Annotated in this window: 54 protein-coding genes (2 of these 54 cut by a window edge); 34 read left to right on the plus strand and 20 right to left on the minus strand. The window is 68.4% G+C overall.

Features of this window, described 5'->3' with window-relative positions; translation table 11 throughout:
- Nucleotides 1–482, plus strand: the 3' portion of a protein-coding gene (locus ACYVKL_RS23535; protein WP_213558257.1) for a response regulator transcription factor. 256 nt of this gene lie to the left of the window's left edge; 482 of the gene's 738 nt are visible here — the last part of the coding sequence; its start codon lies off the left edge, out of view; it ends in the stop codon at nt 480–482.
- Nucleotides 479–1942: a sensor histidine kinase gene (locus ACYVKL_RS23540; protein WP_379168071.1), complete on the plus strand. Its 1464-nt coding sequence runs from the start codon at nt 479–481 to the stop codon at nt 1940–1942. Before ACYVKL_RS23535 ends, ACYVKL_RS23540 begins: the two co-directional genes overlap by 4 nt.
- Before the next feature lie 36 nt (nt 1943–1978).
- On the opposite strand, the gene ACYVKL_RS23545 is transcribed toward ACYVKL_RS23540, so the two are convergent.
- Nucleotides 1979–2404 (minus strand): HIT family protein, encoded by a 426-nt coding sequence (locus ACYVKL_RS23545; RefSeq protein ID WP_379168073.1) that lies wholly within the window; start codon nt 2402–2404, stop codon nt 1979–1981.
- 300 nt (nt 2405–2704) lie between these two features.
- Here ACYVKL_RS23545 and purD point away from each other — a divergent pair, with 300 nt between their 5' ends.
- Nucleotides 2705–3988, plus strand: coding sequence for a phosphoribosylamine--glycine ligase (purD, locus tag ACYVKL_RS23550; protein ID WP_379168075.1), 1284 nt, complete (start codon nt 2705–2707; stop codon nt 3986–3988).
- Nucleotides 3989–4075: 87 nt separating this feature from the next.
- Here the strand turns inward: purD and ACYVKL_RS23555 are convergent, their stop codons facing one another.
- Entirely contained in the window at nt 4076–5200 is a 1125-nt protein-coding gene (locus ACYVKL_RS23555; RefSeq protein WP_379168077.1) for a M23 family metallopeptidase, read from the minus strand.
- Between the two features lie 71 nt (nt 5201–5271).
- Here ACYVKL_RS23555 and ACYVKL_RS23560 point away from each other — a divergent pair, with 71 nt between their 5' ends.
- The 5 genes from ACYVKL_RS23560 to ACYVKL_RS23580 all read left to right on the plus strand — a co-directional run bounded on the left by ACYVKL_RS23560 (nt 5272) and on the right by ACYVKL_RS23580 (nt 10398).
- Nucleotides 5272–6429: a pyridoxal phosphate-dependent aminotransferase gene (locus tag ACYVKL_RS23560; RefSeq protein ID WP_379168078.1), complete on the plus strand. Its 1158-nt coding sequence runs from the start codon at nt 5272–5274 to the stop codon at nt 6427–6429.
- A 69-nt stretch (nt 6430–6498) separates the two neighbouring features.
- Nucleotides 6499–7104 (plus strand): TetR/AcrR family transcriptional regulator, encoded by a 606-nt coding sequence (locus ACYVKL_RS23565; protein WP_213558252.1) that lies wholly within the window; start codon nt 6499–6501, stop codon nt 7102–7104.
- Between the two features lie 200 nt (nt 7105–7304).
- Nucleotides 7305–8726 (plus strand): adenylosuccinate lyase, encoded by a 1422-nt coding sequence (gene purB, locus ACYVKL_RS23570; RefSeq protein ID WP_213558251.1) that lies wholly within the window; start codon nt 7305–7307, stop codon nt 8724–8726.
- Nucleotides 8727–8871: 145 nt separating this feature from the next.
- Nucleotides 8872–9309 carry an HIT family protein gene (locus ACYVKL_RS23575; protein ID WP_379168080.1) on the plus strand — a complete coding sequence of 146 codons (438 nt, stop codon included), beginning with the start codon at nt 8872–8874 and terminating at the stop codon, nt 9307–9309.
- A 129-nt stretch (nt 9310–9438) separates the two neighbouring features.
- Nucleotides 9439–10398, plus strand: a complete 960-nt coding sequence (locus ACYVKL_RS23580; RefSeq protein WP_379168082.1) for an alpha/beta hydrolase — start codon at nt 9439–9441, stop codon at nt 10396–10398.
- Between the two features lies 1 nt (nt 10399).
- On the opposite strand, the gene ACYVKL_RS23585 is transcribed toward ACYVKL_RS23580, so the two are convergent.
- On the minus strand, nt 10400–10675 hold the full coding sequence (locus ACYVKL_RS23585; protein WP_460772832.1) for a DUF397 domain-containing protein: 276 nt from the start codon (nt 10673–10675) through the stop codon (nt 10400–10402).
- A 66-nt stretch (nt 10676–10741) separates the two neighbouring features.
- Here ACYVKL_RS23585 and ACYVKL_RS23590 point away from each other — a divergent pair, with 66 nt between their 5' ends.
- Both ACYVKL_RS23590 and ACYVKL_RS23595 read left to right on the plus strand, forming a co-directional pair.
- A complete protein-coding gene (locus ACYVKL_RS23590) occupies nt 10742–10951 on the plus strand; it encodes a hypothetical protein (RefSeq protein WP_379168086.1) in 210 nt (69 codons plus the stop codon).
- A gap of 35 nt (nt 10952–10986) precedes the next feature.
- The gene (locus ACYVKL_RS23595) at nt 10987–13143 is read left to right on the plus strand and encodes a S9 family peptidase (RefSeq protein ID WP_379168087.1); all 2157 of its coding nucleotides are present in this window, start codon (nt 10987–10989) and stop codon (nt 13141–13143) included.
- Between the two features lie 87 nt (nt 13144–13230).
- Here ACYVKL_RS23595 and ACYVKL_RS23600 read toward each other — a convergent pair whose 3' ends face one another.
- Nucleotides 13231–14712, minus strand: coding sequence for a glutamate decarboxylase (locus tag ACYVKL_RS23600; protein ID WP_379168089.1), 1482 nt, complete (start codon nt 14710–14712; stop codon nt 13231–13233).
- Between the two features lie 174 nt (nt 14713–14886).
- On the opposite strand from ACYVKL_RS23600, the gene ACYVKL_RS23605 reads away from it, so the two are divergent.
- Nucleotides 14887–15951 (plus strand): APC family permease, encoded by a 1065-nt coding sequence (locus tag ACYVKL_RS23605; protein ID WP_379168091.1) that lies wholly within the window; start codon nt 14887–14889, stop codon nt 15949–15951.
- Between the two features lie 161 nt (nt 15952–16112).
- On the plus strand, nt 16113–17495 hold the full coding sequence (locus ACYVKL_RS23610) for a dipeptidase (protein ID WP_379168093.1): 1383 nt from the start codon (nt 16113–16115) through the stop codon (nt 17493–17495).
- Nucleotides 17496–17722: 227 nt separating this feature from the next.
- Here the strand turns inward: ACYVKL_RS23610 and ACYVKL_RS23615 are convergent, their stop codons facing one another.
- Nucleotides 17723–18367: an MBL fold metallo-hydrolase gene (locus tag ACYVKL_RS23615; protein ID WP_379168095.1), complete on the minus strand. Its 645-nt coding sequence runs from the start codon at nt 18365–18367 to the stop codon at nt 17723–17725.
- A gap of 199 nt (nt 18368–18566) precedes the next feature.
- Between ACYVKL_RS23615 and purS the strand changes: the two genes are divergently transcribed.
- On the plus strand, nt 18567–18800 hold the full coding sequence (gene purS / locus ACYVKL_RS23620) for a phosphoribosylformylglycinamidine synthase subunit PurS (protein ID WP_379168096.1): 234 nt from the start codon (nt 18567–18569) through the stop codon (nt 18798–18800).
- Nucleotides 18797–19474, plus strand: a complete 678-nt coding sequence (gene purQ / locus ACYVKL_RS23625; protein WP_379168098.1) for a phosphoribosylformylglycinamidine synthase subunit PurQ — start codon at nt 18797–18799, stop codon at nt 19472–19474. Before purS ends, purQ begins: the two co-directional genes overlap by 4 nt.
- A gap of 21 nt (nt 19475–19495) precedes the next feature.
- On the opposite strand, the gene ACYVKL_RS23630 is transcribed toward purQ, so the two are convergent.
- Nucleotides 19496–20569: a substrate-binding domain-containing protein gene (locus ACYVKL_RS23630; protein ID WP_379168100.1), complete on the minus strand. Its 1074-nt coding sequence runs from the start codon at nt 20567–20569 to the stop codon at nt 19496–19498.
- Nucleotides 20570–20616: 47 nt separating this feature from the next.
- Here ACYVKL_RS23630 and ACYVKL_RS23635 point away from each other — a divergent pair, with 47 nt between their 5' ends.
- Together ACYVKL_RS23635 and ACYVKL_RS23640 are read left to right on the plus strand one after the other, a co-directional pair.
- The gene (locus tag ACYVKL_RS23635) at nt 20617–21054 is read left to right on the plus strand and encodes a MarR family winged helix-turn-helix transcriptional regulator (RefSeq protein WP_379168102.1); all 438 of its coding nucleotides are present in this window, start codon (nt 20617–20619) and stop codon (nt 21052–21054) included.
- A 29-nt stretch (nt 21055–21083) separates the two neighbouring features.
- On the plus strand, nt 21084–22403 hold the full coding sequence (locus tag ACYVKL_RS23640; RefSeq protein WP_379168104.1) for a M18 family aminopeptidase: 1320 nt from the start codon (nt 21084–21086) through the stop codon (nt 22401–22403).
- Nucleotides 22404–22485: 82 nt separating this feature from the next.
- Here the strand turns inward: ACYVKL_RS23640 and ACYVKL_RS23645 are convergent, their stop codons facing one another.
- Nucleotides 22486–23745 (minus strand): glycosyltransferase 87 family protein, encoded by a 1260-nt coding sequence (locus ACYVKL_RS23645; RefSeq protein WP_379168106.1) that lies wholly within the window; start codon nt 23743–23745, stop codon nt 22486–22488.
- A gap of 190 nt (nt 23746–23935) precedes the next feature.
- Between ACYVKL_RS23645 and purL the strand changes: the two genes are divergently transcribed.
- Nucleotides 23936–26230: a phosphoribosylformylglycinamidine synthase subunit PurL gene (gene purL, locus ACYVKL_RS23650; protein WP_357198460.1), complete on the plus strand. Its 2295-nt coding sequence runs from the start codon at nt 23936–23938 to the stop codon at nt 26228–26230.
- A 121-nt stretch (nt 26231–26351) separates the two neighbouring features.
- On the opposite strand, the gene ACYVKL_RS23655 is transcribed toward purL, so the two are convergent.
- Both ACYVKL_RS23655 and ACYVKL_RS23660 read right to left on the minus strand, forming a co-directional pair.
- The gene (locus ACYVKL_RS23655; RefSeq protein ID WP_379168108.1) at nt 26352–26891 is read right to left on the minus strand and encodes a hypothetical protein; all 540 of its coding nucleotides are present in this window, start codon (nt 26889–26891) and stop codon (nt 26352–26354) included.
- Between the two features lie 61 nt (nt 26892–26952).
- Nucleotides 26953–27240 carry a YiaA/YiaB family inner membrane protein gene (locus ACYVKL_RS23660; protein WP_213558233.1) on the minus strand — a complete coding sequence of 96 codons (288 nt, stop codon included), beginning with the start codon at nt 27238–27240 and terminating at the stop codon, nt 26953–26955.
- 151 nt (nt 27241–27391) lie between these two features.
- Between ACYVKL_RS23660 and ACYVKL_RS23665 the strand changes: the two genes are divergently transcribed.
- Genes ACYVKL_RS23665 through ACYVKL_RS23675 form a run of 3 tightly spaced genes read left to right on the plus strand, consistent with a single transcriptional unit; the run spans nt 27392 to nt 30232 of the window.
- A complete protein-coding gene (locus ACYVKL_RS23665) occupies nt 27392–29125 on the plus strand; it encodes an alpha/beta hydrolase (protein WP_379168110.1) in 1734 nt (577 codons plus the stop codon).
- Between the two features lies 1 nt (nt 29126).
- Entirely contained in the window at nt 29127–29789 is a 663-nt protein-coding gene (locus tag ACYVKL_RS23670) for a CPBP family intramembrane glutamic endopeptidase (RefSeq protein WP_379168112.1), read from the plus strand.
- Nucleotides 29790–29845: 56 nt separating this feature from the next.
- Nucleotides 29846–30232 (plus strand): sterol carrier family protein, encoded by a 387-nt coding sequence (locus ACYVKL_RS23675; protein WP_379168114.1) that lies wholly within the window; start codon nt 29846–29848, stop codon nt 30230–30232.
- A 3-nt stretch (nt 30233–30235) separates the two neighbouring features.
- Here the strand turns inward: ACYVKL_RS23675 and ACYVKL_RS23680 are convergent, their stop codons facing one another.
- Nucleotides 30236–31579 carry a YhgE/Pip domain-containing protein gene (locus ACYVKL_RS23680; RefSeq protein ID WP_379168116.1) on the minus strand — a complete coding sequence of 448 codons (1344 nt, stop codon included), beginning with the start codon at nt 31577–31579 and terminating at the stop codon, nt 30236–30238.
- A gap of 74 nt (nt 31580–31653) precedes the next feature.
- On the opposite strand from ACYVKL_RS23680, the gene purF reads away from it, so the two are divergent.
- A complete protein-coding gene (purF, locus tag ACYVKL_RS23685; RefSeq protein WP_246598175.1) occupies nt 31654–33258 on the plus strand; it encodes an amidophosphoribosyltransferase in 1605 nt (534 codons plus the stop codon).
- Nucleotides 33259–33442: 184 nt separating this feature from the next.
- The gene (gene purM / locus ACYVKL_RS23690) at nt 33443–34522 is read left to right on the plus strand and encodes a phosphoribosylformylglycinamidine cyclo-ligase (RefSeq protein WP_357198442.1); all 1080 of its coding nucleotides are present in this window, start codon (nt 33443–33445) and stop codon (nt 34520–34522) included.
- 198 nt (nt 34523–34720) lie between these two features.
- Here the strand turns inward: purM and ACYVKL_RS23695 are convergent, their stop codons facing one another.
- From ACYVKL_RS23695 to ygfZ, 4 genes are all read right to left on the minus strand, one after another.
- Entirely contained in the window at nt 34721–34936 is a 216-nt protein-coding gene (locus tag ACYVKL_RS23695) for a DUF3073 domain-containing protein (protein ID WP_379168118.1), read from the minus strand.
- Between the two features lie 187 nt (nt 34937–35123).
- Entirely contained in the window at nt 35124–36086 is a 963-nt protein-coding gene (locus ACYVKL_RS23700) for an asparaginase (RefSeq protein WP_379168120.1), read from the minus strand.
- A gap of 10 nt (nt 36087–36096) precedes the next feature.
- Complete coding sequence (locus ACYVKL_RS23705; protein ID WP_379168122.1) at nt 36097–36762, minus strand: MOSC domain-containing protein; 666 nt, start codon at nt 36760–36762, stop codon at nt 36097–36099.
- Complete coding sequence (gene ygfZ, locus ACYVKL_RS23710) at nt 36759–37871, minus strand: CAF17-like 4Fe-4S cluster assembly/insertion protein YgfZ (protein ID WP_379168124.1); 1113 nt, start codon at nt 37869–37871, stop codon at nt 36759–36761. Before ygfZ ends, ACYVKL_RS23705 begins: the two co-directional genes overlap by 4 nt.
- 291 nt (nt 37872–38162) lie before the next feature.
- Here ygfZ and ACYVKL_RS23715 point away from each other — a divergent pair, with 291 nt between their 5' ends.
- The 5 genes from ACYVKL_RS23715 to ACYVKL_RS23735 all read left to right on the plus strand — a co-directional run bounded on the left by ACYVKL_RS23715 (nt 38163) and on the right by ACYVKL_RS23735 (nt 45462).
- Nucleotides 38163–39089: an aminodeoxychorismate lyase gene (locus tag ACYVKL_RS23715; protein WP_379168126.1), complete on the plus strand. Its 927-nt coding sequence runs from the start codon at nt 38163–38165 to the stop codon at nt 39087–39089.
- Nucleotides 39090–39203: 114 nt separating this feature from the next.
- A complete protein-coding gene (locus ACYVKL_RS23720) occupies nt 39204–40679 on the plus strand; it encodes a cytochrome ubiquinol oxidase subunit I (protein WP_357198427.1) in 1476 nt (491 codons plus the stop codon).
- Between the two features lie 9 nt (nt 40680–40688).
- A complete protein-coding gene (cydB, locus tag ACYVKL_RS23725) occupies nt 40689–41738 on the plus strand; it encodes a cytochrome d ubiquinol oxidase subunit II (RefSeq protein WP_379168128.1) in 1050 nt (349 codons plus the stop codon).
- 95 nt (nt 41739–41833) lie between these two features.
- Entirely contained in the window at nt 41834–43747 is a 1914-nt protein-coding gene (locus ACYVKL_RS23730; protein WP_379168131.1) for an ABC transporter ATP-binding protein/permease, read from the plus strand.
- Complete coding sequence (locus tag ACYVKL_RS23735) at nt 43744–45462, plus strand: ATP-binding cassette domain-containing protein (RefSeq protein ID WP_379168133.1); 1719 nt, start codon at nt 43744–43746, stop codon at nt 45460–45462. The genes ACYVKL_RS23730 and ACYVKL_RS23735 overlap by 4 nt, the downstream gene beginning before the upstream one ends.
- A 417-nt stretch (nt 45463–45879) precedes the next feature.
- On the opposite strand, the gene ACYVKL_RS23740 is transcribed toward ACYVKL_RS23735, so the two are convergent.
- The 6 genes from ACYVKL_RS23740 to ACYVKL_RS23765 form a co-directional block, all read right to left on the minus strand.
- Nucleotides 45880–46575 (minus strand): heme-binding beta-barrel domain-containing protein, encoded by a 696-nt coding sequence (locus ACYVKL_RS23740; RefSeq protein ID WP_213558222.1) that lies wholly within the window; start codon nt 46573–46575, stop codon nt 45880–45882.
- Nucleotides 46576–46785: 210 nt separating this feature from the next.
- Complete coding sequence (locus ACYVKL_RS23745; protein WP_213558221.1) at nt 46786–47091, minus strand: DUF1416 domain-containing protein; 306 nt, start codon at nt 47089–47091, stop codon at nt 46786–46788.
- Between the two features lie 5 nt (nt 47092–47096).
- The gene (locus ACYVKL_RS23750) at nt 47097–47930 is read right to left on the minus strand and encodes a sulfurtransferase (protein WP_379168135.1); all 834 of its coding nucleotides are present in this window, start codon (nt 47928–47930) and stop codon (nt 47097–47099) included.
- 84 nt (nt 47931–48014) lie between these two features.
- Nucleotides 48015–48473 carry a DUF4395 domain-containing protein gene (locus ACYVKL_RS23755; RefSeq protein ID WP_379168138.1) on the minus strand — a complete coding sequence of 153 codons (459 nt, stop codon included), beginning with the start codon at nt 48471–48473 and terminating at the stop codon, nt 48015–48017.
- Between the two features lie 263 nt (nt 48474–48736).
- Nucleotides 48737–49195, minus strand: a complete 459-nt coding sequence (locus ACYVKL_RS23760) for a thioredoxin family protein (RefSeq protein WP_379168140.1) — start codon at nt 49193–49195, stop codon at nt 48737–48739.
- On the minus strand, nt 49192–50064 hold the full coding sequence (locus tag ACYVKL_RS23765) for an LmeA family phospholipid-binding protein (protein ID WP_379168142.1): 873 nt from the start codon (nt 50062–50064) through the stop codon (nt 49192–49194). The genes ACYVKL_RS23760 and ACYVKL_RS23765 overlap by 4 nt, the downstream gene beginning before the upstream one ends.
- Nucleotides 50065–50299: 235 nt before the next feature.
- Here ACYVKL_RS23765 and ACYVKL_RS23770 point away from each other — a divergent pair, with 235 nt between their 5' ends.
- The 7 genes from ACYVKL_RS23770 to ACYVKL_RS23800 all read left to right on the plus strand — a co-directional run.
- Nucleotides 50300–51055: a winged helix-turn-helix transcriptional regulator gene (locus ACYVKL_RS23770; RefSeq protein ID WP_379168144.1), complete on the plus strand. Its 756-nt coding sequence runs from the start codon at nt 50300–50302 to the stop codon at nt 51053–51055.
- The gene (gene mshD / locus ACYVKL_RS23775; protein WP_379168146.1) at nt 51055–51954 is read left to right on the plus strand and encodes a mycothiol synthase; all 900 of its coding nucleotides are present in this window, start codon (nt 51055–51057) and stop codon (nt 51952–51954) included. Before ACYVKL_RS23770 ends, mshD begins: the two co-directional genes overlap by 1 nt.
- 229 nt (nt 51955–52183) lie before the next feature.
- Nucleotides 52184–53299, plus strand: a complete 1116-nt coding sequence (gene pstS, locus ACYVKL_RS23780; RefSeq protein WP_379168875.1) for a phosphate ABC transporter substrate-binding protein PstS — start codon at nt 52184–52186, stop codon at nt 53297–53299.
- A gap of 115 nt (nt 53300–53414) precedes the next feature.
- Nucleotides 53415–54386, plus strand: a complete 972-nt coding sequence (gene pstC, locus ACYVKL_RS23785) for a phosphate ABC transporter permease subunit PstC (protein WP_213558213.1) — start codon at nt 53415–53417, stop codon at nt 54384–54386.
- Entirely contained in the window at nt 54383–55282 is a 900-nt protein-coding gene (gene pstA / locus ACYVKL_RS23790; protein ID WP_213558212.1) for a phosphate ABC transporter permease PstA, read from the plus strand. Before pstC ends, pstA begins: the two co-directional genes overlap by 4 nt.
- 12 nt (nt 55283–55294) lie before the next feature.
- Nucleotides 55295–56071 (plus strand): phosphate ABC transporter ATP-binding protein PstB, encoded by a 777-nt coding sequence (gene pstB, locus ACYVKL_RS23795; RefSeq protein ID WP_213558211.1) that lies wholly within the window; start codon nt 55295–55297, stop codon nt 56069–56071.
- 187 nt (nt 56072–56258) lie between these two features.
- Nucleotides 56259–56317, plus strand: the 5' end (the start) of a protein-coding gene (locus ACYVKL_RS23800) for an MFS transporter (RefSeq protein ID WP_379168148.1). It continues 1576 nt past the right edge of the window; the window shows 59 of its 1635 coding nt (coding positions 1–59); the start codon lies at nt 56259–56261; its stop codon lies off the right edge, out of view.

Raw genomic sequence — 56317 nt, forward strand, 5'->3', positions numbered from 1 at the left:
CCGTGCTGTTCCTGACCGCGCGCGACGACGTCGATGACAAGATCACCGGGCTCACCCTCGGCGCCGACGACTACGTCACCAAGCCGTTCAGCCTCGAAGAAGTCGTGGCTCGGCTGCGGGTGATCCTGCGCCGATCCGGGCGGGCCGCGCCCGAAACCAAGTCCTCGCGGCTGCGGTTCGCCGACATCGAACTCGACGACGACACCCACGAGGTGTGGAAGGCGGGCGAACCGGTCGCCCTGTCACCCACCGAATTCACGCTGCTGCGGTACTTCCTGGTCAACGCCGGCACCGTGCTGAGCAAGCCGCGGATCCTGGACCACGTGTGGCGCTACGACTTCGGCGGCGAGGTCGGCGTGGTCGAAACGTACGTGTCCTACCTGCGCAAGAAGGTCGACACCGGGCCGGATCGGCTGATCCACACGCTGCGCGGGGTCGGCTACGTGATGCGGGAGCCGCGCGGTCGCACGGCGGTGCAGTGAACGCCGCCGAGGCGGCCCGCGGAATCCGCCGCAAGATCGCCGATCGGCTCGCCGCGGTGCCGCTGCGCACCACGCTGGTGCTGGCGCTGGTGTCGCTGGCCGGGCTCGGGCTGCTGGCCTCCGGCATCGCCGTCACCTCCCTGATGCGCAATGTGCTGGTCGAACGGATCGACCGGCAGCTGTCCGACGCCGCCCACAGTTGGGCCGCGCCCGGCGCGCAACGACCCGAACCACTGCCCACCGTGCGCGGGCGGGAACGACCGCCACACCTGTACTGGGTGCAGGTGCGTGACCCGGCCGGGCAGCCCACGCTCATCCTGACCGCCGGGGTGCAGGAACCGGAGGTGCCCGACGACCTGGGCAACCGGCCCGAGACCGTCGGCTCGGTCGGTGCGCCCGGCGAGGAATGGCGAGTCCTCAAGACCGTCAACGACCACGGCACCAGCATCATCGCGCTGCGCATGGACGAGACGAACTCGCTGCTCGACAAGCTGATCGTGCTGCAACTGGTGATCGGCGCGCTGGTGCTGGCGGCGTTGGCCGCGGTGGCGCGCATGGTGATCCGGCGCAGTCTGCGCCCGCTGCGAGAGGTCGAGGGCACCGCGGCCGCCATCGCGGGCGGTGACCTGCATCGGCGAGTTCCGGTGCGCGGCACCGACACCGAGGTCGATCACCTGTCGCAGTCGCTCAACACCATGCTCACCCAGATCCAGCAGGCCTTCGCCGCCACCGAGGCGTCCGAGGAAGGGGCGCTGCGCTCCGAGGCCAAGATGCGGCGCTTCGTCGCCGACGCCAGCCACGAACTGCGCACCCCGCTCACCACCATCAAAGGCTTCTCCGAGCTGTACCGGCAGGGCGCGATCACCGACCCGGACCTGCTGATGGACCGCATCGAACGCGAATCCAAGCGGATGGGGCTGCTCGTCGAGGACCTGCTCATGCTGGCCCGGCTGGACGCGCAACGGCCCGTGGAACGACGGTCGGTGGACCTGCTCATGCTGGCCAGCGATGCCGTGCACAGTGCGCGCGCGCTCGCCGCGGCCCAGCATCAGGACGGGCCCGAACGCAAGATCGACCTCGAAATCCGGCCCGGCCCCGGCACATTGGAGCTGATCGGCGACGAGACGCGGCTGCGGCAGGTGCTGGCCAATCTGATCAACAACGCGCTCGTGCACACGCCGTCCGAGGCGGAGGTGGTGTTGCGGCTGACCCCCGAGGACCGCGACGTGCTGATCGAGGTCTCCGACACCGGGCCCGGGCTCTCCGGCGAACAAGCCGAGCGGGTCTTCGAACGCTTCTATCGCACCGACATGTCCCGCAGCCGGGACAGCGGTGGTACCGGACTGGGACTTTCGATCGTGCAGGCGCTGGTCGACGCCCACGGCGGCACGGTGTCGGTGACCAGCGTGCCGGGGGAGGGCGCCACCTTCACGGTGCGGCTGCCCCGCGAACAGGGGTGAGCCGGATGCGCACCCGGGCGGGTGCGCACGGGACCGCTACTCCGGGACGTTCGCGCCGTGGCCGAGGTCGCGCAGGGCCTGCTTGATCTTGGACTGCGCCTCGTCCAGGGACTCCGGGCTCGGCGAGGTGTCGGCGCCGCTGATGTCGAAGTCACCCATGTGGAACGCCGGGAACACGTGCACGTGCAGATGCGGCACCTCGAGGCCGGCGATCAGCAGGCCCGCACGCGGGGCGTCCCACGCGGCGCGCACCGCCTGGCCGATCACCTGGGCGACACCGGTCAGGCGCGCCATGGTGCCCGGATCGACGTCCTGCCACTGATCGATCTCCTTGCGCGGCACCACCAGCGTGTGCCCCGGCGTCACCGGCGCGATGGTGAGGAAGGCGACGAATTCGTCGTCCTCCCAGACGAACCGCCCCGGCAGCCGACCTTCGATGATTGCGGAGAAAACAGAAGCCATGCTGGATAGTTTGCCCTCCGCTTCGCTGCGGGCGGGTTCGGGGCGCTGGAGGTCTCGTTCTTCCCTCCCTCCGCTCCCCGCTTCGCTCCTCCGCTCCGCTCAGTCCAGAACGAGACGCGCCCCGAACCTCTGGGCACGGGTCTGGACTCGTGACCGCATGCGTTCGCGCACGGCTTGGGCACCCCGCCCGCTGCGCTGCCGGCGGCGCCAGCGCTCGCCGGTGGTGTGTCGCTGGTGCTGCGCCGTCGCGTCGCTGGACCGCTCTTCGGTGGGTGGGCGGAGCCCTCTAAGCTGTTCGCCGTGCGCGTACTCGTCATCGGTTCCGGAGCCCGTGAACATGCCCTCGTCCTGGCACTGCGCAAGGACCCGGCGGTGACCGCGGTCTACGCGGCGCCCGGCAATGCGGGCATCGCCCAGCATGCCGAGGTGCGGGCCGTCGACGCCACCTCCGGGGAGGAAGTGGTGGCGCTGGCGCGGGAGCTGGCCGCCGATCTCGTCGTGGTCGGGCCCGAGGTGCCGCTGGTGCTCGGGGTCGCCGACGCGGTGCGCGCGGCCGGGATCCCGGTGTTCGGCCCGTCGGCCGACGCCGCGCGGATCGAGGGCTCCAAGGCCTTCGCCAAGGACGTCATGAACGCGGCCGGGGTGCGCACCGCGCACAGCGAGATCGTGGATCACCCGGGCGAATTGGATGCGGCGCTGGACCGTTTCGGCCCGACCTGGGTGGTCAAGGACGACGGGCTGGCCGCGGGTAAGGGCGTCGTGGTGACCCCGGACCGGTCGGTCGCGCGGGAGCACGGCGCGGAACTGCTCGAGCTGGGCCATCCGGTGCTGCTGGAATCCTTCCTCGACGGCCCCGAGGTTTCGCTGTTCTGCCTGGTCGACGGCGAGACGGTGGTGCCGTTGCTGCCCGCCCAGGACCACAAGCGGGTCGGTGACGGCGACACCGGACCCAACACCGGCGGCATGGGCGCGTACACGCCGCTGCCGTGGCTGCCCGCGGAAGCCCTGCAGGCCATCGTCGACGACGTGGTGAAGCCCGTCGCCGCCGAGATGGTGAAGCGCGGGGTGCCGTTCAGCGGCCTGCTCTACGCCGGTCTCGCCATGGGCCAGGCAGGTCCCGCCGTCGTCGAATTCAACTGCCGCTTCGGCGATCCCGAGACCCAGGCCGTGCTGGCCATGCTGGACAGCCCGCTCGGCGAACTCCTGCACGCCACCGCCACCGGCACCCTCGACCAGGTCGCCGCGCCGCGCTGGAAGGACGGCGCCGCCGTCACCGTCGTGCTGGCCGCCGAGAACTACCCGGCCCGCCCGCGCAGCGGCGACGTCATCACCGGCGCCGAATCCACCGGCACCGGAATCGAATCCGAGGTCCTGCACGCCGGCACCGCCCAGCGCGAGGACGGCGCCCTGATCTCCGCCGGCGGCCGCGTCCTCGCCATCGTCGGCCAGGGCGCGGACCTCGTCGCCGCCCGCAAGAACGCCTACGACCGCCTCGCCGGAATCAAGCTGCCGGGCGGACACTTCCGCACCGACATCGCCCTGGCCGCCACCGAAGGCCGCATCACCATCCCCACCGCGGACTGAGTCACCGACGAAACAACGCCCGCCCGAATCCGATTCGGGCGGGCGTCGTCGTGTTCCGGTTCGGCACCGCCGGATTCGGGGGGCGGATCAGCCGAGGACGATGCCGCGCTGGGCGAGCCAGGGTTGGGGGTCGACGTGCTGGCCGTTGATGATGATCTCGAAATGCAGGTGGGGGCCGGTGGAGTCGCCGCGGTTGCCGATGCGGGCGATCTGGAGGCCCGCGGGGACGCGTTCGCCGACCGAGACCGAGAAGTCGTACATGTGGCCGTAGACGGAGATGGCGCCGTCGTCGTGGCGGATGCGGACCCACAGGCCGAAGCCCTGGGCCGGGCCCGCGTCGATGACCGTGCCCGCGGCCACCGCGTAGATCGGTGAACCCAGCGGGGCGGCGATGTCGATGCCCGCGTGGAAAGTGCCCCAGCGGGCGCCGAATCCGGAGGTGAACAGGCCCTTCGCCGGCAGCGCGAAACCGCCGACACCCGGGAGGACGAATCCGGGAGGGAGGGTGGCGTCCGGGGACGGGGTGAGCCATGGCTGCGGCTGCCCGGCCACGGCCGCTGCGGCCTCCGCCTTCGCGCGTTCCAGGGTGGCCGCCGCGGCGGCCGAGACCACGGCCTGTTCGCGCAGGTGTTCACCGTTGTTGATGGCGTCCAGGTACCGCTTCGAGGATTCCTGCGTGGCCTGGATCTGCAGCGGATATTGCACCGGAATACGCACTGCCACACGGGGACCCACAGCGGCGTCGGTGGGGATCAGTCCCAGCGCCCCGTCGGCGCTCGCGAACACCAGGACCGCGGTCATCCCGCCGACCAACACGCGATGCTGAATGGTCCACGCCCGCACTACAGGCCACTGCCGACGCGCCTCCGCGCGCCCCCGCTGCGCCAACTCGACGGCTTCGGCCCGGGACCGCGGCCGCCGCGCCCACAGCTCGACGGTCCAGTCTCGCACGATCGGTGCATGAGCCCGCAGCTGGGCGGCCGTCTGCCCGACGAGTCCGGCCACCAACAGCGCGGCCCGTTTCAGCGTCGCTCCGAGCCGTGACGGCTTGTCTTCGACGCCGAGCCGAGATCGGATGCCGGGCGTATAGCTGTCCGCCGCTCCGAAACCGCCGCGCCGCGAAGTGCGGCCGCTGGGTGGGGCGGGGGCTGGAAGGGGTGGGTGTTGGTCGGTGTCCGGAGTGTTCCCGGTGGTTGCTGGTCCCCCCTGCACAGCGGCCTCCTCAGGCATTCGCACGACCGTTCCCGGACAGGCGGGGGAGCGGGTGCTCTACCGTCTGTCGGGTGCGTATCGAATCTCGCCGGTCGACCATTCCACCTTTTTACGTGATGGACGTCTGGAAAGCAGCTGCTGAACGGGCCCGGACCCACGGCGATGTGCTGGTGCTGGCCGCGGGGCAGCCTTCCACGCCCGCTCCGGAGGCGGTTTTGCGGGCCACCAGGGCGGCCATGGATTCCGAATTGCTGGGTTATACCGAGACATTCGGGATTCTGGCGTTGCGGGAGGCCATCGCCGGGCACCATCGTGACACCTACGGGGTGCAGGTGGAGGCCGACGATGTCGTGGTCACCACCGGGTCGTCCGGCGCGTTCACGCTGCTGTTCCTGGCCGCGTTCGATCCCGGCGACACCGTCGTGGTGGCGCGGCCGGGGTATCCGGCCTACCGGAACACGCTGACCGCGCTGGGCTGCGACGTGGTGGAGCTGGACTGCGGGCCCGAGACCCGGTTCCAGCCGACCGTGGCCATGCTGGAGGCGCTGCCGGAGCCGCCCGCGGGCTTGATCGTGGCCAGCCCGGCCAACCCGACCGGGACGATGATCGCGCCGGAGGAGCTGGCGGCGCTGGCCCGCTGGTGCGACGAGCACGGGACGCTGCTGATCTCCGACGAGATCTATCACGGCATCGTCTACGACGACACGGAACCGACCTCGTCCGCGTGGGAGACCTCCCGGAACTCGGTCGTCATCGGCTCGGTGTCGAAGTACTTCTCCATGACCGGCTGGCGGCTGGGCTGGATGCTGGTGCCGGAAGCGCTGCGCCCGGCCTTGCAGCGGCTGGCGTCGAACATGACGGTGTGCCCGCCGGCTATTTCCCAGTTCGCGGCCGTGCACGCGTTCGGTCCGGAAGCCAAAGCCGAACTGGACGGTCATGTGGAACGCTATGCGGCAAACCGCCAGCTGCTGCTGTCCGGCCTGACGAAGCTCGGCATCACCGACCTCGCCCCCGCCGACGGCGCGTTCTACGTCTACGCGGATATCGCTCACCTGACCGATGATTCGATGCGCTGGTGCACCGAGGTGCTCGACGCCACCGGTGTGGCGCTGGCCCCCGGCATCGACTTCGACACCCGGCACGGTCATCACACCGTTCGCTTCTCGTTCGCCGGAGCCGCCGCCGACATCGAAGCGGCACTGGACCGGTTGGAACGGTATTTGGCCTGATCTGCCAAGGAGATTGAGCGCGGTGGGCAAAATGAACACAGCGCCGCTGATGACTGGCACGATTGCATCGTGACCACTGCGACGACTCCGAAAGGCGAACGGCGTCGCCATGCACTGGTTTGTGCCGCCGCCGAGCTACTGCTCGAAGGCGGCTTCGAGGCGGTGCGTCACCGCTCGGTGGCGACCCGGGCGGATCTGCCGCTCGCGTCGACCACCTACTACTTCGAATCGTTGGAGGATCTGATCGCGCGCGCGGTCGAATTCTCCGGCACCGCCGAACTCGAGGCCATGCGCCGCCGCGTCGGCGAGGTGACCCACCGCCGCCGCGCCGCGGAAGCCACCGTCGAACTGGTGCTGGATCTGTTGGTGGGCCCGGAGATTCAGGACGAGGACGCGCGCGGTCAGCTGATCGCCCGCTACGAGCGGACGGTCGCCTCCGCCCGCCACCCGGAACTACGAGAGGTCCAGCTGCGACTACGCGCCCAGCTGGACGAACTGCTCGCCGACGTGCTGCGCCGCTCCGACCGCGTCGTGCGCGCCGAACAGACCCGCCGTCTGGTGGCGGTGGTCGATGGGGCGGTGGTGACCGCGCTCGGTGAATTCGACCCGCAACCCCGCCGCATGGCGCGGGGCGCGCTCCTGGAAATCATCGACATCGTCGCCCCACCGACATAGCCCGCCGAGCCCTGGCACAACCAGCCCCCTGAACCCCCGAACTCCGAGACAGCTCGAAGGTTCGCGGCGCGTCTCGTTCTGGACCGAGTGGAGCGGGGGAGCGTAGCGGAGGAGCGGAGGGAGGGAAGAACGAGACCTCCAGCGCTGCGAACCCCGCCGGAGCGAAGCGCAGGCAAACAAGCACAGTAAACTGCGAAGACGTGAGTCTTGTGCCGAACGTCCTCGCCACCCGTTACGCCAGCCCCGAGCTGGTTCACCTGTGGTCGCCCGAGAACAAAATTGTGCTCGAGCGGCGGCTGTGGCTGGAGGTGCTGCGCGCTCAGGCCGAACTCGGGATCGATGTTCCGGCCGGTGTGGTCGAAGACTACGAGCGGGTCATCGATCAGGTCGATCTGAAGTCCATCGCCGAGCGCGAGCGGGTCACGCGGCACGACGTGAAGGCCCGGATCGAGGAGTTCAACGCGCTCGCCGGACACGAGCACGTGCACAAGGGCATGACCTCCCGGGATCTCACCGAGAACGTGGAGCAGCTGCAGATCCGTCTCTCGCTGCAGCACGTGTACGGCCACGGCGTGGCCATCGCGGCGCGGCTCGCGGAGCGCGCGGCGCAGTATCAGACGCTGGTGATGGCGGGACGCTCGCACAACGTGGCGGCGCAGGCCACCACCCTCGGCAAGCGGTTCGCTTCCGCCGCAGACGAATTGCTCATCGCGCTGACCCGGCTGCGGGAGCTCATCGACCGTTATCCGCTGCGCGGCATCAAGGGCCCGATGGGTACCGCCCAGGACATGCTGGACCTGCTCGGCGGCGACGCGGCCAAGCTGGCGGAGCTGGAGCAGAAGGTGTCCCGGCACCTGGGCTTCGCGAACGTGTTCACCAGCGTCGGCCAGATCTACCCGCGCTCGCTGGACCACGACGTGATCTCGGCGCTGGTGCAGGTCGGTGCGGGCCCGTCCTCGTTCGCGCACACCATTCGCCTGATGGCGGGCCACGAGCTGGTCACCGAGGGCTTCCAGCCCGGCCAGGTGGGCTCCTCGGCGATGCCGCACAAGATGAACACCCGTTCGTGTGAGCGCGTCAACGGCCTGCAGGTGGTGCTGCGCGGCTACGGCTCGATGGCGGCCGAGCTGGCGGGCGCGCAGTGGAACGAGGGCGACGTGTTCTGCTCGGTGGTGCGCCGCGTCGCGCTGCCGGACGCCTTCTTCGCCATCGACGGCATGATGGAGACCTTCCTGACCGTGCTGGCCGAGTTCGGCGCGTACCCGGCCGTGGTCGACCGCGAGCTGAACCGCTACCTGCCGTTCCTGGCCACCACCCGCATCCTGATGGCGGCGGTGCGCGCGGGCGTGGGCCGCGAAACCGCGCACGAGGTCATCAAGGAGCACGCGGTGGCGGTGGCGCTGGCCATGCGGGAGCAGGGCCGCGAGCCCGATCTGCTGGACCGGCTGGCCGGCGACGACCGGATGCCGCTGGACCGGGCCGCCCTGGACGCGGCGCTGGCCGATCGGTCCGCGTTCATCGGCGCGGCCGAGGCGCAGACCGCCGAGGTGATCGCCCAGGTGCAGAAGCTGGTGGATGCCGACCCGGAGGCCGCCCGCTACACCCCGTCCCCGATTCTCTAGGGATACAACGACTCTCGACTCTCGCCCCCGGCTCCTGAACGGAGCCGGGGGCGATTGGGTTTTGGAGTGGGTTGGCAGGGGTGCTCGCCCGCGCGCTGTGGTGATCGGGGGCAGATGGCGGTCCGGGGCGTTCTAGGCTGCGGGCATGAATCCTTACACGATCTTCTCCGACATCGTTGCCGGCCGGGCCCCGTCCTCGAAGGTGTACGAGGACGAGGATGTCTTGGCGTTCATGGATATTCGGCCGGTGACGCCCGGGCATGTGCTGGTGATTCCGAAGGTTCCGGCGCGGAGTCTGGCGGAGCTGGATCCGGCGATGGGCGGCAAGCTCTTTCAGGTGGGGCAGCGGATCGCGGCGGGGCTGCGGGCCTCGGAGGTGGGGTGTGACGGGGTGAATTTCTTCCTGGCCGACGGGGTGACGGCGGGGCAGGAGGTGTTCCATGTGCATTTGCACGTGATCCCGCGCACTCCGGGGGACGGTTTCGGGTTGCGGGCGCGGCCGACCACTCCGGCGCGGGCCGACCTGGATTATCTGGCGGGATCTATCAAGGGTGCGCTAACTCGAATCGGCGCCGTTTCATAGCGGAAGTGCATTAGCATATTTGAACCGTCTGGTTTGCCAAGGACACGCCAAAACTGCGTTCCTCGACATCCTGCGAGTCGCTCGAGTTACGTTGGAACGTGATTGTGGTGGGCTGATGGAGGTCGGGACATGCGCAAGAGAGCTGTTGCCGCTGCTGTTCTGGCGATTGCTGCAGGTTTGCTGTATCCGGTGGCCGCGCCACCTGCGATCGCCGGCGCGGCCCAGGTGGTCCGGGTCGACGAACTGAGCGCCACCCGCTCGGCCCTGTTCATCGACTCCGCCGCCATGGGCCGCACCATCCAGGTGCAGGTGCTGCATCCCGCCGGCGGCGGCGACCGCCCCACCTACTACCTGCTCGACGGCCTCGACCCGGGCGCGGTCCAGAGCACCTGGACCAATGCCACCGACGCGGAACCCTTCTTCCAGGGCAAGAACGTGAACGTGGTGCTGCCCATGGGTGGCCAGGCCAGCTACTACACCGACTGGGTGTCCGACGATCCGCGCTTCGGCCGCTACAAGTGGGAAACCTTTCTGACGCAGGAACTTCCGCCCATCATCGACGACTATTTCTCCGGTAACGGCGTGAATGCCATCGGCGGTCTGTCGATGGGCGGCATCGCGGCGTTCGTGCTGGCGGTGCGGCATCCGGAGATGTACCGGGCGGTGGCGGGTTACAGCGCCTGCCCGGACACCACCATCGCCGAGGGCGCGATGATGTTCTCGGTCGCGAATCGTGGTGGCAATCCGCTGAACATGTGGGGCGCGCCGGGCGGTCCGGCGTGGACGGAACACAATCCGGCGGTACTGACCGAGGCATTGCGCGGCAAGACCCTGTTCCTGTCCACCGGCACCGGCCTGCCCGGTCCGCACGAGCTGGAGATCAAGCCGCAGCTGCCGGAGAACATCTTCTTCGGCGGTCCCATCGAATTCGGGGTGGACGCCTGCGTCACCACGTTCGAGCAGCGGCTGCGGTCGCTCAATATTCCGGCGCGAGTGGAGCATTCGCCGGTGGGCACGCATTCGTGGTCGTACTGGCAGGACACGTTGCATTCGTCCTGGCCCACCATCGGCGGGGCGATAGGGGCCTGAATCAGACTCCGGGACGGTTGAATTCGCCGTCCTTGGCGCCGGCGACGAAGGCCTCCCACTCGCCGGGGGTGAAGATCAGGACCGGGCCGTCCGGAGTGCGGGAATCCCGCAGTGCGATGTTGCCGCTGGCCAGAAAGGCGATTTCGACGCCGTCCTCGCGGTCGTCGCCCCGTCGCCATACCGCGTCGGCTTCGATTACACGGTTCTTCGCTTCCACTGTCGGCCTCCCCTGCGCGCAGACCAGCCGGTACCGGTCGGTGATGTAGATCGCACCCATCATGCCAGTGTTTGTGAGGGCTTCGGATCGGATATTCCATCTTCTGTGAGCGGAAGGAGGTACGTGGTGCGCACGCCATGGTCCCCGCAACGCGCCGCCCCGGTCTCCGACAGCTGCGCGATGGTTCCCGAGCGCTTCACGGCGGATCTGGCCCACAGCATTCTGCTGATCCACCGCAGCTGCCCGACCGATCAGTGCGCGCGCCGGAAGGCCGCCGTCTTCTTCCTCTATGAGCAGCGGATGACCGCCCTGCCGCGGCAGCGCCGCGCCCGTTGACCCCCACGCTCAGGGTGCACCACTAAGTTGGTGCCATGGCTTTGGACAGTGGTAGCACGACGTCAGTCAGCGGCGCGGTGGTGGCGCCGATCGCCAAGCGGGTGCCGACGGAGCGCGTGCACCACGGTGATGTCTTCATCGAAGAGTACGAGTGGCTCCGGGACAAGGAGAATCCCGAGGTCATCGCCTATCTGGAGGCGGAGAACGCCTACACCGAGGCGCAGACCGCGAAGCTGGGCCCGCTCCGGGAGAAGATCTTCGAGGAGATCAAGGGCCGGACCCAGGAGACCGACCTGTCGCTGCCGACCCGGATGGGCGACTACTGGTACTACTCGCGCACCTTCGAGGGCAAGCAGCACGGCGTGCACTGCCGCTGCCCGATCGCCGACCCCGACGACTGGACTCCGCCCAAGCTGGAGGCCGACGTCGAGATCCCGGGGGAGGAGATCGTCCTCGACTCCAACGAGCTGGCCGAGGGCCACGACTTCTTCGCGCTCGGCGCGTACTCGCTGAGCCACGCCGGCGACATGCTCGCCTACTCGGCCGACATCCGGGGCGACGAGCGGTACACACTGCGGATCAAGAATCTGCGCACCGGTGAGCTGCTGTCCGACGAGATCCCGAACATCGCGCCGGGCGCGACCTGGTCGCTGGACGGCACCCACCTCTTCTATCAGACCCTCGACGACTCGTGGCGGCCCGACAGCGTGTGGCGGCACAAGCTGGGTTCGGAGCAAACCGCGGACGTCCGGGTCTTCCACGAGCCGGACGAGAGCTTCTGGGTCAGCATCGGCGCGACCCGTTCGGAGCAGTTCCTGGTCATCATGACCGGCTCCAAGATCACCAGTGAGAACTGGATCCTGGAGGCGAACAACCCCGAGGGCGAGTTCCGGGTGCTCATGCCGCGTCGTGAGGGCGTCGAGTACTCGGCCGAGCATGCCGTCATCGGCGGCGAGGACAAGCTGCTCATCCTGCACAACGACGTGGTGGACGGCGTGAAGGCGGTCAACTTCGTGCTGGCCGAGGCCCCGCTGGCCGATCCGGCCGCGATGAAGATCCTGATCCCGCACCGCGACGACGTGCGGCTCGAGGACATCGACGCGTTCGCCGACAAGCTGGTGCTCAGCTACCGGCGCGAGGCGCTGCCGCGCGTCGCGGTGTGGCCGTTGACCGCCGATGGCTACGGCGAGCTGAAGGACATCGAGTTCGACCTGGCGCTGTTCTCGGCCGGGCTGAGCGCGAACCCGGAGTGGGAGCAGCCCATGCTGCGCATCGGGCTCACCTCCTTCATCACCCCCACCCAGGTCTTCGACTACGTGCCCGAGACCGGTGAACTGCTGCTGCGCAAGGAGCAGGTGGTGCTGGGCGGCTACGACGCCGGCGAGTATGTGCAGCAACGGGACTGGGCGGTGGCCGCGGACGGCACCCGGGTGCCGATCTCGCTGGTGATGCGCCGGGACGCGGTGGCCGAGCCGAAGCCGTTGCTGCTCTACGGTTACGGCTCCTACGAGGCCGCCATCGACCCGTACTTCTCGGTGGCGCGGCTGTCGCTGTTGGATCGCGGCATGGTGTTCGCGGTGGCGCATGTGCGCGGCGGCGGCGAGATGGGCCGGCTCTGGTACGAGCACGGCAAGACGCTCACCAAGAAGAACACTTTCACCGACTTCGTCTCGGTCGCACGGCATCTGGTGGACAGCGGGGTGACCGCGCCGGACCGCATGGTGGCCGACGGCGGCAGCGCGGGCGGCCTGCTCATGGGCGCGGTCGCGAACATGGCGCCGGAGCTGTTCGCGGGCATCCTGTCCAATGTCCCCTTCGTGGACCCGCTGACCTCCATCCTGGACCCGTCCCTGCCGCTCACCGTCACCGAGTGGGACGAGTGGGGAAACCCGTTGGAGGACAAGGAAGTCTACGACTACATGAAGTCCTACTCGCCGTACGAGAACGTCACGGCCCAGGACTATCCGGCGATGCTGGCCATCACCGGCCTCAACGACACCCGCGTGCTCTACGTCGAGCCCGCCAAGTGGGTGGCCAAACTGCGCGCCACCAAGACCGGTGACGCGCAGCTGCTGCTGAAGACCGAGATGAGCGCCGGTCACGGCGGCGTGAGCGGCCGCTACGAGAAGTGGAAGGAAGTCGCCTTCGAATTCGCCTGGGTGCTCGACACCGCGGGCGCGGCGGGCAACTAGACGCAGAAACGAAGCGGCGGCGGGAGATTCCCGCCGCCGCTTCGTCGTCTGTGGCGGTGGAAGTCGTGGTGGCGGCCGAACTCTCGGCTACCGTGCCTTCTTGCCTGCCTTGGACTTGGCGGTTCCGGCCTTCTTGCCCTTGGCCTTCCCGCGCCCGTCGAGCTGGGCTTTCACCTTTGCCTGGAGCTCGGCGGTCGGCACCATCGCACTCGCGTTGTGGGTGAACCCGCCCGCGTCCTCACGGGTCAGCGAGGTCTTCAGCGGGTGCTTGTCGAGCACCTTCATGCTGCGGTTCAGGTCGGCGAGCAGCAGGTCGGCCATGTCGTGGGTGAAGCCGTGCCGCAGCACGGCCCGCATGATGGTCACGTCCTCGCGGTCGGCGGGCAGCGGATAGGCCGCGATCAGCCAGCCCCGGGTGCGCAGCCGGTCGGACAGGTCGTACAGGTTGAGCTTGGACTTGCCGTATACCTTCCAGGAGACGGCGGTGATGCCGTGCTTCGGATCGGAATCGTGGATGAGCTCGAACGGCCCGGACTCGGTGAGCCCCTTGGCCAGATGCTGTCCGGCGGTGTAGATGGCGTTCTGCACATTGCGATACCCGACCCGCCCGAGCCGGATGAAGTCGTAGTACTGGGTGACGGCCTGCCCGCCGGGCCGGGAGAAGTTCAGGTTGAAGGTGGGCATGTTGCCGCCGAGGTAGTCGACGTTGAAGATGAGTTCCTCGGGCAGGTCCTCGGCGGTACGCCAGATGGCCCAGCCCGCGCCCAGCGGGGCGAGCCCGGTCTTGTGGCCGGAGGCGTTGATGGATTTCACCCGGGGCAGCCGGAAGTCCCAGCGGATATCGGGCGCGCAGAAGGGGGCGAGAAAACCACCGCTGGCGGCGTCGACGTGGATGGGAATGTCGAGCCCCGTCTTCTCCTGGAGTTCGTCGAGCGCCTTGCTGATGCCCTCGACGTCCTCGAACAGGCCGGTGAAGGTCTGGCCGAAAGTCGGCACCACCATGATGGTGTTCTCGTCGCAGTGGGCGGCGATGTCGTCGGGGTGCATGGTGTAGCGGTCGCCGCGCAGCGGGATCTGGCGGATCTCCACGTCGAAGTAGCGGGCGAACTTCTCCCAGCAGACCTGCACCGGCCCGCACACGAAATTGGGGATGCCGGTGCCGCCGCGCTTGCGCCAGCGGAACTTCGCGGCCAGCCCGCCCAGCATGGCCGCCTCGCTGGAACCGGTGGTGGAGGTGCCGAGGGTGGTCATCGGATCGGGGGAGTTCCACAGGTCGGCGAGCATGTGCACGCAGCGCTGCTCGAGTTCGGCGGTCTGCGGGTATTCGTCCTTGTCGACGATGTTCTTGTCGAGGCATTCGTTCATCAGCCGCCGGGCCTGGTCGTCGACCCAGGTGGTGCAGAAGGTGGCCAGGTTCATCCGGGAGACGCCGTCGAGCAGCAGTTCGTCGTGCACGATCTGGTAGGCGACCTGCGGGAAGATCTCGTGTTCGGGGAAGCCCCGTTGCGGCGCGGCGCGTTTTATGCCGGGCATCGCGAAGACGTCGTCGGGTTCCAGAATGCCGGTCATGTGGGCTCCGATCTCGGGCACGCCAGGGTTTGCCGCATCGATGGTAGCCAGCTGCACTCATCGAAACTGGTTCTGCAAGCTACCGTTTCGTAATCGAGAGATAGTTGCTGAAAGGTTACTATTCAGCATTGCGGTGGGGTACGGGTTCGGTGGAGTGGCTGGAAAGGACCAGTGATGACCGGCACGGTGACCAAGGGGGCTACGGCTCATCATCACCATCTACTGGGTCGCGGTGTTCGTGTCCTCGCAGGGCACCAAAACCGTTGCGGGACTGTCGAGCATGGGCCTGATCATCGGCACATGATTCCGGGCGCACTGCTGGTGGTGCTCGGGTTCGTGTTCCTCGGGCAAGGTAATGCCTCCGCCGCGCCGATGGACTCCCAGCATCTGCTCCCGGCCTGGACCGGTCTGGCCAGCCTGGTGTTGATCGTCAACAACTTCCTGTCCTACGCGGGCATGGAGATGAACGCCGTGCACGTGTCCTCGCTGCAGGATCCGGGCAAGGAGTATCCGAAGGCGATGGCCATGGCCGTCGGGCTGGTGCTGACCATCTTCATCGTGCCCGCCGTGGTGATCAGCTGGGTGGTGCCGTCGAAGAACTTGAGCCTCACCGCCGGCGTCATGCAGGCCTTCGACGGATTCTTCAACCACTTCGATATCGGCTTCCTGACCCCGATCCTGGGCATCATGCTGGTGGCCGCGGCGTTGGGCGGCATGCTGACCTGGCTGGCCGGGCCGTCCAAGGGCCTGCTGCTGATCGGGCGCAAGGAAGGCTATCTGCCGCCCATCCTGACCCGGGTGAACAAGCATGGCGTGCAACAGAACATGCTGGTCGCCCAGGGCATCGTGACCACCCTGCTGGCACTGCTGTACGCGTTCATCCCCGACGTCTCGAGCGCCTACTGGATCCTGTCGGTGATCACCACCCAGGTGTACCTGATCATGTACGTGCTCATGTTCGTGGCCGCGATTCGCCTGCGCCGCAACCAGCCCGACCATCCGCGCGGCTACCAGGCCCCCGCGCTGACCGCGCTGTGCGGCCTGGGCACCGCGGCCTCCATCGCCGCGTTCCTGATCGGGTTCGTCCCGCCGTCGCAGTACGGCAGCGGCAACGCGCTGAGCTATGTGCTGCTCATCGGCGGTGGAATGGGCGTGGTCGGCCTGCTCGTCCCGTACCTGTTCCTGCGATTCCGCAAGCCCGGCTGGAAGACCGACGTTCCGCAGGAGGCGCTGGCATGACCGAGGAACCGGGCGGCTTCGAAGGCGCTCCCGAGCGGACGCGCTCGCCATCGCCACCTATTGCCCCGATGAGCTCGCTTCCTACCTGAAGAACGTCGGCGACCTGAAGACTGGTGACACGGTCGACCCCGACGACCACAACTGACCCCGGGAGGACGCCCATGACCAGTGCCGTTGAAACCAAGGACGATTCGACCACCGCCGCTTTACGCGCGGCCGTGAAGGAACTGATGCCGCGGGCGAAAAGCGATCTCGCCCAGCTGGTCTCGTTCAAGTCGGTGTACGACGCTCGGCAGTTCCCGATCGAGGAATGCGAGAAGACCGCGCAGTGGGTGGCCGATGCTTTCCGGGCCGAAGGTCTCACCGACGTGGGCCTGCACAAGACCCCGGACGGCAGCAATGCCGTGGTGGCCCGCAGCAAGACCCCCGCCGGCGCGCCCACCATCATGTTGTACTGCCACTACGACGTGCAGCCGCCGCTCGACGACGCAGCCTGGCAGACCCCGGTCTGGCAGCTGAGCGAGAAGAACGGCCGCTGGTACGGCCGCGGCGCGGCCGACTGCAAGGGCAATATCGTCATGCACCTGACCGCGCTGCGGGCGCTGCGCAAGGTGTACGGCGACGACTTCCCGGTCGGGCTCGTGCTGGTCTCGGAGGGCTCCGAGGAGCAGGGCACCGGCGGCCTGGAGGAATTCGTGCCCGGCAATGTCGAGCTGCTGCGCGCCGACACCCTGCTGATCGCCGACTGCGGCAATTTCGCGGTCGGCGTCCCCACCTTCACCCAGACCCTGCGCGGCAACGTGAACGTGCTCGTCACCGTCGAAACCCTGTCCGGCCCCATGCATTCCGGCATGTTCGGCGGCGCGGCCCCCGACGCGCTCGCCGCCATGATCCACCTGCTGGGCACGCTGCGCGACGCGGACGGCAACACCACCGTCGACGGCCTGCGCAACGATCAGGTGTGGGACGGTCACGAGTACCCGGTGGACCAATTCCGCTCAGACGCGGGCGTTCTCGACGGCGTCGACCTGGTGGGCGGTGGCAAGGTGGCCGACATGCTGTGGGCGCGACCGGCTCTGACCGTGCTCGGCATGGACGTGCCGGCCGTGGTCGGTTCCTCGGCGGCCATCCAGCCCAAGACGCGGGCGCGACTGAACCTGCGGATCCCGCCGGGCACCAAGCCGGACGAGGCGCTGAAAGCGCTCACCGCCCACCTGAAGTCGCACGCGCCGTGGCACGCGAAGGTCACCGTGGAGACCGAGGCCACCGGCTCGCCGTTCGTGGGCAGCACCGACGGCCCGGCGCGGCAGGCCATGTCCGCGGCGCTGGAGGCCGCGTACGGGCGGCCCGCGACCACCGAGGGGCAGGGCGGCTCGATTCCGCTGTGCAATGTCTTCGCCGACACCTATCCGGGGGCGGAGATCATGCTCATGGGGGTCGAGGAGCCCAAGTGCCTGATCCACGCGCCCAACGAGAGCGTCGATCCGACGGAGATCGAGAACATGGCTCTGGCCGAGGCGCTGTTCCTGGCGTCTTACCGTTAGGGCAGGTCGGAGGTGTTTTTTTCGCGTTCTGCCGTGCGCGGGCCGGAACCGGTGAAGACTGAACCAGTCATTTCGGTCATGGAAGGGAAGGTTCGTCGACGCGAGGGAGCCAGCATGCAGCACGGCAGCACCGCGGTCATGTTCCTCACCACGAATCAACCTCCGCCACAGTAGTTTCCACAGCTCGCGCCGCCGGGCGGTGGCCGCTCCTGCCCGGCGGCGCGGAATCAGAATTCCGCGTGATCCTCGGGTTCCACGATCCGGAATTCGGTATTGGCCGGACCCATTTCGTTCAGCCGACCGAAATAGATGCCCTGCGCCGCCGGCTCGATGATCCCGAAGTGGATGGGGAAGGCGGTACGGGGATTTACCGCCCGCAGGTAATCGATGGCCTCACTGATGCGCATCCACGGTGCGACCGCGGGAATGGCGAGAACGCCGACCGGTGTCGGCGGAACCCACAGCGAATCACCGGGATGGACGAACTGGGCCGGTTCTTCCGGGCTGCCGAGTTGGAAGACAGTGTTGTCTATTACCGGGATCTCGGGATGGATGACCGCGTGCCGGCCGCCGCCACCGGTTATTTGGACGTCACCGACTTTCAGTACATTTCCGGCGGACACCGCCTCCCAGGGCTCACCCCGCTGCAGCGCGGTCTGCGGGTCCGACAGCAGCCGGGCCTGCGGATTCGCCTCGATCAGCGCCCCGATCCGGTTGGAGTCGATGTGATCGGGGTGCTGATGCGTCACCGCGATCGCGTCCAATCCGGTGATGCCCTCGAATCCGTGCGAGAAATTGCCCGGATCGAATAGGATCTTCGCGCCGTTCAGTTCCACCAGAATGCAGGAATGTCCGAAATGGGCTATGCGCATGGAACAACGGTAGCGCCCGGCCCACGATGGCACGAAGTGTCACAGGCCGGTCCGATCGCTCCGGGCGACTGTGGCGCAGGCCACGACCGGCACGACCCGGCGCGGCCCCCGCCACCCCCGCCAACTACGCTGATCAGCGATACCCCCGCTCGGTCAGCACCGATGTCCGAGCGCCGCCCCACCAGCTGAGGAGCAACGCGTGGCACGTGTCGTGGTCGAGGTGATGCCGAAGGTCGAAATCCTGGATCCGCAGGGACAGGCCATTGTCGGAGCGCTGGGGCGTCTCGGACACCCCGGGATCTCGGATGTGCGGCAGGGCAAGCGATTCGAACTGGACGTCGACGACAATGTCAGCGACGCCGACCTCGAGCAGATCGCCGAATCGCTGCTGGCCAACGTCGTGATCGAGGACTGGAAGGTCGTCCGGCTGTGAGCGCCCGCATCGGTGTCATCACCTTCCCCGGCACGCTCGACGACGTCGACGCCGCCCGGGCGGTGAAACTGGCCGGATCCGAGCCCGTTTCGCTGTGGCACGCCGATGCCGACCTCAAGCAGGTCGACGCGGTCGTCGTCCCCGGCGGCTTCTCCTACGGCGACTACCTGCGCGCCGGCGCCATCGCCTCCATGGCTCCCGTCATGGGTGAGGTCATCAAGTCCGCCGAGCAGGGCATGCCGATCCTGGGCATCTGCAACGGTTTCCAGATCCTGTGCGAGGCGGGCCTGCTGCCGGGCGCGCTGACCCGCAACGAGGGCCTGCACTTCGTCTGCCGCGACCAGTGGCTGACCGTCGAGCAGACCGACACCGCCTGGACCAGCCGTTACGAGACCGGCGCCCAGATCCTCATCCCCGTCAAGAACGCCGAAGGCCGCTTCCAGGCGTCCGCCGAGGTGCTCGACGAGCTCGAGGGCGAGGGCCGCGTGGTCTTCCGCTACGCGGGCGGCAACCCCAACGGGTCGCAGCGCGACATCGCCGGAATCACCTCGGCGAACCGCCGCATCGTCGGCCTGATGCCGCACCCCGAGCACGCCACCGAGCCGCTCACCGGCCCCAGCGACGACGGCCTCGGCCTGTTCCTGTCCGTGCTGGACAGCCTGGTCAGCGCGTAATCAGCCGCACAAACGAATAGATCAGATCCCGTCCAGGATCTCGAAGTCGATGCCGCCCGCCCTGGCCAGCCAGGTCGGGCGGATCGCTTGTCGGCCCTCGAAACCGAGCTCGCCCCATGGGGTTTCGATGACCGGACAGTCCGCGATCGCGGCCTGAATCCGCCCCACCTCCAAGGATCCGGCCAGCTCCGCCATGCCGCGCAAGGTGTGGATGGCCTCGTAACTGGTATTGCTGAAATTCGTGAGTGAGGGCGCGAAGCCCCCGTGTAGTCGGTGATAGCGCTCCAGCCGCTCCCGATCGCGCGGCCCGTTCACGAAGAACCCGGACGGCACGAACAGATTGTGATTCGCGCCCCCGCCCGCCGCCAACAGCACGTTCTCGTCCACCGCCGGGCTCACCCGGACCTGCTGCGCCGAACGCCCGGCACGGGTGAACTGCACATTGAAACGGGCCACGTCCGCGCCGACCAGCAGCACGATCACGCCGTCGGCCAGATCCAGCCGCGGATCGTCGAGGAAACCCCGGAAATCTCGAGTGTCCATGGGCACGAACACCTCCAGCGGAATCAGCGACGGATCCGCCAGTTCGGCCCGCACAGCCTGCGCGGTCCGCCGCGGCCACACGTAGTCGTTGCCGATGATCGCCCAGCGCCGGGCGTCGAAGGAACGCCGCAGCCAGTCCAGGGCGGGCAGGATCTGATGCTTGGGATCCGCGCCGATCATGAACAGCCCGGCCGGGGCCGAACGCGCCGTCAGGCCCTCGTGATCGGTGGCGAACAGATACGGGACCCGACCGGCCGTGACCTGCTCCACCGCGCGCCGCACTGCCGAGGTGTGCCACCCGGTGACCGCGTGCACCATGCCGGTGGCCAGCAGCGCCGCCACCTCCGCCGCGACCACCGCCGGTTCCCGGCCGCCGTCAATGTGGGTGACCCGCAATTCTCTTCCCAGAATTCCGGTACCGGAGTTGATTTCTTCCAACGCCAGTGAAATGGCCGCCTCGCAGGAAGGCCCGAAGATACCGCCGGGACCCTGCTGCGGAACTATGTTGATGATCTCGAAGATGTTCTCGGGATTCCCGTCGAACGGGGACATCGGTTACCCTTCCCCTCGTTCAAGCGGTTTTCTGACGGGCGGGAAATATGGCGACAATTCTAGGTGGATTTTCCACCTTGCATGGAGCCCTCCGAGCTGCCGAGCGGAGTTGGCTTCGTCACCTGGACGCCGCGCTGTGTGCGCGGCGGCTCACCGCCGATCAATGGTGCATGCTCACAAATCTATCCGCCGAGGTCGGCATCACCATGAGTGAGCTGGCCACGCGGGCGCAGCTACCGCCCTCCTCGGCCACCCGGCACGCCGACCACCTCGCCGAGCGCGGACTCATCTTCCGGGTCGCCGCCGCCGACGACCGCCGCCGCATCCTCATCGGATTGAGCCGACGCGGCGAGGAACTCGTCGCCGAGGTCCGCGCCGAGGAAGCCCGGGCCGAAGCCGAGATGCGCCGCAGCCTCGGCAGCGACGACTATCTCGAGCTGGTCCGGCTGCTCGGCCGCGTCGCGGAAGCCCCGCTCCCGGGGTAGGCCGCTGCCGGCATGCCTAGTATCGGGGCATGCCTGTAGCCGAGACCACCGCGACCGCCGCCGGCCTGTGTGAATTCATCGATGCCTCCCCGTCGCCGTTCCACGTCTGCCGCACTGTCGCAGCGGAACTCGACGATCACGGCTTCACCCGGCTCGCCGAATCGGCGCCCTGGCCCGCCGGCAGCGCGGGCCGCTACTACGTGGTGCGCGGCGGCTCGCTGGTCGCCTGGGCCGACAGCGGGACCGGCGCGCCCACCGGCTTCCACGCCGGACAGGCCACACCCTTCCGCGTGATCGGCGCCCACACCGACAGCCCCAACCTGCGCGTCAAACAACACCCCGACAGCGCCGTCGCGGGCTGGCAGATGGTCGGGCTCGAACCCTACGGCGGCGCCTGGCTCAACTCCTGGCTCGACCGCGACCTCGGCATCTCCGGACGACTGTCGATCCGCGACGGAAACACGGTGCGGGAGCAGCTGATTCGCATCGACGAACCGATCCTGCGGGTGCCGCAACTGGCCATCCACCTCTCCGAGGACCGGCGCGGCGTGCAACTCGATCCGCAGCGGCACGTGAACGCGGTGTGGGGGATCGGCGGCGAACCGCGCTCGTTCCTGGCGTTCCTCGCCGAACGCTCCGGCATCGCGGCCGACACCGTGCTCGGCTGGGAACTCATGACCCACGACCTGGTGCCGTCCACCCTGATCGGACGCGACCGGGACCTGGTGAGCGCGCCCCGGCTCGACAACCAGGGCACCTGCTACGCCGGGCTGCGCGCCTTCCTCGCCGCCATCGCCGCACCCGGCGCGGCCGTCCCGGTGCTGGCCATGTTCGACCACGAGGAGGTCGGCAGCCAATCCGACCGCGGCGCCCAATCCGACCTGCTGCCCACCGTGCTGGAACGCATCGTGCTCACCCGCGGCGGCGGGCGCGCCGAATACCTGGCGGCCCTGGCCGGTTCGGTGTGCGCCTCCGGCGACATGGCGCACGCGACCCACCCCAACTACCCGGACCGGCACGAGCCCGCCCATCGCATCGAAGTGAACGGCGGCCCGGTGCTCAAGGTCAACCAGAACCTGCGCTACGCCACCGACGCCACCGGCGCGGGCGCCTTCGCCCTCGCCTGCGCACAGGCCGGCGTGCCGTTGCAGCGCTACGTGCACCGCGCCGACCTGCCGTGCGGCTCCACCATCGGGCCGATGACCGCGGCCCGCACCGGCATGCCCACCGCGGACGTCGGCGCGGCCCAGCTGGCCATGCACTCGGCGCGGGAAATGATGGGCGCGGCCGACGTCGCCGCTTACGCCGCAGCGCTCGCCGCGTTCCTGACGCCGGAACCCGTGCGCTGATCCGACGCCTCGACGACGAAAGGGCCGCCCGCACAAGCTGTGCGGGCGGCCCTTTTCCGTATCGGTGGTTGTGGGTGCGTGACTAAGCCTTGGACAGTTCGGCTTCCGCCGAGGCGGGCTTCGGGTGGTAGGTCAGCGCCGCCACCACGAAGACGGCCAGCGTGAACAGCACGTAGCTGTTGCCGACCAGCTGCTGCCACCAGTTCCAGGTGAGTTCGCGATCATGATCGTGCGGGAGCAGCCACATCGGCCCGATGGCGAACATGACCACGGCCGTGCCCGCCGCGCCCAGGAACCACGGATTGCGGCGGCCGCGGGCGATCGCGTCGGCGGCCACCAGCAGCGCGGGCGCGATCCACACCCAGTGATGCGACCAGGAGACCGGCGAAACCAGCAGCACCGCGGCCGCGTTCACCATCAGCGCGGCCACATTCGCGCCCGAGTCCAGCAGTCGCTTCATCCACAGTGCGGCCAGCGCCACCGCGGCCACCGACAACACCAGCCACAGCAGCGTGGACACCGACGTCGAATAGCCGAGCCGGAACACGAAACCCTTGATCGACTGATTACCCGCGTACCAGGGCGGGCCGATGCGGCCGGTGTCGGCCAGCGTGTGGAACCAGTACTCCGGCGAATCGTGCGGGAACAGGACGAAACCCACCGCGACCGCACCGATGGCGGACACCACCAGGGTGATCGCGCCCTTCCAGTCCTTACGCAGCAGGAAGTAGAGGAGATAGCCGCCCGGCGTCAGCTTCACCGACACCGCGATACCGATCAGCATGCCGCGCGGCCAGAAGGTCTTGCGCGCCAGGCAGTCCAGCGCGACCGCGGCCATCAACACCAGGTTGATCTGCCCGAACCCGTAGGTCTGGCGGATCGGTTCCAGCAGCTGCAGCACGGCGACCGCGCCGATCACGATGGCCAGGCGGGTCTGCCAGGCCAGGGTCGGCCGGATCCGGTCCAGCACCACCCACATCGTCACGCCCAGCGAGGCGATCGACACCGCGAGCACCGCCCACTCCGCGATCGCCAGCGGCATCAGGGCCAGCGGCGCGAAGAACAGCGCGGCCAGCGGGGGATAGGTGAACGGCAGTCCGAGCCCGAAAACCGGCGGCATCGGCCCGTACAGATCCTTGCCGTCCAGCCAGGCCCGCGCACCGTTCCGATACACCTGCAGGTCGATGTAGCCATGCCAGAGCTTGGCCTGATAGCTGATGAGAGCGGACACCGCGAACAGTGCGACCGCGACGAGGAGCAGCTTCCCTTGCCGCCGCGTCAGCCCTGCAGGCGTGGTCACGGGCTGTTCGGTCGGATCCGCGACCCCGGATCGATCGTTCACCGCCACAGAGTAACGGGTCAGCCTTGGCGGCTCGGGCATTGGTCCAAGCCGCACAGTGGCCTCCGACACAGCGATGGGCGGCGTAAAGCACGGAAAACCCAAGCAATAGACTCGGTTCGTATCTCGCCGACATCCAGCAACGCGGGCATTCGCTTCCGACCTGCCCGGCCGAAAGGACTCTGGTATTCCCGTGACCAGCCACGTCGATACCGTCAGCAACGCCGCGGCCACCTCGGACCACCCGCAGCCCTACAAGGAACTCGGCCTCAAGGACGACGAGTACGCCCGGATCAAGGAGATCCTCGGGCGCCGTCCCACCGACGCCGAGCTCGCCATGTACTCGGTGATGTGGTCGGAGCACTGCTCCTACAAGTCCTCCAAGGTGCACCTGCGCTACTTCGGTGAGACCACCACCGACGAGATGAAGAAGTCGATGCTCGCGGGCATCGGCGAGAACGCGGGCGTGGTCGACATCGGCGACGGCTGGGCGGTCACCTTCAAGGTCGAATCGCACAACCACCCCTCCTACGTGGAGCCCTACCAGGGTGCGGCCACCGGCGTCGGCGGCATCGTGCGCGACATCATGGCCATGGGCGCGCGCCCGATCGCGGTGATGGACCAGCTGCGCTTCGGTGCGGCCGACCACCCCGACACTCGTCGCGTCGTCGACGGCGTGGTGCGCGGCGTCGGCGGCTACGGCAACTCGCTGGGCCTGCCGAACGTGGGCGGCGAGACCGTGTTCGACCCGTCCTACCAGGGCAACCCGCTCGTCAACGCGCTGTGCGCGGGCGTCATGCGGGTCGAGGACCTGCACCTGGCCTTCGCCTCCGGCCAGGGCAACAAGATCATTCTGTTCGGCGCGCGCACCGGCCTCGACGGCATCGGCGGCGTGTCCGTGCTCGCCTCGGACAGCTTCTCCGGCGACGAATCCGGTTCCGGCCGTAAGAAGCTCCCGAGCGTCCAGGTCGGCGACCCGTTCGCCGAGAAGGTGCTCATCGAGTGCTGTCTCGAGCTCTACCACGCCGGCCTCGTGGTCGGCATCCAGGACCTTGGCGGCGCCGGACTGTCCTGCGCCACCTCCGAACTGGCCGCGGCCGGCGACGGCGGCATGCTCGTGGACCTGGACCAGGTGCCGCTGCGCGCCGCCGGCATGACCGCCGCCGAGATCCTGTCGAGCGAATCGCAGGAGCGCATGTGCGCGGTCGTCACCCCCGAGAACGTGGACGCCTTCATGGCCGTCTGCAAGAAGTGGGACGTCAACGCCAACGTCATCGGTGAGGTCACCGACGGCGACCGCCTGGTCATCACCTGGCACGGCGAGACCGTCGTCGACGTGCCGCCGCGCACCGTCGCCCACCAGGGCCCCGTCTACGAGCGCCCGGTGCAGCGGCCCGCGGATCAGGATGCGCTGAACGCGGATTCGGCCACCCGCCTGAACCGCCCGCAGACCGGCGACGAACTGCGCGCCACCCTGATGAAGATGCTGGCCAGCCCGCAGCTGTGCTCGCGCAAGTGGATCACCGAGCAGTACGACCGCTACGTGCGCGGCAACACCGTGCTCGCCGAGAACGCCGACGCCGGTGTGATCCGCATCGACGAGGAGTCCGGCCGCGGCATCGCCCTGGCCACCGACGCCTCCGGCCGCTACACCAAGCTGGACCCGTACACCGGCGCGCAGCTGGCGCTGGCCGAGGCCTTCCGCAATGTCGCCGTCACCGGCGCCGTCCCGAAGGCCGTCACCAACTGCCTCAACTTCGGTTCGCCGGAGGACCCGGGCGTCATGTGGCAGTTCCAGCAGGCCGTGCGCGGCCTCGCGGACGGCTGTGCGGCGCTGGGCATTCCGGTCACCGGCGGCAACGTGTCCTTCTACAACCAGACCGGCCAGACCGCCATCCTGCCGACCCCCGTGGTCGGCGTGCTCGGCGTCATCGACGATGTGCACCGCCGCATCCCGACCGGCCTGGGCACCGAGCCGGGCGAAACCCTCATCCTGCTCGGCGAGACCCGCGACGAACTCGACGGCTCCATCTGGGCGCAGGTCGAGCACGACCACCTCGGCGGCCTGCCCCCGAAGGTCGACTTCGCCCGCGAACAGCTGATCTCCGAGATCCTGGTGTCGGGGTCGCGCGACGGCATGGTCTCCGCCGCCCACGACATCTCCGAGGGCGGCCTGATCCAGACCGTCGTGGAGGCCGCGCTGGCCGGCGAAACCGCCTGCCGCATCATCCTTCCCGAGGGCGCCGACCCGTTCGTCACCCTCTTCTCCGAGTCGGCCGGTCGCGTCCTTGTCGCCGTCCCCCGCTCGGAGGAGACCCGCTTCACCAAGATGTGCGACGCCCGCGGCCTGCCGTGGGTCCGCATCGGCGTCGTCGACGACGGCTCCGACTCGGTCGAGGTGCAGGGCCTGTTCAAGGCCACCCTGGACGAGCTGCGCGCCGCCCACGAGGCCACCCTCCCCGCCCTGTTCGGCAACTCCGACCACTGAGCGCTGAACCGAAACGGCCATGAGGCCGTGAACATGAACGAGAGCCCGCCGGTCCGATCCGGCGGGCTCTCGCCATTTCCCGTGCGGGACAGCTCGATCGAGTTGCCGCCGCGCCGCGTGCTTAGTGGAACAGGCTGCTCAGCAGCGGGCCGATCACCGGAATCGAACTCGCGCTACCGGTTCCGCCCGTGGACGGCGGGGTCGCCGGGGTCGGCGTGCAACTGGCTCCGGCGGGAGCGCTGTCGACGACGTCGACCCTGGGATGCATGTCATCGATGATGGCGTTGCCGAGGTGCACCGGGTCCCAGGCGTAGGCCACGAGGGTGGTGGGCCCCGCATAGGTAGGCGTCCACTTCACGGTGATGCCTTGGCCCGCGACGTACGGCACCGTCGCGATCTCGGTGTTGGTTCCCTGCGGATACGGTGCCCACTGGAACGTGATGTCCGGGTAGTCCGTTGCCTTGGCCATCAGGGCCGTGGCATCCGCGGCGGACAGCGTGATCGTGTACGTGGTGCCGACGCAGTAGGCCTGCGAGGCCTGCAGCTGCAAGGTGTTCACGATCTCCGCGGATGCCGGCGTGGCTGTGGCGATCGCGGCCGCCCCCACCGCTGCCATGGCAGCGAATCCGATGCTCGAGCGACCGAGGACCGACTTCTTCATACTGTGTATCTCCCCATACAGAAGCCCCTTGTCCATCAAGAGGGACAGCCGAGCCTACCGCTCAATTGATCTTGAACGGGTCGTGTTCGGCCATCAGTTTTTCCATCCGGGCCTCGTCGATGCGGTGGTGGACCTTCGACGATTCATGCTGGTCGCGAATCACTTTCGCGAGGGTGAAGCTGCTGCTGACCAGGAACAGCATGGCCATCAGGAGGAAGCCGCGCTGCCAGATGTCGAGGGGGAGGTAGGCGATGCCGATGATCAAGGCGCAGAAGCTGATTCCGAAGGCGATCGCGGCCTGCGCCAGAAACGCGGTGGTGCTCTTGGTCTGTGCGCTCGGGTTGCTCATGAATCCGAGTTTGGCCGGCTCGCCGTCGAATCGACCGAGTACATCTACTCGAGTGCACCCCGGTAGAAGTCGTGGTCGACACGCCCGTGTGATGGTGTCTCTCACATACGGGGCTCCCCGGAATCCGGGCGGGTGCGGCCATACTTGACGGGTGTTGGACTCCGCCCACGCTCTCACCCGGCTGCGCACGCGCGCAGTGGTGGTCGCGCGGCGGGTGGAGGACATCATCGATCTCAACCACACGGGGCTGGTGGTCGCGACCATCTTCTTCGCCTGGTCGGTGACACCCTCACTGGTGCCACGCGACTGGCTGTTCCAAGGACTCATCTCCGGGCTCAACGCCGCCATCGGCTACGGCGTCGGCTGCATCCTGCAATGGGCGTTCCGGCGCTGGATCCGGCCGCGCATCCCGCTCGAGACACCGCCCGAATGGGTGCGCTATCTGGTGAAGGTCGGCATCGTCGTGGCGTGTATGGCGGTGGCCGCCTACATGCTGGTGCTGTCGGCCGACTGGCAGCGCGAGATCACCACCCTGATGGGCATGGAAGGCACCACCCGCGCCGCGTATCTGCGAACGGGCGGGCTGAGTTTCGCGGTCGGCGCACTCGTCGTCGCCGGCTACCGCACGCTGCGGGAAGCCGTGCGTTTCCTGGCCCGGTTGCTCAGCCGCTGGGTGAAGGTGCCGCCCGCGTTCGCGCCCGCCCTCGGTGCGCTGCTGCTCACCGTGCTCATCGTGACCCTGTTCAACGGCGTCGCCACCCGCGCCTTCTTCGCGGTCGCCAACTCGGCATTCAGTGTGCGCAACGACAAGATGACCGACTACGCGGTGCAACCGGTGAAGCCTGAACGCTCCGGGAGCCCGGCCTCGCTGGCCAAGTGGGAGACGCTGGGGTCGGAGGGGCGGTGGTTCGTTTCGCACGGACCCGATCCGGTGTTGATCAGTGCCGTCACCGGAAAGCCCGCGCGCGAACCGATTCGGGTGTACGTGGGCCTGAAATCGGCGACCCAGGACATGCGCGAGGAGGACATGGCCGTCGCCGAACTCGAGCGCACGGGGGCCTTCGATCGCAAGGTGCTGGTGCTGGCCACCACCACCGGGACCGGCTGGGTGAACGGGGAGGCGGCCGCCGCACTCGAATACCTGTGGGGCGGCGACACCGCGATCGTGGCCTCCCAGTACTCGTATCTGCCCAGCGTGCTGTCGTTCCTGGCGGACCGCGAGAAGGTCGCGGCCAACGGGCGCACCATGTTCGACGCGGTGTACCGGGCCTGGTCGCAACGCCCGGCCGAGCACCGCCCCAAACTGCTCGTGTACGGCGAGAGCCTCGGTTCGCAGGGCTCCGAATCCGCCTTCGACGGACTGGCCGACCTGCGCTCCAAGGTCGACGGCGCGCTCTGGGTGGGCCCACCCGACTCGAATCACCTGTGGCGCCAGTTCGTACAACGCCGCGACCTCGGCACCCGCGAGGTCGACCCGATCTACGCCGACGGCCTGGTGGTCCGATTCGCCGCCACCGCCGCCGATTTGAACAAACCCTCGCCCGAATGGCGCAAGCCGCGCATCGCCTACCTGCAGCATCCGTCCGACCCCATCGTGTGGTGGTCCTCGGATCTCATCTTCTCCCAACCGGATTGGCTGTCCGAACCCCGCGGCGCCGACGTCTCACCCCAGATGCGCTGGTGGCCCTTCGTCACCTTCTGGCAGGTGGTCGCCGACCTCACCAACGCCCAGGGCGTCAGCGACGGCCACGGCCACCGCTACGGCTCCCTGGTCCTCGACGGCTGGGCCGCTGTCGCCGCCCCACCGGACTGGACCCCCGAACTCGGCGAACGCATCCGCACCCAGATCGAACTCGCGGAGGCGTACGAGCGGGCGGTCAAGTAGCGTGCGCGATCGGCCGCGCACTCGGGTCGGCGCGCTGGCGCACCCGAAAACCCTGGCCGCCCTGGCGATACCGCTGATCTGGAGCAATCATCTGCTCCCGGCCCTGCGTCTGGACGTGCGCGGCCGCACCGCCGCCAACACCGGTTACGCGCTCGCGTACACCGTCGCCTTCGGAGGAGACCCGAACTTCCGGTCCCGCCGCGGACTCCGGGCCGGAGCCGTCGCCGCGGCTACCGTGTTGTCCGGCTACGCTGCGGCCCTTGCCATTCCGGCCACCCGCCGCCACCTGGCCGGACTCGCCGACCGCGGCCCGGGCGTCTCCACCCTGGAATGGACCGCCCTGCACATTCCCGGCGGCACCGTCCTGACCGAGGAACTCGTCTACCGCTCCACCCTGACACCGCTGCTGGAACGCACGGCGGGCGAACTCGGAACCGGTGTGGGCGCACTGGTTTTCGGTCTCTCCCACATCCAGCCCGCCCGCGCCGCAGCCGATCCGATCACCGGCACCGTCGCCCTCACCACCGGGGCGGGCCTGCTGTTCGACCTACTGCGCCGCCACACCGGCAGCGCCTCCGCCCCGGCGCTGCTGCATCTAGCCCTCAACGTGGGCGGAGCGCTCGCCCCGCGCCTCGCGCGTCGCCTGCTGCGCGACGCGCGCTGACAATCGACGACCGGGTGCCGCCCGGGGGTGTCGGCCGGCGGCAGTAGCCTCGCGGCATGGCGCGACGAGGTGCGGTGGATCCGGCGGAGGTGCGGGCGGCGGTGGCCGCGGTGGGGGAGTGGCTGCGCGACGAGTCCGCGCCCGCGCCCGCGCGCACCGAGATCGCGGCGGCGGTCCGGGGGACCGCGCGGGCGATGGCGGCGGACGCGCCCGGGCATTCGGTGGAAGTGCGGGTGCCGCCGTTCGTGGCGGTGCAATGCATCGAGGGGCCGCGGCACACGCGGGGCAATCCGCCGAATGTCGTCGAGACCGATGCTCGGACTTGGCTGTTGCTGGCGACCGGACTGCTGAACTTCGCCGAGGCGGTGGAATCGGCGGCGGTCACCGCCTCCGGCAGCCGCGCGGGCGAGGTGGCGCGCTGGCTGCCGGTCGTGCCGCTCTGACCGCTACGCCGCCGGTTCCGGCGCGGCCGCGGGCTTGCGCTCCAAGCCCTTCCGGTCGTAGAAGCGGGTGATGAACAGGCCGAAGACGACGCCGATCACCAGGCCCAGAACCGCCATCCAAACGCCGCGGGTCAGGCCCGACTGGCCGTCGCCGAAGAAGTAGAGGATCGAGCGGGTGCCCAGGAAGACCTGGTGCATGGGCTCGAACTTGGCCAGCCAGCCGAAATACTTGGGCGTCGCCTCGATCGGGATGGTGCCGCCCGAGGACGGCAGGCCCAGGATGATGAACACGATCAAGTTGATGATCAAGCCCGCGGTGCCGACCGCGGCCAGCGTCGAGGCGCAGGTGAAGCCGACCGCGACGATCACCAGCGCGCCGTAGAGGAACAACAGCAGCGGCCGGTCGATCGGCATGCCGAGCAGGGACGCGATGCCCTCCAGCACCGCCGACACCACCACCGCCATCACCGCGATCGCCGACCATTTGAGCAGCAGCGTGCTCAGCCGGGAAATCGAAGCCCGCGGGAAGTGCACGTACCAGGGACCCCATTCGGTCGGCAGGAAACCGAGGGCCGAGTCGATGAGCTGGTGGATGATCATCGCCCCGACCATGCCGACCAGCAGGAGCAACAGGCTGTAGAAGAACGCGGTCAGGCCTTCACCGGAACCGCCCGGCAACGGCCGGAACTGCTCGGTCACGATGTTCAGCGGCTGCGCCAGCACCAACCGGGTGGCCCCGGACAACTCGGTCGGGGGCGCGCCGGGCGGCGGGGTCAGCTGCTTCGTCACCTGATCGGTCAGCTGCTTGCCGACCTGATCGTTGACCTGCGTGAGCGCCTGCTCGCCGAACTTCTGCACCACCGCCGTGGCGAACGCGCCGGTGCGTGGATTGGTCTGCAAGGTGAGCACCGGCTTGGAGATCTCACCCGGCACCACACTGCCGACCCCGAGAATGCCGAGCCGCTTGGAGAAGTCGCTCGGAATGATGATGGTGCCGTACACCCGCGCCGACTGCATCTGCAGCTGCGCCTCGTTGATGCCGAGCACCCGCAGATCGATCTGATCGGACGGGACCGCCGCACGCAGCCCGTCGGCGACCTGATCACCGAAATTGACGTGCTGAACCCGATCGCCGGTCTTCAGATCGTCGCCGACATCCTGATTCACCAACGCGATCGGGAAGTCGTGCAGATTCTTCTCCGGATCGACCACGTAATCGAGGTACATGACGCCCAGTAGCGAGGCCAGCAGGGTGACCACCACGATCGGGAACGCCCACCGGAAAGGGCTCAGATGCCTGCGTCGCGGACCGGTTTCCGCGCTACCGGTGCTGTCGGTGCTCGCCACCGTCGCACGCTAACAGCAAACGCCCTGCCATCCCGGTTATCCCAACGGCGGGTTGCCTTGCGGTTACCCGTAGAATGGCTCTCGCCCCCAGCCCGCCGAACAGGGAGCAAACGGTGTCTCTCCCCTCCGCAGTCACTACCCCCGACCAGGACGAGAACGAACCGCGCGAAGAGTGCGGTGTGTTCGGTGTCTGGGCCCCGGGCGAAGATGTGGCAAAGCTCACGTATTACGGACTATACGCATTGCAGCATCGCGGTCAGGAGGCGGCGGGCATCGCGGTCGCCGACGGCTCGCAAGTGCTGGTCTTCAAGGATCTCGGCCTGGTGAGTCAGGTCTTCGACGAACAAACTCTGGCAGCCATGCCCGGCCATGTGGCCGTCGGCCACTGCCGCTACTCCACCACCGGGTCCACCACCTGGGAGAACGCGCAGCCGATCTTCCGTACCACCGCGGTGGGCACCGGAATCGCGTTGGGCCACAACGGAAACCTGGTCAATACCGCCGAATTGAGCGCCCGCGCACGGGAACTCGGTCTGGTCACCGGCCGGCTGGCCGGCGGTATGGCCGCCACCTCCGACTCGGACGTGATGACCGCGCTGCTCGCGCACGCCGCCGCCGACAAGAGCATCGAGCAGGCCGCCATGGAGCTGCTGCCGACGCTGCAGGGCGCGTTCTGTCTCACCTTCATGGACGAGCACACCCTCTACGCCGCCCGCGACCCGCACGGAGTGCGGCCGCTGTGCCTGGGCCGCCTGGACCGCGGCTGGGTGGTCGCCAGCGAGACCGCCGCCCTCGACATCGTGGGCGCCTCGTTCGTCCGCGAGATCGAGCCCGGTGAACTGCTCGCCATCGACGCCGACGGCGTGCGCTCGCTGCGCTTCGCCAACCCCACCCCCAAGGGCTGCGTCTTCGAATTCGTGTACCTGGCCCGCCCCGACTCCACCATCTCGGGCCGCTCCGTGCACGCCACTCGCGTCGACATCGGCCGCCGCCTGGCCGCCGAGCATCCGGTGGAAGCCGACCTGGTCATCCCGGTGCCGGAATCCGGCACCCCGGCCGCCGTCGGTTACGCGCAGGGCTCCGGCGTCCCGTACGGCCAGGGCCTGATGAAGAACGCCTATGTGGGCCGCACCTTCATCCAGCCCAGCCAGACCATCCGCCAGCTCGGAATCCGGTTGAAGCTCAACCCGCTTCGCGAGGTGATCCGCGGCAAGCGGCTCATCGTGGTCGACGACTCCATCGTGCGCGGCAACACCCAGCGCGCGTTGATCCGCATGCTGCGCGAGGCGGGCGCCCTGGAGATCCACGTCCGGATCGCCTCCCCGCCGGTCAAGTGGCCCTGCTTCTACGGCATCGACTTCGCCTCCCGCGCGGAGCTGATCGCCAACGGCGCGGGCCCCGAAGGCATCGCCGGCGAGAGCCTCGACGACATGGTGGAGGGCGTGCGCCGCTCCATCGGCGCCGACAGCCTCGGCTACATCTCCCTCGACAGCATGGTCGCCGCCACCGAACAGCCGCGCTCGCGGCTGTGCTGCGCCTGCTTCGACGGCGAGTACCCGATCGCGCTGCCGGCCGAGAACGCCATCGGCAAGAACGTGCTCGAGGGCATCCTGTCCGGGACCACCGAAACCGAACTCCTGGCCGACAACGCCAACGCTTCGGCCCTGAGCCGCCCGTAGCGCAACACGGCCCGGTGCCCGTTCGCGCAATAGCGAACGGGCACCGCCCTTTTCCCGCCCGTACGGGCGTGGAAACCGCCCCGCCCACGCCCGGTTCGCCGCAGGCCCGGCGAGGCGAGCAGCCGCGGTCCTGTACCGTGAGCAGGCATCTATCCGACGAATCGGCTTGGAGCTCTCTCCCACAATGACTGAACAGACCCCCAGTGGTGCCGGTGCCTCGTATGCGGCGGCCGGCGTCGATATCGAAGCCGGTGACCGCGCAGTCGAGCTGTTCGCACCCCTGGCCAAGAAGGCCAGCCGCCCCGAAGTGCAGGGCGGACTCGGCGGCTTCGCAGGACTGTTCGCACTGAAGGGCGGCTACAAGGAGCCCCTGCTCGCCGCCTCCACCGACGGCGTCGGCACCAAGATCGCGGTCGCGCAGGCTCTGGACAAGCACGACACCATCGGCCTCGACCTGGTCGCCATGGTCGTCGACGACCTGGTGGTCTGCGGCGCCGAACCGCTGTTCCTGCAGGACTACATCGCCGTCGGCAAGGTGGTGCCCGAGCGCGTCGCGCAGATCGTCTCCGGCATCGCCGAGGGCTGCGTCATCGCCGGTTGCGCGCTGCTCGGTGGCGAGACCGCCGAGCACCCCGGCCTGATGGGCGCCGACGACTACGACATCTCCGGCACCGGTGTCGGCGTCGTCGAAGCCGACGCCGTGCTCGGCCCCGACCGCGTCCGCCCCGGCGACGTGGTGATCGGCATGGGCGCCTCCGGCCTGCACTCCAACGGCTACTCGCTGGCCCGCAAGGTGCTGCTCGACATCGACCGCATGTCCCTCACCGGGCACGTCGAGGAATTCGGCCGCACCCTCGGCGAGGAACTGCTCGAGCCGACCAAGATCTACGCCAAGGACTGCCTGGCCCTGATCGCCGAGACCGACGTGCGCACCTTCTGCCACGTGACGGGCGGCGGCCTGGCCCAGAACCTGGCCCGCGTGCTCCCCGCCGGACTCGTCGCCGAGCTCGACCGCGGCACCTGGAACCCGGCCCCCGTCTTCAAGATGATCGCCCAGCGCGGCCGCGTCGAGCGCCTGGAGATGGAGAAGACCTTCAACATGGGCGTCGGCATGGTCGCCGTCGTGGCCCCCGAGGACGCCGACCGCGCGCTGGCGGTCCTCACCGCCCGCCACATCGACTGCTGGACCCTCGGCACGGTGAAGAAGGCCAAGGACGCCGACGCCGCCCGCGTCGCGCTGGTGGGAGACCACCCGCGGTTCTGAGTTGGCTTCAGACAAAGAGAACGGCCCCGGCGCTCGTGAGAGTGCCGGGGCCGTTTGTCTATTCGCCGGTAGGAAGGGGAACCGGCAGTAGATATTTCGCCGCGGATACTTCGGCGGATGGCTTCGACCTCGGGGCAAGTCGACGTGCTAAAGGGGAAGGCCCACTAGGCCTTCCCCTTACACGGCGAAAATCCGAGGTCAGCGACGCCAGTCGTCGTAGTTGTCGTCTTCGTCCCAGCCCGCACGCGAGTCCTTCGCGTCGTGCTCGTCGGAAAGCACAGCACCACTCAGCTGCGTGTCGGAGGGACTCCCCGACAGTTCGCGCTGAAGGCTCGTGAAGTCGGTCGACGGTGAGCTGTACTTGAGCTCACGTGCGACCTTGGTCTGCTTTGCCTTAGCCCGGCCACGGCCCATGGCTGACCCCCTCGCGTCACTGCGGGGCGGCCTGGGGTGGGTTTGGCGGCCCCGTTCGAATTAATACTCTTCCTGACGAACACTTTAGCGTGTGTCAGGCGGTCGCGCTTCCAGGAGTGGGGGATAAACGTCCCGGGGCCGGGACCGGCGACGACCGGGCGATCCTGAAAACCGTGCCGACCGGCGACTACAGGACGCCGGGAATCGCTCGAATGATGCCCACGCGAGCTCCGCCGCCCAGCACCGCGGGCGTCGCCAGCTCAGCGTGCGCATCTGTCCACTCGATGCCCATACGCTGGAGAATGGCCAGCGTCAGTGGAAGTCGCGCGCGATCGGCACCGTCGTCGATTTTGTACGCGAACGCCGAACCGTCCGGCAGCGCGCCGGCGTGCACCCCGTCCGCGCCGATCTTGCACACCAGTCCCGGCGTCGCCGTCATCACCCGGAAATCGGGGCCGTCCGTGCCGGAAATCACTCGCGGATGCGCGCGAATCGCGTCCGCGACCCGGCGTTCCGGGGTATCGACAGGCGCGGTCGTGAAGGCCGCGTACGCGCGGGCCAGATTCACCAGCGACACCGGCACGATGGGCAGGCCGCACCCGTCGATACCGAGATCGGTCTCCGGTTCCCCGGTCACCTCGGCCACCGTCTCCAGCACCGCCTGCTGCAGCGGATGCCCGACCTCCAGATAGCCGCGGGTCGGCCAATCGTTGATCACGCAGGTCGCGAGCATGGCGGCATGTTTGCCGGAGCAGTTCATGAAGATCCGGCGGGCCGCCTGCCCGCGGTCACCGCCGGCCAGCGCGTGGGCGCGGGCCTGATCCTCGAACGGCAGATCCGGCGGGCACTCGAGGTCGTCCTCGGTGAAACCGAAGCGGTCCAGCAGCCGGTGCACCAGCTGCACGTGATCCGGCTCGCCGAAATGCGAGGCGGTGGCGATGGCCAGCTCGGCGTCGTCGACCGGTTCGAAACCGTTGCGCAGCAGGGTCAGTGCCTGCAGCGGCTTGTTGGTGGAGCGCGGGAAGATCGGGCCGTGCACCGCGCCCACCTCCACCAGCGGTTCACCGTCCGGGCGCAGCACCACCGCGGAACCGCGGTGCACGCACTCGCGGAAACCGGACCGCACCACCTCGACCAGATCGACGCTCATCGGGTCCCCTTCATCGGCGGGCCGCCGCGGCATGGCGGCGACGGTGACGGTCGATCTGCATGCGGACGTCGTCGGAGATGGTCGGCTCGACCGCGGCCAGCAGATCCAGGCGATCCGGGTCCGCGCCGGTGAACAACTCGCGCACGGTGACCCCGTGCTCGGGGACGTACACCACCCGCACCTCGTCGCCCGCGCCGATCGTGCCCTCGGTCAGCACCCGCAGGTAAGCACCCGTATTCGCCTGTGCCGTGAAGCGTTTCACCCACTGCTGCTCGTTGGCGTGCCACTGGAAGGTGGAGCACGGGACGCGCGGTGCGGACACCTCCAGGAGCGTGTCGCCGATCGTCCAGCGTTCACCGATCACGGCATCGCTGACCGGAAGGCCCACCAGCCGCAGGTTCTCGCCGAACCAGCCCGCCGGGAGGTCGCGGTTCAGTTCGGCGGACCAGCGCCGGGCATCCTCCTCGGCGTAGGCGTAGACGGCCTGATGGGTGCCGCCGTGATGCGCGGTGTCACAGACGTGGTCACCGTCCAGACCCAGCGCCCGCACCGGAACCCGGTGCGGCACCGGACGTTTGTCGATGGCGGTGCGACCCACCTTCGAGGACTTGGCGGGCACCTCGAGCTCGGCGTGCACCACGCAGACGGCCAGCACCCGGCCGACGGCGCCGGTCACCGGCCGCGCAGCTTCTCGACGGCGAGCCGGCCGGCCTGCGGTTCGTCGTGTGACGGAAACGAATCCGCGTCGATGGCCGCCGCGCACGGGCCCACCACCAGCTCGGTGTCGACCGGGATGGTGCGTTTGATCAGGGCCAGCGCGATCGGGCCGAGCTCGTAGTGGTCGACGATGGTGCCCAGGGTGCCGACCGCGCGGCCGCCCGCGGTCACCGGATCACCGGTCACCGGGCGGGAATCCGCGGAACCGTCCAGGTGCAGCAGCACCAGATGCCGGGGCGGCTTGCCGAGATTGTGCACCCGCGCGACCGTCTCCTGACCGCGGTAGCAGCCCTTGTTCAGGTGCACGGCACCGTGTTCGGCGGGGCCGCCGATCCAGTTCACCTCGTGCGGGATGGTGCGGTCGTCGGTGTCGAGGCCCAGGCGCGGGCGCAGCGCGGCCACCCGCAGCGCCTCGAACGTCCACAGGCCCGCGGCCACCGCGCCCGCGTCGCGCAGCTTGGTCCACCAGGCGGCGAGCTGGTCGCGGGGGACCAGCAGGTCGAAGGAGTCGGCGGTCGGCCACGGCATGCGGCGCAGGAAGCCGCCGCCGGGCAACCGCACCGCGCGGTAGGTGTCGGGAAGGGCGGGCACTCCCAGGGTTTCGGTGAGTCCGGCCACGCCGGGGCCCAGCAGGCTCAGCACCGCATGGTCATTGGCGTCGACGGGCTTGGCGTCGGCCCAGAAGACCATCTTCTGCAGGAAGTTCAGCAGGTCGGGTCCGCGCGCGCCCTCGGTGTCGATCCACACCGTGCCGTCCAGGTCGGTGAGGACGAAGTGATTCAGCACCCGGCCGTTCAGATCCAGATCCAGATCCTCCGCGGATTCCCCGTCGCCCAGCTCGGCGACGGCCTGGCTGGAGATGGTGTTGAGCCAGCTCAGCCGTTCCTTGCCGGTGATGGAGAGCACGAACCGGTGGGAGCGATCGACCACCGCGACCCCCTGGATCGCCGCGCGCTGCTCCCCGAAGGGATCGCCGTAATGCCACGCGACCGCGGCATCCGGTGACTCCGGCAGCCCCGCGACAGCCCCTGGAACCTGCAAGATCGGACTGGCAACCGAGGAGGACACACACCCACACTAACCCGCCTCCCCGAGCCTTCAGCGCACGGCTTGGGAGCCGCCGCCGATTTCGCACGCGTGCCGGCGGTTGGGAGCCGAACCGATTTCGGGGGTACCCGGGGAGTTACCCCGGTCGGTACGAGATCAGTGGGCGCGTTTGGGCGACGAAGACTCGAGCGGCGAGGTGGGAGCGCAGGACAGTGGCGCATTCAGGCCGATCCGAGTCTCGAACAGGCGGGTTGACGGATTCAGCGGCGCGGTATGGCAGCCGGGGCTGTGCGAACCCCATAGGCTCTCCACATGGTGGACAGGGTTCTGGTGACACTCGACGGCGCGATCCGGGATCCGGACGCGCCGTTGTTGTATGCGGACGATATCGGGGCGTTGCGGGGCGACGGCATCTTCGAGACGGTGCTGGTGCGCGACGGCGTGCCGTGCGCGCTCGAATTGCATCTGGCGCGACTGCGGCGTTCGGCGGAGGCGCTGGATCTGCCCGCGCCGGAGCTGGAGGCGTGGCGGTTCGCGGTCGAGTTGGCCGCCGAGGAATGGGGCAAGGACCGCGACGGAACGCTGCGGATGGTGCTCACCCGCGGACGTGACAGCCATCACTCCGGGGCTGGCGAACGAGTGGCAACCAAGAGTGGGGCGCTGTCCGGCGGCGAACCCGCCACCACCGGTTACGTTTTCGTGGTCCCGGTGCCCGAGCGTGTGGAAAAGGCTCGCACCGAGGGTGTTTCGGTGATCACACTGTCGCGCGGCATCTCCGTCGATGTGGCGCAGACCGCACCGTGGCTGCTGCTGGGCGCGAAAACCCTGTCGTACGCGACGAATATGTCCGCGCTGCGGTTCGCCCAGCGGATGGGCGCCGACGATGTCATCTTCACCAGTACCGAGCATCGGGTGCTGGAGGGGCCGCGGTCGACGGTCGTTGTGCAGCGCGACAATCAGCTGATCACCCCGCCCGCCCGCAACGGCGTGCTGCCCGGCACCACGCAGCGGGCGCTGTTCGCGCAGGCGGAGAAGGCGGGCTGGGAGTGCCGGTACGAGCCGTTGTTCACGGCCGACCTGATCACCGCCGACGCCGTGTGGATGCTGTCCTCGATCACCCTGGCCGCGCGGGTGAATTCGCTGGACGGCCTCCGCATGTCGGCGCCGGAGAACGCGGGCGAGATCGTGGAGATGGTGAATCGCGGGATCGCGCTGCCGGGGAGTCTCGCCGACTGGTAATCCATCACATTCCAGCAAATATCCGGCACGCTGTGGCGAGGGATACGTTGATCCGCGCCTCCTGACGCGTAGTCTCTATTACTACGTCATGTCGTAGATCGGCAGGGAGGTCGGATGAGCGTCGTAGATCTGGCGCGCTGGCAGTTCGGAATTACCACCGTCTATCACTTCATTCTGGTGCCGCTCACCATCGGCCTCGCCCCGCTCGTCGCGGGTATGCAGACCGCCTGGGTGATCACCGGTAAGGAGCAGTGGCTCAGGCTCACAAAGTTTTTCGGCAAGCTGTTCCTGATCAACTTCGCCCTCGGCGTCGCCACCGGCATCGTGCAGGAATTCCAGTTCGGCATGGGCTGGAGCGAATACTCCCGCTTCGTCGGCGACGTCTTCGGCGCACCCCTGGCCATGGAGGCGCTGGTCGCCTTCTTCATGGAATCGACCTTCCTGGGCCTGTGGATCTTCGGCTGGACCCGGCTGCCGAAAAAGGTGCACCTGGCCTGTATCTGGCTGGTCGCTATCGGCACCAACGCCTCCGCCTACTTCATCATCGCCGCCAACTCGTTCATGCAGCACCCGGTCGGCGCCGAATACAACCCGGAGACCGGTCGCGCCGAACTGCACAGCATCTGGGCGGTCCTCACCAACAACACCACCCTCGCCGCGTTCCCGCACGTGATCGCCGGAGCCTTCCTCACCGCGGGCACCTTCGTGGCCGGCATCGCCGGCTGGTGGATGGTGCGCAACGCCCACAAGGCCAAGGCCGAGGGGAACGACGCCCTGCTCGAGGACGCCCGCACCATGTGGCGGCCGAGCGCGCGCATGGGCCTGTACGTCATCCTCATCGCCGCGGTGGCGCTGATCTTCACCGGTGACATCCAGGGCAAGCTGATGTTCAAGCAGCAGCCCATGAAGATGGCCTCGGCGGAATCGCTGTGCCACACCGAAACCGATCCGGACTTCTCGGTGCTGACCATCGGCACCCACAACAACTGCGACAGCGTCGACCACGTCATCAAGGTGCCGTACGTGCTGCCGTTCCTGGCCGAGGGCAAGTTCAGCGACGTCACCCTGAAGGGCGTCAAGGACCTCCAGGTCGAGTACAACGAGAAGTACGGAGTCGGCGACTACCGGCCCAACCTGTTCGTCACCTACTGGTCCTTCCGCGCCATGATCACCTGGATGGCCGGCTCGATCCTGTTGGCGCTGGCCGGATTCTGGGTCACCCGCGGCGGCCGCATCCCCGATCAGCCCTGGTTCAAATGGCTTTCGCTGCTCGCCATCGCCACCCCGTTCCTGGGCAACATCTCCGGCTGGATCTTCACCGAGATGGGCCGCCAGCCCTGGGTCGTCGCACCCAACCCGACCGGCGACCAGCACATCCGGATGACCGTGCAGCAGGGCGTCTCCGGCGTCTCGCCCGGCACGATCCTCACCTCGCTGATCGTGTTCACGGCGCTGTACGGCCTGCTGGCCATCGGCTGGTTCTACCTGATGCGCCGCTACGTGATCGCCGGACCGGAAAAGCCGTCCACCGACGACGGCACCCCCAAGATGACCGGGGAGCCCGTCGAGAAGCTTTCCTTCGCCTACTAGGAGCCGAGGATGAGTCTCCCTGAATTCTGGTTTCTCCTGATCGCGGTCCTGTTCACCGGCTACTTCGTGCTCGAGGGCTTCGACTTCGGCGTCGGCATGCTGATGCCGATCATCGGACGTGGCGACGAGAAGAAGAAGCGGACCGTGCTCAACACCATCGGACCGGTGTGGGACGGCAACGAGGTGTGGCTGCTCACCGGCGGCGGCGCCATGTTCGCCGCCTTCCCCGAGTGGTACGCCAGCCTGTTCTCCGGGTTCTACCTGGCGCTGCTGCTCATCCTGGTCGGCCTGATCGCGCGGGCCTGCGCCATCGAATGGCGCGGCAAGATCAACGACCCGCGCTGGCGCACCTGGTGCGACATCGGCATCGGTCTCGGCTCCTGGATCCCCGCCCTGGCCTGGGGCCTGGCCTTCGCCAACATCGTGCACGGGGTGAAACTCAACGAGCGCAAGCAGATCGAAGGCAGCTTCCTCGACCTGCTCAACCCGTACGCGCTGCTCGGCGGGCTCACCACGCTGCTGCTGTTCATGCTGCACGGCGCGATGTTCATCGCCCTCAAGACCGGCAACGAGGTCCGCGACGACGCCCAGCGCATCATCCGGGTGCTGTTCGTGCCCACGGCCGTCGTGGTGGCCGCCTTCGGTATCTGGACCCAGCTCGCCCACGGGCACGGCTGGACCTGGATTCCTTTGGCCCTGGCCGTGATCGGGCTGCTGGTGGCGGGCTTCGCCGCGAGCCAGGGCCGCGACGGCTGGGCGTTCACCGGCACCGCGCTCACCATCGCGGCCGCCACCGTGCTGCTGTTCGGGTCACTGTTCCCGAATGTGCTGCCGTCCACCATCAATGACGCCTTCAGCCTCACGGTGGACGGGCGCGACGGCACCAAGTCCGCGTCCTCCACCCACTACACGCTGGTCGTGATGAGCTGGGTCGCGGTCGCACTGGTCCCGGTCGTGCTGGTCTACCAGACCTGGACGTACTGGGTGTTCCGCAAGCGGCTCACCACGGACCACATCCCGGCGCCCATCGGGCTGCCCATGGAATCCGCGAAGAGCTGACCACGGCATCCGCGACCAGCTGAACAACGGGGCACGCCGCCCGGACCGGCCCCGGCCGTCCGGGCGGCGCGTTCGTTTCACAGAGGAGATCGACCATGGCACGACCGGTGGACCCGCGACTGTGGCGGCACGCCCGCTCCGCACGCCGGTATCTCGGCCTGAGCGTGGGACTTTCCCTGCTCACCACCGGTTGCATCGTGGTCGGGGCGCTCGCCCTGGCCCGGGTGCTCGCGGGCGTCACCACCGAACCCGGGCAGCGGACGATCGGGTCGTGGACCGTGGAACTGGTGGTGTTCGCGCTCGCCGTCCTGTGCCGGGTGACCGCCACCTGGTGGCAGTCCCGGCTCGCGCACCGGGCCGGAGCTCAGGTCGTCGCCGAGCTCGAGACCGCCGCGCTGGCCGCCGGAGCCCAGCTTCCGCCCCGCGAATTGGAGAGCCGCCGCACCGAACTCGCGGTCGTCGTCGGCTCCGGACTCAGCGGGCTGCGTGCCTACCTTGCGGGGTATCTGCCCGCCCTGATCCTGGCCTGCCTCGTGCCGCCGGTGGTGCTGGCCGTCATCGCCGTCCACGACTGGGTGTCCGGCGCCATCATCGCCGTCACCCTGCCCCTGATCCCGATCTTCATGATCCTCATCGGCCTGCTCACCCAGGGAAAATCCGCCGACACCCTGACCGCCACCACCCGTCTGTCGGACCAGCTGCTCGACCTCTTCGCGGGCATGCCGACACTGCGCGCGCTGGGCCGCGAGACCGGACGCACGGCCGCGGGCACATCCGAGCGTGCCGTCACCGCCGACGCGGATCATGCTGCCGGACCGGAGATTCCGGCGCGCAGCATGGCGGGCCGGGTCCGCGAGCTCGGCGACACCCTGCACCACCGCACCATGTCGGCGCTGCGCCTGGCATTCCTGTCCTCGATGGTCCTGGAAATGCTGGCCACCCTGTGCGTTGCCCTCGTCGCCGTCTCCATCGGCATGCGGCTGGTCTTCGGCCACATGGGCCTCCACGCCGGGCTGCTGGCCCTGATCCTCGCCCCCGAGGTGTACCTCCCGCTGCGCGCCGTCGGCGAACGCTTCCACGCCGCCCAGGACGGAATGGCCGCGGCGGAACGGGCTTTCGCCGTCCTCGAACCCGACGCCGACGCCACGACCGCGGCCCGCGCCGGAACCACGCATCGAAACCTGCTCGGCCACATCGAGATCCGGGACCTCGGGATAACCGCCCGCGACGGCCACGCACCCGCCGGTCTCACCGCCGCCTTCCGCCCCGGTGAGGTCACCGTCCTCACCGGCCCCAACGGCTGCGGCAAATCCACCGCTCTGCAGGCCGTCCTCGGCCTTCTCACTCCGGACACGGGAGAGGTGACGGTCGACGGCACTCCGGTCCCCGAGCTGGACCCGGCCGAATACTGGTCCTACATCGCCTGGCTCCCGCAGCGTCCGGTGCTGATTCCCGGCACCCTGCGCGCCAACCTGGAACTCCTCGGCCCCCCGTCCGGGGACGACCAGATCGAAGCCGCGTGCGCCGCCACCGGTTTCGACGCCGTCCTCGACACCCTTCCCGACCGCTGGGACACCGTGGTCGGCACGGGCGGCATCGGCCTGTCCCTCGGCCAGCGCCAGCGCCTGGCCCTGACCCGCACCCTCGCGGCCCCACGCTCGATACTCCTACTCGACGAGCCCACCGCGCACCTCGACGACGCTTCCGAGGCGACGGTCCTCGCGGCCCTGGTGGACCGTGCCCGCGCCGGCGCCACCGTCGTCGTGGTCGCCCACCGCCCCTCGGTACTCGCGATCGCCGATCATGTCGTCGAGGTGCACGCGGATTCCGCACCCTCCCAGCCTGGACCCGCCGTCGCCGGTGACTCCGGAGGCGGTAGCGCACGACTCGACAGATCCACCCGCGCCTCAGACCGTTGTTCCGAGCCGGGATCTGCGCCCCAGGATTCGAGCGACCCATCGGAGCCGGGCGGGTGGCCCATTGCGGATGTGGAGGTGTCGGCGGGATGAGGGCGGTACTGGCCGATTTTCGGCGGATTCGGGAACTGCTGGAGTTGTCGCGGGCGCGGATGGCGCTCTCGATCGGGTGGGGGGTGCTGGCGCTCGGGAGCGGGCTCGGGCTGGCGGCGTTGGCGGCGTGGCTGATTGCGCGGGCGTGGCAGATGCCGCCGGTACTGGATTTGAGCCTGGCCGTGGTGACCGTTCGGGCGCTGGGTATTTCGCGTGGGTTGTGCCGGTATCTGGAGCGGTTGGCCACCCACGACGTGGCGTTACGGGCCATGAGCACGGCACGGACGACGACGTATCGGACGTTGGCGGGCGCGGATATCTGGCGGCCGCGGCGCACGGGCGGCGCGTTGGCGGCGGAGTCGAGTGGCCCGTTCATGGCCGCGGGGTCAGAGGACTATGGGCTCACGGCGGCGGACGGCGAAGCACGGCACGGGGATCCGACCGCACTGCGGCGGGGCGAACTGCTCGGGCGGGTGATGAGCGATATCGACGATCTCGGGGCCGTGGTGGTGCGGGCGTTCGTGCCGATCGCGGTGGCGTTGATCCTGTCGCTGCTCGCGGTGGGGTTGTTGGCGAGTATCTCCGTGCTCGCGGCGGTGATTCTGGCGGTGGCGCTGGCGGTTTCGGGGATCCTCGCGCCGTGGCTGTCGGCGCGGGCGGCCCGGGAAGCCGAGCTGGCGGTGCGCGCGGATCGGACCGAGTTCACGGCCGAGGCGCTGACGGTGCTCGATCACGCGCCCGAATTGCGGGTGGCGGGCCGGCTTTCCGAGGCGGTCGGTACCGCGACGGCGGCGGGACAGCGGGCCGTGGCCGCCGAGGACCGGGCGGCGGCGCGCAGTGCGTGGGCCGCGGCGGTGCTGCCGCTGTCGATCGGGGCTAGCGTGCTCGGTGCGCTGCTCATCGGAATCGTGCTCTACGGCAGCGGCTCTCCCATCCCGACCGCGGGCTTCCAGACCGTCGCGCCCGGCGGCATCACGCCGATGGCGTTCGCGGTGCTGGTACTGGTGCCGCTGTCGGCCTTCGAGGCGGTGGCGGTGCTGCCCGCCGCCGCGCAGGCGCTGACCACCGGCCGCGCCGCCCTCCACCGGCTGGACCGGCTCGAAGCCGGCGACCCCGAATCCAGCACCGCCACACCGACCTTCCCCGGGCTGCCCGACGGCCGCCGGATCGCGGTGGTCGGCCCCAGCGGGGCGGGGAAGACCACGCTGCTGATGGCCTGGGCCGGACTGTTCGATACACCCGCGCCCGGAGTCACCTTCTTCGCCGAGGACGCGCACCTGTTCGGCACCACCGTGCTGGAGAACCTGCGGGTGGCGCGTGGCGACATCACCGCGACCGAGGGCGAAAACGCGCTGCGGGCAGTCGGAGCGGGGGAGTGGCTGGACTCGCTCCCCGAGGGTGTCGACACCGATCTCGTGGGTGGCGCGGCCGCCGTGTCGGGTGGGCAGCGGCGCCGGATACTGCTGGCCCGGGCCCTGCTCTCGCCCGCGCGGGTGCTGCTGCTCGACGAGCCCACCGAGCATCTGGAGGCGGCGGCCGGGGCCGAGCTGCTGCGCGGGCTGCTGGACGAGTCGAGCGGCCTGGTCGATCGCGACCGGACCGTGGTGGTGGTCACCCATCAGCTGCCGCCGGACACCAAGGCCGACACCATCGTTCGGGTCGGACCCGGCGGGTCGATCGACATCGCCCGGCATATTCCCGAAGCGACCACCTGACCTGCGTTTTCGCAGTCCGCGAAAATACGTTGCCGCCGGTGCAGGATCCGACTAATTTCGTCGGTACACAGGAAGGAGGTGGTTCGAGAATGATATCTAGGACGCGTGAGGTGGCTGCCAGCTAGGCGCTACCGCTGCAATCGGATTCCGATCGCGCGAGCCCTCGCGAATCCACGGCAGTCACCCGGCCCCCGAGTTACGGTCCGTCCGACCGGATCAGCGTGAAGATGTTGCATCCTTCCGCCGATATAACTCGGGGGCCGTTCTGTACCGCCTCCCCGAGACTTCAGCGGACGACTGAGAGCCGTAGACGTTGGCAATCCGTGCTTGCGTCGGGTGCCGAAACAATTCAGGGGGTACCCCAGGAGGTACCCCCGTCGCAGCGAAATCAGTTGTCGCCTGGCGAAACGGCGAATATCAGCCGATGTAGCGCTTCAACCGCGCCGAGAGCCGCGGCTCCAACGCGCCGTCGGCCGCGATGCGCTCCTCGACGTAACCCAGGTCGCCGCCCTCGACAATGCCGTAGAGCCGCTTCGCGCCGCCCACCACGATGCCGGACTGGCTGCGGATCACCACGTCGGTGGCCAGCTCCCAGGACGACTGGGTCAGCGCCTGGCCGTAGAACAGCTCGACGATGCCGGTGGAATGCGTCAGCAGCAGTTCCAGCACCTCGTCGTCACCGTCGATGCCGACCCGCCAGAAGCCGCTCTCCCGCAGATCCGGGCCGTCGTACTCGCCCTGCGCGTTCAGCTTCCAGGACCGCGACTCCCAGGTCAGATAGTCGCCGCCGTCGTGGGCGACGATGATCTGCTGACCGAAGCGGTAGTCGCCGGTGTCGGGCTCGTTGCCCTCGCCCTCACCGCGCCACACACCGACCAGCGGCAGCAGCGCGAGCATGGACGAACTCAGATCCGGGCCCAGCCGCAGGTTGGCGGTATCCACCGGCAACGGCAGATCGGGGAGCGTCGGAACGTTCATCGCCCCGGTCGACTTGGCCCGCTCGACCGCCTCCGCGACCGCCTGGTCGCCGCTGCGGCGTGCGGCGGCATCGCTGGACGATGCCGTGCCGTTGGCCGTTCCGTTTTCGGTGTTCTCGTGGGCCGGATCTGTCACGACTCGGTGAACAGCCGGTAGAGGACGTACAGACCGAACCACGCGATCAGCACGGACACGAGTACCAGCAGAATCTCGAAGGTAAGCACCACGTCTCGGATTCTAATCCCACCGCCGCGATCAGGTGAAAACGACCCCGGGAAAAGTTCCGCGACACACGAGAACGGCCCCGGGATCATGAATCCCGGGGCCGTTCTTGATGATTCGACTTTACTTGGCGACGGTGACGTCCACGTTGTGGATGCCGTTGCCCTCCGGCGACACCTCGGCGGTGCCGTTGCCGGACGCCGACAGCGCGCGCAGGGTCCACGTGCCCGGCGCGGCGAAGAAGCGGAAGTCGCCGGTGCCCGAGGCCACGACCTCGGCGGTGAAGTCGCCGTTGCCGTCCAGCAGGCGGACGAACGCGCCACCGACGGTCTGGCCGTCAGCGGTCAGGACGCGGCCGGTGATGACCGTCTCCTTCTCCACGTCGACGCCGGCGGGGATGGCCTGTCCCTGGGTAGGTGCTGCACACATATTGATTACGCTCCCAACTCGATCGGTGCACCGACGAGGGAACCGTATTCGGTCCAGGACCCGTCGTAGTTCTTGACGTTCTGGTGGCCCAGCAGCTCCTGCAGCACGAACCAGGTGTGCGAGGAACGCTCACCGATGCGGCAGTAGGCGATGGTCAGCTTGTCGCCGTCCAGCCCGGCCTCCTTGTAGATCTCCGCCAGGTCGGCGTCGCTCTTGAAGGTGCCGTCCTCGTTCGCGGCCTTGGACCACGGGACGTTGATGGCGGTCGGGATGTGGCCCGGACGCTGCGACTGCTCCTGCGGCAGGTGCGCGGGAGCCAGGATCTTGCCCGAGAACTCGTCGGGGGAACGCACGTCGACCAGGTTCTTGGCGCCGATGGCCTCGATGACCTCGTCGCGGAAGGCGCGGATCGACAGGTCCTGCGCGGCGGCCTTGTAGTCGGTGGTCGGGCGGACCCGGACCTCCTTGGTCAGCTCGCGGCCGTCCAGCTCCCACTTCTTGCGGCCGCCGTCGAGCAGCTTCACGTCCTGGTGGCCGTACAGCTTGAAGTACCAGTAGGCGTAGGCCGCGAACCAGTTGTTGTTGCCGCCGTACAGCACCACGGTGTCGTCGTTGGAGATACCGCGCTCGGACAGCAGAGCCGAGAACTGCTCCTGGCTCACGAAGTCGCGGCGGACCTGGTCCTGCAGGTCCTTCTTCCAGTCGAGACGCACGGCGCCCTCGATGTGCCCCAGGTCGTAAGCCGAGGTGTCCTCGTCGACCTCGACCAGGACGACGCCCGGGGTGTTCAGGTTCTCTTCGACCCAGTCTGCGGAGACCAGGACATCGGAGCGAGCCATGTTGTTCCTTTCGGTGCGGTGCCGTGTTCAGGCGTTGCGTTCGTGTGGCTGAGTAATAGGGATGGTTTGAGGGATATCGGGTGGTCAGGGGCGGATTCGGTGCACCAGCGGATAGATCTGGCAACCCAGGCAGATGCCGAACGCCGCGTTCAGGAACGCCGCGAACAGTGCGAAACCGGCGAAGACCGCGCCCACCACGGTGCTGCCGGCCGCGAAGCCGATGACACCGAGCACCGCGAAGACCAGACCCACCAGCTGCGCGAACCGCAGCGGCGCAACGGGTTCCAGCTCGGTCGGCGCGCCGTTGCGCGGCGCGACCAGGGCGGCGTAGACGCGACCGTAGGGGCTGCGCTTCGGACCGTTGGCGGCGCCCAGACCGAAGACCACGGCCTGTGCGGCCAGCAGCACGGCGGCCGCGGGGACCGACACGGAGGCGAGAATCAGAACCAGGGCGAGCACCGCGGTGGTGATCCAGGCGGCGAAGCGGGGGCCTCGGACGTCGACCTGGTCGACGGGCGGTGCGCTCGTAGTGGTGTTCGACATGGAAGAGGTACTCCTGCGCTCGAGGGGTGTATTGGCCGGATCGCCGGAGGATCGACAGGATCTCTCAACAGCGGGGGTATACAAACCGGTCGGCGACAGAGGTATAGAAAGGCCGACCGGCTAGCGGCACAGGCAGCAACAACCACCGAGCCGGCACAGGTCTACCGTGCGGCGTCGGGTGAGCATCAGCTCGCGGTTGGATTGCACGAGAGGGAGTTTACCCAATTTTCGGGGGAAATTGGACCCGGGGTCCGTAATGCTGGTCACTCATCGGCGGCGGCGACCGTCAAAGCGGCCGTTGACGTGCGCAGATCCGCGGCCTTCGGAACGCCGGAGATCCGGAAGCGTTCCAATCCTCGAGAATCCAATCCGAAAGTGGTGGGCAGCGAGAGCACATTCAGCTCGCGGGCGAGCTCCGCGAACTCGTCGATGTCGATCTCCAGATCCAGCGGCGGCAGCTCGGTGTCGGCCAGTTCGGCCACCACACCGGCGACCACGCGCCGCACGGCCGCGCACGGGCCGCACCAGTCGGCGGAGAAATGCAGCACTGTGGGTCGGCCCGGCAGTACCCCGGCCGCGGCCAGCAGCGCCGCGCGAGTGGATTCGGGGGCCGGCGGATGTTCGGCCGCAGTGGCCCGCACCCGGCCCTCGTTGCGGCGCAGCAGGATTCCCACGGCGATCGCCGCGACCAGCATGACGCCCAGAATCGCGAGGGCGATCATCGCTGTAGCCGATCCAGATCGACGGTCACGGCGCGACCGGTGCCCTCCACCACGATCTGCCCGGCGATCGCCTCCACCGAGGTCGGGGCGATACCGAACGGCATGTTCCGGGTGTCGATGGTGTGGGTGAAGCGGGCCAGGATGGCGGGCTTGTCCTGCTCGGAGATGACGGTCCGATCCTGTTCGGGCAGCACCGAGTCGGAGTCGGCCTGCAGATCCCGCCCGGCGATGGACATCGCGGTGATCCGGACCTCGGTGCCTTCCAGTCGCAGCTCGGCGATCACGTGCACCTTCTTCTTGGTGACCTTCTGCGCGGTATCGCTGCGCGGGTCGGTGACCGCGACGGCGTCGGCATTCGGGCCCAGCGGCACGGTGCCCTCGAGGATGATGATGCCGGTGGTCTTCGGGCCGGTGCCGCCGGCGTTGCCGGAGTCGTCGGACTTGTCGGTGGGCGGGCCGAAGACCTGCAGGTCCGGAATCTTGAACAAGCGGCCCAGTTCGTTGGGCTCGATCCGCATGCGCGCCTGCACCTCGTCCACCGGAACCTGGGCCACCTCGCCGTCGATCAGCTGCCGAATGGGCAGCTGGACGCCCTTCAGATTGGCTTCGACGATGATCTTGCCGGGAATGTCCGGGCGCATGGCGCGGGCCCGGATGTCCATGTTGCTGTACTGCCCGTCCAGCGCCTGCGCGACGAACGGATGCCGCAGCGACTCGTGGAAGGTGATCTCCGGATCGGCGCTCAGATCCGAGCCGGTGCGCAGCAACCGCGAGACCCGGTACTCGGAGTAGGCCGCGACCCCGAAATCGAGCAGCACGACCAGCCCTGCCAGGCAGAGCAATCCGATGAGCAGCCTCCGGAAACGCATAGCTGCACCCTAATGGGGGACCGCCGCCGATCCGCTTCGGATCCACTTACCGGGGGTCCGTTCGCGGGCGCGGACGCTGGTCGTTCGCGCCGTCAACCCGCCCGTAGCGACAGCGGGGGGGCGATTACGGCAGTCCACAGGCTAATGTAGGCAGCGATTACCTGTGATGACCTGCATGAGGTAGTGGCCGACAGTGCGGTAGCCACACACATGCCAGATGGGATGGAGGGCCCCGATGGAGCTGCTCCTGCTGACCTCCGACCCCAACCCCGAGGCGGTGCTGCCTTCGCTCGCGTTGCTGCCGCACCACGTGCGACCCGCTCCAACCGAGGTGGCGTCGCTGCTCGAGGCGGGTTCCGCCGACGTGGCGCTGGTCGACGCGCGCACCGATCTGGCCGCCGCGCGCGGCCTGTGTCGATTGCTGGGTTCCACCGGCTCGTCGGTGCCGGTGGTGGCCGTGCTGACCGAGGGCGGCCTGGTCGCGGTGAACGCGGATTGGGGGCTGGACGACATCCTGCTGCCCGGCACCGGACCCGCCGAGCTCGACGCCCGGCTCCGACTACTGGTGGCCCGCAACGGCGGTGTCGCGAGTCCGGAGAACACCGGCAAGATCACTCTCGGTGAGCTGGTGATCGACGAGGGCACCTATACCGCCCGCCTGCGCGGCCGCCCGCTCGACCTGACCTACAAGGAGTTCGAACTCCTCAAGTACCTGGCGCAGCACGCCGGCCGGGTGTTCACCCGCGCCCAGCTGCTCCAGGAGGTCTGGGGCTACGACTTCTTCGGCGGCACCCGCACCGTGGACGTGCACGTGCGACGCCTGCGCGCCAAGCTGGGCAGCGAGTACGAGTCGCTGATCGGCACGGTCCGCAATGTCGGCTACAAGGCGGTGCGCCCGGCGCGCACGGCGGGCAAGGGCGAGGCGGTCACCTTCCCCGACTCCGACGGCACCGACGACTCCGAACTGACCACGGCGAACGGCGCCATCTGATGGCTTCCTGGACCGACCGGCCCGCCACCGAGACCGCCGGGCAGGTGCGGGCGCTGCTGGAGCGGGCGGCCGCCGCCGACGGGGTGGCTCCGGTGTCGGAGCAGGCCGTGCTCTCGCTCGCCGGAAGTGATTCGCCCGCAAGACATCTGGTGGACATCCGGGACGGTGTGGTCGCGGGGTACGCGAATCTGATGCCGGCGCACGGTGAGCACCCGGCCATGGCGGAGGTCGCGGTGGATCCGGCGGCTCGCGGCCGGGGGATCGGCGCAGGTCTGGTGGCCGCGGCGCTGGCGGCCGGGGGTGTGGGCGCGCGGGTCTGGGCGCATGGCGATCTGCCGCCCGCGCGGGCCGTGGCGGCTCGGCTGGGCTTGTCCGTTTCGCGCGAATTGTGGCAAATGCGAAGGGAATTGGCTAATTCGGAGCTACCCGAGCTAGCGGTGCCGCCGGAGATCGAACTCCGCACCTACGCCGGGCCTTCCGACGACGCCGAACTGCTGCGCGTCAACGCCTCGGCCTTCTCCTGGCATCCCGAACAGGGCGGTTGGAACGAGCGCGATATCGAGGCCCGTCGCGACGAATCCTGGTTCGACCCGAAGGGGCTGTTCATCGCCGTGGACCCGGCCCGGCCCGAGCGCATCCTCGGATTCCACTGGACCAAGGTGCATTCCGATGAGACGCCGCCGATCGGTGAGGTCTACGTGGTCGGCATCGACCCCGCGGCGCAGGGGCGCGGCCTCGGCCGGCTGCTGACCCTGGCGGGTCTGCACTACCTGAAGGACCGCGGTCTCGGCGCGGTGCTGCTCTACACCGAGGGTGACAACACCGCGGCCGTGCACACCTACACCCGGCTCGGGTTCACGCGCTTCCACATCGACGTCGCCTACTCCAGCGTGTCCTGAATTACGCTCGGCAACAGTGCGGCTAATGTCACATGCAGTGCGCCGCAATCAGGGTGGGTTGTTCATCTCTCGTTCACCTGCGCTGGTCTAACTGTCAACCACGTGCCCTTACGTTGCAAGTGGGCCGCAGACCGCTGCCCGGTGCGCTAGTTCGCAGCGAACAGCCGCCAATCGCGCCCGTCCGACCGTTGAGGGGTTGGACGTGCAAGTGATTCCCCCGGAGGAATTGGTGAATCTCAAGCGCAGCAGCGCCCTGCTCGGTGTGTTGGCCGCGGCCGGCGCCCTGACCCTGTCGGCTTGTGGCAGTGACAACAATGCCACCGGCGGCGCCGCCAAGATCGATGTCGCCTGTGGCGGCAAGACTTCGCTGAAGGCCAGTGGCTCCAGCGCCCAGAAGAACGCGATGGACCGCTTCGTCGCCGCCTACCAGGCCAACTGCTCGGGCGCCAAGCTCGACTACACCGCCTCGGGCTCGGGCGCCGGCGTCAACGAATTCATCGGCAACCAGACCGATTTCGCGGGCTCGGACTCGCCGCTGAACGCCGAGAAGGGCGAGACCGACAAGGCCGCCGCGCGTTGCGCCAGCCCGGCCTGGAACCTGCCGGCCGTCTTCGGCCCGATCTCGGTCGCCTACAACCTGCCCGGCATCGAGGACCTGGTCCTGGACCCGCCGACCATCGCCAAGATCTTCTCCGGTGACATCACCGCGTGGAACGACCAGGCGATCCGGGCCCTGAACACCAACAAGGCCGACAAGCTGCCCTCGGACAAGATCGGCGTGATCTTCCGCTCCGACGAGTCGGGCACCACGGACAACTTCCAGAAGTACCTGACCGCCGCCGGTGGCTACACCAAGGGCGCCGGCAAGGCGTTCAACGGTGGCGTCGGCGAGGGCGCCAAGGGCTCGGACGGCACCTCGGCCGCGGTGGCGAACACCAAGTTCACCATCACCTACACCGAGTGGTCCTTCGCCAAGGCGCAGAAGCTGTCCTCGGTGCGCGTGCTGACCACCGCCACCTCGAACGACCCGAAGCCGGTCGAGCTGACCGCCGAGTCCGCCGCCAAGGCCGTCGACGCCGCCAAGATCAAGGGCGAGGGCAACGACCTGGTGCTGGACAACAGCTCGATCTACAAGCCCGCCGCCGCGGGTGCGTACCCGATCATGCTGGCCACCTACGAGATCGTCTGCTCGAAGTACAGCGACGCCGACACCGCCAAGGCTGTCAAGGCGTTCCTGACCTCGGCGGTCGGCAACGGCCAGACCGGTCTCGCCGACGCCGGCTACGTGCCGCTGCCGGACGCCTTCAAGACCAAGCTGACGACCGCGATCAACGCCATCTCCTGATCGCCTGATCGAAAAAACGACGATGACCGTGCACGACCACACTGCATCCACGGGTCTGTCCGTTTCGACCGACCCGCGGGAAGACCGTGCCCAACTGCCGGGGGATACTGCGCTCATGCCGACCGAACCCAGCATCCCACCGGCCGCGGGGCGCGGCGCACCCAAGAAGTTCGGCGCGGAGTTCGCTTTCCGCTCGGCGGCCACGGCCGCCGGCGGAATCATCGTCGCCGCCATCGCTCTGATCGCTTTGTTCCTGCTGATCCGGGCCTGGCCCTCGATCATGGCGAACAAGGCGAACTTCTTCACCACCACCGAGTTCAACGTCAAGGACGACCACAACCTGCGCTTCGGCATCAAGGACCTGTTCATGGTCACGGTGCTGAGCTCGTTGTTCGCCCTGGCGATCGCGGTGCCGATCGGTGTGGGTATCGCGCTGTTCCTGACGCAGTATTCGCCGAAGGCGTTGGCGCGGCCGTTCTCGGTCATCGTGGATCTACTGGCGGCCGTGCCGTCGATCGTGTTCGGTCTGTGGGGACTCCTGGTCGTGGCGCCCAAGCTGGGGCCCTTCCAGGACTTCCTGAACCAGCACCTGGGCTGGCTGTTCCTGTTCTCCAACGGCAATGTCAGCATTGCCGGCGGCGGCACCATCTTCACCGCGGGCGTGGTGCTCGCGGTGATGATCCTGCCGATCATCACCTCGGTCAGCCGTGAGGTCTTCGGCCTGACCCCGCGCCCGCACATCGAGGCGGCGCAGGCGCTGGGCGCCACCAAGTGGGAAGTGGTGCGCCTGACCGTGCTGCCGTTCGGCCGCTCGGGTGTCATCGCCGGATCCATGCTGGGCCTGGGCCGCGCGCTCGGTGAGACCATCGCGGTCCTCATCGTGCTGCGCACCTCGACCAAGGCCGGTAGCTGGTCGCTGTTCGACGGCGGCTACACCTTCGCCTCCAAGATCGCTTCCGCGGCTTCCGAATTCAGCTCGAAGTTGCCGACCGGCGCCTACATCGCCGCCGGTTTCGTGTTGTTCGCACTGACGTTCGTCGTCAACGCACTGGCTCGGCTGGCCGCCGGCGGGAAGGTCAACGGATGACCACCACACTGGACAAGCCGATCAAGGCGCCGACCTTCCGGCACGTCAGCCCGGCTCGCCGGCTCAAGAACAACATCGCCACCGGCCTGGTGTGGCTGTGCTTCGGCCTCGCGCTGGTGCCGCTGCTGTGGGTGCTGTTCGTGGTGCTCCAGAAGGGCGGGGCCATCGTCGCCTCGCTGGACTGGTGGACCAAGTCGCAGAACGGCGTGCTGCCCGAACAGCGCACCGGCGGTGTCTATCACGCGATCTACGGCACCATCGTGCAGTCCGGCATGGCCGCGGTGATCGCGGTGCCGCTGGGCATCATGGCCGCGGTGTACCTGGTCGAGTACGGCCGGGGCTGGCTGGCCAAGACCACCACCTTCATGGTCGACATCCTCGCGGGTGTGCCCTCGATCGTGGCGGCGCTGTTCATCTTCGCGCTGTGGATCGCCACTTTCGGCAACCCGCAGAGCGCCTTCGCGGTGTCGCTGGCCCTGGTGCTGCTGATGCTGCCGGTGGTGGTGCGCAGCACCGAGGAGATGCTCAAGCTGGTGCCCGACGAATTGCGGGAAGCCTCTTACGCACTCGGTATCCCGAAGTGGAAAACCATTGTGCGGATCGTGATTCCGACCGCCCTGCCGGGCATGATCTCCGGCATGCTGCTGGCCGTCGCCCGTGTCATGGGTGAGACCGCGCCGGTGCTGGTGCTGGTGGGCTACTCGAAGGCCATCAACATGGATGTCTTCAACGGCAATATGGCCTCGCTTCCGCTGCTGATGTACCAGGAGCTGTCGAACCCCGAGCCCGCCGGCCGCGAGCGTATCTGGGGTGCCGCGCTGACCCTGATCCTGATCATCGCGCTGTTGTACGTCGCCGCCGCGGCGGTCAAGAAGCTGCTGACGCGGAACCGATAGAAGGAAAGACTGATGGCCAAGCGAATTGACGTCAAAGACCTCAATATCTACTACGGCAAGTTCCACGCGGTCGCCAATGTCGGGCTGACGGTGCTGCCGCGCAGCGTGACCGCGTTCATCGGTCCGTCCGGCTGTGGCAAGTCGACCGTGCTGCGCGCCCTGAACCGCATGCACGAGGTGACCCCGGAGGCCCGCGTCGAGGGCGCGGTGCTGCTCGACGGCGAGGACATCTACGGCGCCCAGGTCGATCCGGTCGGCGTGCGCCGCACCATCGGCATGGTGTTCCAGCGGCCGAACCCGTTCCCCACCATGTCGATTCGCGACAATGTGGTGGCCGGGCTGAAGCTGCAGGGGGTGCGCAACAAGGGTCAGCTCGACGAGGTGGCCGAGCAGTCGCTGCGCGGCGCCAACCTCTGGAACGAGGTCAAGGACCGGCTCGACAAGCCGGGCGGCGGCCTCTCCGGCGGTCAGCAGCAGCGTCTGTGCATCGCCCGCGCCATCGCGGTGTCGCCGGACGTGCTGCTCATGGACGAGCCGTGTTCGGCGCTGGACCCCATCTCCACGCTCGCGATCGAGGATCTGATCACCGAGCTGAAAAAGGAGTTCACCATCGTCATCGTCACCCACAACATGCAGCAGGCCGCGCGTGTGAGTGACCAGACCGCCTTCTTCAACCTGGAGGCGCAGGGCAAGCCGGGCAAGCTGATCGAGATCGACGAGACCGAGAAGATCTTCTCGAACCCGTCGCAGAAGCAGACCGAGGACTACATCTCGGGTCGCTTCGGCTAAAAACAGACCTTCCGGCGTCTACGACCCCTGCCATATGGCAGGGGTCGTTTCATTTGTGCAGGTAGCGACCGTGTGAGCGGCTGCTTTGTGGCGTCCGTCATAGGCGGCGCGAAGGATTGTGTGCAACTGTCGGTCACAGTTAGTCTGACTCCGTTGGTAAACCGATCGGTTTAGTTAGGAGATGCGGATGACCGTCTCAACGGCGAGCTTGGAATCCGGACCAGCCGCGGCGGGATTGTCGCAACG

The organism is Nocardia tengchongensis (assembly GCF_054781395.1).

What these genes read in the sequence shown, in the direction of transcription:
- pstB (WP_213558211.1), top strand. Translation starts at nt 55,295, where the DNA reads ATGGCCAAGCGAATTGACGTCAAAGACCTCAATATCTACTACGGCAAG.
- ACYVKL_RS23765 (WP_379168142.1), bottom strand. Translation starts at nt 50,064, where the DNA reads ATGCGTTTCCGGAGGCTGCTCATCGGATTGCTCTGCCTGGCAGGGCTG.
- ACYVKL_RS23630 (WP_379168100.1), bottom strand. Translation starts at nt 20,569, where the DNA reads ATGTCCCCGTTCGACGGGAATCCCGAGAACATCTTCGAGATCATCAAC.
- ACYVKL_RS23760 (WP_379168140.1), bottom strand. Translation starts at nt 49,195, where the DNA reads ATGATCGCCCTCGCGATTCTGGGCGTCATGCTGGTCGCGGCGATCGCC.
- ACYVKL_RS23770 (WP_379168144.1), top strand. Translation starts at nt 50,300, where the DNA reads ATGGAGCTGCTCCTGCTGACCTCCGACCCCAACCCCGAGGCGGTGCTG.
- ACYVKL_RS23615 (WP_379168095.1), bottom strand. Translation starts at nt 18,367, where the DNA reads ATGCGCATAGCCCATTTCGGACATTCCTGCATTCTGGTGGAACTGAAC.
- purF (WP_246598175.1), top strand. Translation starts at nt 31,654, where the DNA reads ATGGCTCTCGCCCCCAGCCCGCCGAACAGGGAGCAAACGGTGTCTCTC.
- ACYVKL_RS23755 (WP_379168138.1), bottom strand. Translation starts at nt 48,473, where the DNA reads ATGTCGAACACCACTACGAGCGCACCGCCCGTCGACCAGGTCGACGTC.
- ACYVKL_RS23750 (WP_379168135.1), bottom strand. Translation starts at nt 47,930, where the DNA reads ATGGCTCGCTCCGATGTCCTGGTCTCCGCAGACTGGGTCGAAGAGAAC.
- ACYVKL_RS23635 (WP_379168102.1), top strand. Translation starts at nt 20,617, where the DNA reads ATGGCGACAATTCTAGGTGGATTTTCCACCTTGCATGGAGCCCTCCGA.
- ACYVKL_RS23745 (WP_213558221.1), bottom strand. Translation starts at nt 47,091, where the DNA reads ATGTGTGCAGCACCTACCCAGGGACAGGCCATCCCCGCCGGCGTCGAC.
- ACYVKL_RS23715 (WP_379168126.1), top strand. Translation starts at nt 38,163, where the DNA reads ATGGTGGACAGGGTTCTGGTGACACTCGACGGCGCGATCCGGGATCCG.
- ACYVKL_RS23610 (WP_379168093.1), top strand. Translation starts at nt 16,113, where the DNA reads ATGACCAGTGCCGTTGAAACCAAGGACGATTCGACCACCGCCGCTTTA.
- cydB (WP_379168128.1), top strand. Translation starts at nt 40,689, where the DNA reads ATGAGTCTCCCTGAATTCTGGTTTCTCCTGATCGCGGTCCTGTTCACC.
- pstC (WP_213558213.1), top strand. Translation starts at nt 53,415, where the DNA reads ATGCCGACCGAACCCAGCATCCCACCGGCCGCGGGGCGCGGCGCACCC.
- ACYVKL_RS23700 (WP_379168120.1), bottom strand. Translation starts at nt 36,086, where the DNA reads ATGAGCGTCGATCTGGTCGAGGTGGTGCGGTCCGGTTTCCGCGAGTGC.
- ACYVKL_RS23640 (WP_379168104.1), top strand. Translation starts at nt 21,084, where the DNA reads ATGCCTGTAGCCGAGACCACCGCGACCGCCGCCGGCCTGTGTGAATTC.
- ACYVKL_RS23585 (WP_460772832.1), bottom strand. Translation starts at nt 10,675, where the DNA reads ATGGGTGCGATCTACATCACCGACCGGTACCGGCTGGTCTGCGCGCAG.
- ACYVKL_RS23735 (WP_379168133.1), top strand. Translation starts at nt 43,744, where the DNA reads ATGAGGGCGGTACTGGCCGATTTTCGGCGGATTCGGGAACTGCTGGAG.
- ACYVKL_RS23675 (WP_379168114.1), top strand. Translation starts at nt 29,846, where the DNA reads ATGGCGCGACGAGGTGCGGTGGATCCGGCGGAGGTGCGGGCGGCGGTG.
- ACYVKL_RS23545 (WP_379168073.1), bottom strand. Translation starts at nt 2,404, where the DNA reads ATGGCTTCTGTTTTCTCCGCAATCATCGAAGGTCGGCTGCCGGGGCGG.
- ACYVKL_RS23720 (WP_357198427.1), top strand. Translation starts at nt 39,204, where the DNA reads ATGAGCGTCGTAGATCTGGCGCGCTGGCAGTTCGGAATTACCACCGTC.
- ACYVKL_RS23655 (WP_379168108.1), bottom strand. Translation starts at nt 26,891, where the DNA reads ATGAAGAAGTCGGTCCTCGGTCGCTCGAGCATCGGATTCGCTGCCATG.
- pstA (WP_213558212.1), top strand. Translation starts at nt 54,383, where the DNA reads ATGACCACCACACTGGACAAGCCGATCAAGGCGCCGACCTTCCGGCAC.
- mshD (WP_379168146.1), top strand. Translation starts at nt 51,055, where the DNA reads ATGGCTTCCTGGACCGACCGGCCCGCCACCGAGACCGCCGGGCAGGTG.
- ACYVKL_RS23595 (WP_379168087.1), top strand. Translation starts at nt 10,987, where the DNA reads ATGGCTTTGGACAGTGGTAGCACGACGTCAGTCAGCGGCGCGGTGGTG.
- ACYVKL_RS23730 (WP_379168131.1), top strand. Translation starts at nt 41,834, where the DNA reads ATGGCACGACCGGTGGACCCGCGACTGTGGCGGCACGCCCGCTCCGCA.
- ACYVKL_RS23605 (WP_379168091.1), top strand. Translation starts at nt 14,887, where the DNA reads ATGACCGGCACGGTGACCAAGGGGGCTACGGCTCATCATCACCATCTA.
- purM (WP_357198442.1), top strand. Translation starts at nt 33,443, where the DNA reads ATGACTGAACAGACCCCCAGTGGTGCCGGTGCCTCGTATGCGGCGGCC.
- ACYVKL_RS23695 (WP_379168118.1), bottom strand. Translation starts at nt 34,936, where the DNA reads ATGGGCCGTGGCCGGGCTAAGGCAAAGCAGACCAAGGTCGCACGTGAG.
- ACYVKL_RS23660 (WP_213558233.1), bottom strand. Translation starts at nt 27,240, where the DNA reads ATGAGCAACCCGAGCGCACAGACCAAGAGCACCACCGCGTTTCTGGCG.
- ACYVKL_RS23580 (WP_379168082.1), top strand. Translation starts at nt 9,439, where the DNA reads ATGCGCAAGAGAGCTGTTGCCGCTGCTGTTCTGGCGATTGCTGCAGGT.
- ACYVKL_RS23575 (WP_379168080.1), top strand. Translation starts at nt 8,872, where the DNA reads ATGAATCCTTACACGATCTTCTCCGACATCGTTGCCGGCCGGGCCCCG.
- ACYVKL_RS23600 (WP_379168089.1), bottom strand. Translation starts at nt 14,712, where the DNA reads ATGACCGGCATTCTGGAACCCGACGACGTCTTCGCGATGCCCGGCATA.